Raw genomic sequence first — 57,108 nt, 5'->3', positions numbered from 1 at the left:
TGCGCTCCGACGCGGCGACCCAGGCGGACCGTGTGGCCACGTTTGCCGCGCCGTTGAGCGACGCGCTGGCAGGCTCCGGTTACTTGCTGACCGGCGACGCCGGTGTGGTGCAGCTGGATGTGCGGGTGTTTTACAAGGTCACCGAACCCTACGCGTTTGTGCTGCAGGGCGAGCATGTGCTGCCGGCGCTGGATCGCCTGGTGACGCGCAGCGCCGTGGCGCTGGCGGCGGCGCGCGACCTGGACACCATTCTGGTGGCGCGCCCGGAATTGATCGGCAGCGATAACGGCGCCGCCGAGCGCCGCGAGCGGCTGCGCGGCGATCTGGTGCAAGGCATCAATAAACGCTTGGCGGACTTGGCCTCCACCGGTTTGGGGTTGGGCATCGAAGTGACGCGTGTCGACGTGCAATCAAGCCTGCCGGGCCCGGCGGTGAATGCCTTCAACGCAGTGCTGACGGCCAGCCAACAAGCCGATAAAGCCGTGGCCAATGCGCGCACCGACGCGGAAAAACTCACCCAAGCCGCCAATCAGGAGGCCGACCGTGTCGTACAAGTGGCCCACGCCCAAGCCAGCGAACGCCTGGCCAATGCCCAAGCGCAAACGGCCACCGTCACCAGCCTGGCCCAGGTCAAAGACCCGGGCCTCATGCTGCGTCTGTACCGCGAACGCTTGCCGAAGATTCTCGGCCAGGCCGGTTCTGTGACCACGGTCGATCCCAAAGACGACTCCCGCTTGATCATCCAGGGAGCCGAACAATGAGCGCGCCTATGTTGACGTCCGCCGAGCAGCGCAGTGCTGCCCGGCAATTGACCCTGGCCATGTTAGCCCTGGGCTTGCTGGTATTGGGGTTGGTGTGGCGCTGGCTGGCGCCGGACCAGAACGGTGTCAGCCAACTGTTGCTTGGCGTCGCCTCTTTGCTGGTGGCCGTGCCGGTGATGCGTTCGGCCTGGTACAGCCTGCGTTACCCGAGCCTGCATGGCATCACCGACCAATTGATCGCCCTGGCGATGATGGGCGCGTGGGCCACGGGCGACTTGCTGACGGCTGCATTGCTGCCGATCATCATGATTTTCGGCCACGTGCTGGAAGAGCGCAGTGTGATTGGCTCCCAGGAAGCGATTCATGCCCTGGGCAAACTGACCCGCAGCCATGCGCGGTTGGTGCAGGCCGATGGCAGCATTGTGGAAGTGGATAACGGCACGCTGAACACCGGCGATATTGTCGAAGTGCGTGCCGGTGATCGCGTGCCGGCCGACGGTGTGGTGCTGTCGGGCCAGGCGAGCCTGGACACGGCGCCGATCACCGGTGAGTCGGTGCCGCTGGAAGCCAGCGTGGGCGTGCAGGTGTTTGGTGGCGCGATCAACCTCGACGGCTTGCTGCGCCTGGAAGTGACGCGCACCGGTAACGAGTCGACCCTGGGCAAAGTCATTGCGCTGATGCAGAACGCCGAACGCTCCAAGCCGCCCATCACGCGGCTGCTGGAGCGTTACGCCGGCAGCTATATGGTGCTGGTGTTGCTGCTGGCGGCGGTGACCTGGTTTGTGACCAATGACGCCCAGGCAATGTTGGCCGTGCTGGTGGCGGCGTGCCCGTGCGCCTTGGTGCTGTCGGCACCGGCCACGGCGATTGCCGGGATTGCAGTGGCGGCGCGGCACGGGATTTTGATTCGCAGCTCGGCATTTCTTGAGGAGTTGGCGGACCTGACCTCGCTGGTGGTGGATAAGACCGGCACGCTGACGTTTGGCACTCTGCGTTTGCAGTCCATCGACACCACGGCGCCGGATCGGCAGGTGTTGTTGAATCTTGCCGCCAGCCTGGGTTCGGCCAGCAGCCACCCGGTCAGCCGTGCGTTGGCGGGGCTGGCAACGCAGGAACAAATGCTGGGGCTGACGGATATTCGCGAACGCCAGGGCCTGGGCGTGGTGGCGCAGACCGAGCAGGGCGAAGCAGCCTTGGGGCGCCCGGAGTTGTTCGAACAGCTGGGCATTGTGACCACTCAGGTGCCGAACCACGATGGCCCGATCGCCGGTCTGGCGCTGAACGGCCAGTTCCTCGCCTGGCTGTTGCTCGCCGACAGCGTCAAGCCGGAAGCGCGCCAGGCCCTGCAGGAGCTACGCGACTTGGGCCTGGGCCGCCAGCTGCTGCTGACGGGTGACCGTCAAAGCGTGGCCGACAGCCTGGCGCTGGATGTCGGTATCAGCGACGTCGAAGCCCAGGCACTGCCGGAAGACAAGCTCAACCGCGTGCTTGGGGAAATCGGCAGTGGCTTCCGGCCAATGGTCGTCGGTGATGGCATCAATGACTCGCTGGCGCTCAAGGCGGGCGTGGTCGGTGTGGCAATGGGCGCGGGCGGTGCGGACATCGCGCTGGCGTCGGCGGATGTGGTGTTGATCGGCAGCGACCTGCGGCGCCTGGGCACATGTGTGCGCTTGAGTCGCCAGTGCCGCCACACGTTGCAGGTTAACGTGATCATCGGGTTGGGCTGGACGCTGGCTATCGTGGTGTTTGCCGCGTTTGGCTGGCTGGGCGCGGCGGGCGCCATGATTGCGGCGGTGTTGCATAACCTCAGCACCTTGCTGGTACTGGGCAACGCCGGGCGTTTGCTGCGGTTTCAGGAGCCACTTTTGAAGCTTGAAGAATAAATTCAGAAATATCTGCATACAGCTGTAACGCCGATAAGGGTCCTCACTCTAGTGGTATGTCGAGACTGAACACTCCGTTCAGACCGGCACCCCTACCGATCATGAGGACTCTAAAAATGAACTTCAAATCCGCTGCTGCTGGTGCCGCCCTTGCGATGGCCGCCGCTACCCTGTTTGCTGGTGTTGTGACTCAGGCTCAAGCCGCTGACACGGCTGTGCACTGCTACGGTATCAACGCCTGCAAAGGCCAGAACGACTGCAAAACCAAGGACCATGCTTGCAAAGGTCAGGGTTCTTGCAAAGGCCAGGGTTTCCTTGCCAAGCCCTCCGCTGATGCCTGCATGAAGGCTGGCGGCACCGTCGGCGAGTAACCGGCACCGAGTGCACCCGCAGCGGACGCCCCCCACCGCTGCGGACACTTTGCCTTGGAGCGAATCATGTCCGCGTCCCTTCCAAGTCTGGGTTACGGCCTGGGTTTACGCAGTGAGTATTACCAGCAGATCCTTGAACAATCGCCGGCCGTGGATTGGTTTGAAGTGATCTCCGAGAATTATCTGGTGCAGGGCGGTAAAGCCTTGTACTACCTGGATGCGATAGCCGAGCGCTATCCCCTGGTGATGCACGGTGTGTCCCTGTCCATCGGCGGGCCGCATGCCCTCGATACCGATTACCTGAAACACATCAAACAGCTCGCCGAGCGCATTCAGCCGGCGTGGGTTTCCGATCACCTGTGCTGGAGTCGCGGCAACGCGCATCAGTTGCATGACCTGCTGCCGCTGCCCTACACCGAAGAAAGCCTTTACCACGTGGCCGGCCGCGTGCGCCAAGTGCAAGACGCATTGCAGCGTCCGCTGGTGCTGGAAAACGTTTCCAGCTATGTGCGTTCCAGGGCCGACGAGTTCACCGAGTGGGAATTCCTCAAGGCCCTGGCCCACCTTACCGGCTGCCAGCTGTTGTTGGACGTGAACAATGTGTATGTCAGCTCGCGTAATCACGGCTTCGACGCCTGGACGTTTATCCGCAGCCTGCCGCCTGAAAGCATCCGCCAACTGCACTTGGCCGGGCATATGGATTACGGCGACTACGTGGTCGATACCCATGATCACCCGGTGTGCGATCCGGTGTGGGCGCTGTATCAACAGACGCTGGAGCTGTTGGGGCCGGTGTCGACATTGCTGGAGCGCGATGACCATTTCCCGCCGTTCGAGGAGTTGCTCGCCGAGTTGAGCAAGGCCCGTGAACTGGGCGCGAGCGCGCTGGCCAGGAAGGCGTTATGCGCCTGATCGACTGGCAGTTGGCGTTTGAGCAGCATCTGTTATCCGAAAGCGCGAAGGCCAACAGTGGGTTTGCCGCGACCTTGCTGGGTGGGCCGACTCTGGATGTGGACACGGGCCTGGCGATTTACCACAACGCCTATGTGTCGCGGCTTCAGGAGGTGTTGCGGCATGACTTCGGCGCCATCCGGTATTGGCTGGGGGACGATGAGTTTGCAGTGCTGACAGACGCCTATGTGCGCCGCTGTCCGTCGGCCCATTACAGCCTGCGTTGGCTGGGCGAGCGGTTCCCGGCGTTTCTCGTCGAGCATCTGGTAGAGGAGCACAGTGCGCCGCTGGCCGAGTTGGCGCGGTTGGAGTGGGCGTTTACCTTGGCATTCGATGCGCCGCTGGGTGAGCCGCTGGGCCTGAATGACATGGCGCAGCTGCCCCCTGAAAACTGGCCGGGTTTGCAGGTAAGCCTGGCGCCTACGGTGCAACAGGTGCTGTGCCATTTCAATAGCGTGGCGATTTGGCGCGCCAGCAAGGATGAGTCGGATTTCCCTGACAGCCAGGCGCTGGAAGGGGCGCAGATGTGCCTGGTGTGGCGTCACCAGAATGTGTGCCATTACCGCAGCCTTGAGCCGGCTGAAGCCCGCGCGCTGGTGGGAATGGTGACCACCGGCTGGAATTTTTCAGAACTGTGTACAGGGTTGGCAGTCACTTATGGAGAGGGTGCGCCACTGCAAGCGGTGACGTGGCTGAAACAGTGGATCCAGGACGGTTTGCTCGAGCATCGAGCCTCATAGTTTAGTGCTATCAATTCGATAGCCTCCTACTTTGTCTTCGGATGGTCTACCCTCACTCCAGACGTCTGAAACAAGGGGGGACTACTCATGCTCGCGCAACTTCCACCGGCCTTACAGAATCTCAAGCTACCGCTGCGTCTTCGACTCTGGGACGGCCACGAATTTAACTTGGGCCCCGAGCCCAGTGTGACGATCGTGGTGAAGGACCCCACAGTCGTTTCCAGCCTGACCCATCCAACGCTGGACTCATTGGGCGAAGCCTTCGTCGAGGGCAGACTGGAGCTGGAAGGCTCCATCAGCGAGGTGATCCGGGTATGTGACGAGCTGAGTCACGCCCTGATTGATGACGACGAGGGGAGTCGTCCGGTGCGCTCGATCCACGACAAGGCCACTGATGCTGCGGCCATTTCCTACCATTACGACCTGTCCAACGAGTTCTACCAGCTGTGGCTGGACCAGGACATGGCGTACTCCTGCGGTTATTTCGAAACCGGCAGCGAATCCATCGATCAGGCCCAACAAGACAAATTTCGCCACCTGTGCCGCAAGTTGCGGCTGCAGCCAGGCGAGTATTTGCTCGACGTCGGCTGTGGGTGGGGTGGGTTGGCGCGTTTTGCGGCGCGAGAGTTCGGCGTCAAAGTGTTTGGGATCACGCTGAGCAAAGAGCAGCTGGCGCTGGCCCGTGAACGGGTCAAGGCCGAGGGGCTGGAAGACCAGGTAGACCTGCAACTGCTCGACTACCGCGACCTGCCGCAGGACGGTCGTTTCGACAAAGTGGTGAGCGTGGGCATGTTTGAGCACGTTGGCCACGCCAACCTGGCGGAGTACTGCAAGGTGCTGTTTGGCGCCGTGCGCGAAGGCGGCCTGGTGATGAACCACGGCATCACCGCCAAGCACACCGACGGTCGCCCCGTGGGCCGTGGCGCCGGCGATTTTATCGAGCGTTATGTGTTCCCCAACGGCGAGTTGCCGCACCTGGCGATGATGACGGCGGAAATCAGCGAAGTCGGGCTGGAAGTGGTCGACGTCGAAAGCCTGCGCCTGCATTACGCGCGCACGCTGGACCATTGGAGTGAACGCTTGGAAGACAACTTGGAGGCGGCAGCCAAGATGGTGCCGGAGCAAGCGTTGCGGATCTGGCGGCTGTACCTGGCCGGTTGCGCGTATGCGTTTGCGCGGGGCTGGATCAACCTGCACCAGATATTGGCAGTGAAGCCTCACGCTGATGGCAGCCATGAACTGCCGTGGACGCGGGAAGATATCTACCGCTGAAACACGGTTATGAAAACGCTGAAGATATAAATGTGGGAGCGGGCTTGCTCGCGAGTGCGGTGGTTCAGCCAATCTATTTGGTCCTGATACACCGCATTCGCGAGCAAGCCCGCTCCCACATTTGTTTCTGTGTTGTGTGTTAGAGAATCGGGGAGATCAAACGCGCCACCCGCATGCCCAGCTGTTGCAGGCGACGGGTCTCGCGGCTTTCTTCCTGGCTGACTTCATGCGCCTGTGCGAAGTCGTCCAGCAGCATCTGCTCCACTTGGCTGGCAAACGCTTCATCGACCGTCAGCAACATCACTTCGAAATTCAGCCGGAACGAACGGTTGTCCATGTTCGCACTGCCGATTGCACTGATTTCGCTGTCCACCAGCACCACCTTCTGGTGCAGGAAGCCCGGCTTGTAGCGGAACACGCGCACGCCAGCGCGTACGGCTTCGATGGCGTAGAGGCTGGAGGCGGCGTAGACGATACGGTGATCAGGCCGCGACGGCAGCAGCAGGCGCACATCGACCCCGCGCAAAACCGCCAGGCGCAGGGCGGCGAACACCGCTTCATCGGGCACGAAATACGGGCTGGTGATCCACACGCGCTCGGTCGCCGCATGGATAGCTTCGACGAAAAACAGCGAGCAGGTTTCATACGGATCGGCCGGGCCGCTGGCGAGCAGTTGGCAGAGCACGCCATCTTCAGGGTATGTATCAGGCAGGATCAGCGGCGGCAGCTCGCGCGCGGCCCAGAACCAGTCTTCGGCGAACGACTCCTGCAGGCACGCCACCACCGGGCCGGTGACCTGCACATGGGTGTCGCGCCACGGCGCCAGTGGCGGCTTTTTGCCCAAGTATTCGTCGCCGACGTTATGCCCGCCGACAAACCCGGTGAGGCCGTCGACCACCACGATTTTGCGATGGTTGCGGAAGTTGACCTGGAACCGATTGAGCCAGCCGCTGCGGGTGGCGAACGCTTTGACTTTGACCCCGGCGTCGCGCAGCGACTGCACATAACTGTGGGGCAGGGCATGGCTACCGATGCGGTCGTAGAGCACGTGAATATCCACGCCTTCGGCAGCTTTTTCCTTCAGCAGGGCGTGCAACTGCCTGCCAAGATCGTCGTCATGAATGATAAAAAACTGGAACAGCACCGCCGTCTTAGCCTGGCGAATCGCCGCGAAAATCGCGCTGAACGTGGCATCGCCATTAATCAGCAAGCGCACGTCATTGTTGGCCAGGCACGGCATGCGGCCCAATTTGGGCATGGCGCGCAAAGACGCATAGGCGCTGGAGTTGCGCGCCGCCAAGGCTTCTTCGACCCACGGGCGCCAGTTCAGCGCGGTGATGGCGGTGTGCATTTCCTGGTTGGCCTGGCGACGCGCCTGGATATACGCGTCAAAGGTGCTGCGGCCGAAGATGAGGTAGGGAATCAGCGTCAGGTAAGGCATGAACATCAGCGACAAGGCCCAGGCGATCGAGCCTTGGGCGGTCCTGACAGTCAGCACCGCGTGGATCGCGGCGAGCGTCCCGAGAAAATGCAGCGTGGCAATGAAGTAGGCGAGCAGGTGCGGGCCAAAAAAATCCATGAACGACATCACTCCAGGCAATCAAGTGCCTAACAGACCATGTTCGACGACGAATGTCGCTATTTTATTTGCCGTGCAACACTGGCGCCTTTGCAGCGTCTAACGCCCACAATTACCCAGGAGTTACCCGATGAATGCTCGTCTGCTTGGTTTGGCCATGGTTGTTGGATTGACGCTGCCCGTGGCGGCTCAGGCGCAGATGCTGGCGCCGGGCTTGTGGGAATTGACCACCAGCAATATGAAAGTCGATAACCAGGACTTGCCCGACCTGTCGCTGATCCTCGGTCAGCTCAAGCAACAGATGACGCCCGAACAGCGCGCCATGCTCGAAAAACAGGGCATCACCATGGCCGGCAAGGGCGTACAGGTTTGCCTGACGCCTGCCCAGGTCGCGTCTGATTCCATTCCCCTGACCGACCCGCAATCGGGCTGCAAACAGCAAGTGACCGACAAAACCGGCAACCAGTGGAAATTTCGTTTCAGCTGCCCGAAAGCCCAAGGCACTGGCGTTGCAACCTTCCAGAGCCAGCAGGAATTCACCACCACCGTCAACGGTACGTTCAATGCCACCGGCGTTCAGCAGAAGGGCAGCCTGGACACTCATGCCCAATGGCTGGGCAACGATTGCGGCACGGTCAAACCCCGCGCTTAACGCAGAAAGTGCAGGGGCAGCCCCTGGCAACTGTCGACCACCTGGCCGTTGTGCCACGCCAGGTGGCCGGACACCAGGGTGGTGCTGACGCTGTGGCGAAAGCTGCGCTCGGCGAAGGGCGTCCAGCCGCAGCGCGCGAGAATCGGCTGGCTGCTGACGGGTTTGCCTTCGGGCTCAGGTTTGATCAGCACCAGATCGGCCCAATAGCCCTCGCGTAGATAGCCTCGGTCCGGGATAGCGAACAGGTCGGCCACACGGTGACTGGTCTTTGCCACCAATGTGGTCAGTGGCAAATGCCCGTCAATCACCAGCTCCAACAACGCCGGCAGCGCGTGCTGCACCAGTGGCAGGCCTGACGGCGCTTGGCGATAGCCCAACTGTTTTTGCGCCCAGGTATGCGGCGCATGATCACTGCCGATCACATCCAGACGATGACTCAGCAAGGCCAGGCGCAGCGCGTCGCGGTCGGCGCGGGTCTTGATCGCCGGGTTGCATTTGATCTGGTGGCCGAGGCGATGATAGTCGCGGTCATCGAACAGCAGATGGTGCAGGCAGACCTCGGCGGTGATGCGCTTCTCGGCCAACGGCTTGTCTTCGAACAGGGCCAACTCGCGAGCGCTGGTCAGGTGCAGCACGTGCAGGCGCGTGCCGTGTCGCCGGGCCAGTTCCACCGCAAAAGAAGAGGAGCGAAAACAGGCTTCGGCATCCCGGATAAGGGGGTGGGCGACGGCGGGAATGTGCTCGCCGAAGCGTTCACGCAGGCGCTGTTCATTCGCGAGGATGCTCGGCGTGTGCTCGCAGTGGGCGAGGAGGATGGTCGGTACTTCGGCGAACAGCCGCTCGAGAATCCGCGGGTCATCCACCAGCATATTGCCGGTAGAGGCGCCCATGAACACTTTGACCCCGGCCACTTCACGCGGATCGAGGGCGGCGACGATGTCCAGGTTGTCGTTGCTCACACCAAAGTGAAAACCGTAGTTGGCCACCGAGTGCAACGCGGCGCGGCGCTTCTTGTCCGCCAGGGCTTCCAGGTTCAGGGTGGCAGGGTGGGTGTTAGGCATGTCCATGAAGCTGGTGATTCCACCGGCCACCGCCGCGCGGGATTCGCTGTAGAAACTGCCTTTTTCGGGCGCGCCAGGATCGCGAAAGTGCACCTGGTCGTCGATCATGCCTGGCAGCAGCCATTGACCCTGGGCGTCAATTTCCACCGGCTCGTTATAGCCTTCGAGGCTGGCGGCAATCTTCTCGATGCGGCCATTGGCGACCAGTACGTCGGCATCGAACTCCCGGCCCTCATTCACCAGACGGGCATTGCGAATCAGCAGGCGGCTCATGGTTCAGAACTCGTTTTGCAGGGCTTTGTAACCACGCACCAGGTCGACGTTGGTGCGCGCCACGTCTTCAGAAAACTCCGAGGCGCTGACACTCACCGGCGGGAATTGCGACAGGTCGGTGTTCGGGCCGATGCGGGTGGTGGAGGGCACATAGAACGCGGCGGGCAAGTCGCGGCCGTCGACCACCGAGTTGTGGCGCACCACGCAGCCATCGCCGACGGCGCAGTTGAACAGCACGCTGTTGAAGCCGATAAACACGCGGTCGCCGACGGTGCAGGGGCCATGGACGATGGAGCGATGCGCGATGGAGGTAAATTCTCCAATGGTCACCGCCGCGCCGGATTTGGAGTGAATGACCACGCCGTCCTGAATGTTCGAATTGGCGCCGATGGTGATCGGGTCCATGTCGCCGGTGGCGTCGACTTCGTCAGCGCGGATCACGGCGTAAGGGCCGACGAAGACGTTCTCGCCGATGATGACCTTGCCGCAGATGATCGCGGTTTTATCCACGTAGGCCGATTCGGCAATCACCGGCAGATCGCCGGAAGGGTTCTTGCGGATCATGCAGAGGGCTCCGTAATGACATGAACGTAGGCGCCGTCGATGGCGTTGTAGAAGCAGGTGGGCCGGCCGGTGTGGCAGGCCGGGCCTTGTTGGTCGACGATCAGCAGCACTGCGTCGCCGTCGCAATCCAGCCGGGCCTCGACCAGTTGTTGCCAGTGGCCGGAGCTTTCACCTTTGCGCCACAGCTGCCCGCGCGAGCGCGACCAATAGCAGACTTGCCCGGTGGCCAGGGTTTCGGTGAGGGCCTGGCGGTTCATCCAGGCCAGCATCAACACCTCGCCGCTGCCGTGTTGCTGGACGACGGCGGCAATCAGGCCATCGCTGTTCCATGCCACGGCGTCGAGCACGGTGTCGAGTGGAAAGCGGCTGCCCATGGCAGCCTCTTCCAGGTCGAGCAGGCTCAAGGTCATGGCTTGCTCAGGGCTGCGCACAGGGTGTTGAGGTTGTATTCGAACAGCCCGGTGAAGGTGCTGGCCGGGCCTTGGGCGGCGAGGGCGTCGGAGTACAACGTGCCGCCGATCTGCGCGCCGCTTTCGTCAGCAATCTGCTTGAGCAGGCGTGAGTCTTTGATGTTTTCCATGAACACGGCTTTGACCTTGTCTTTGCGGATCTGGGTGATCAGCGCAGCGACCTCGGCGGCAGACGGTTCGCGTTCAGTCGACAGACCCTGGGGCGCGAGGAACTGAATGCCGTAAGCCTGGCCCAGGTAACCGAAGGCGTCATGCGAGGTGACGATGCGTCGGTTGCCCGGTGGCAGCGCGCCGAACTTGGTCTTGGCCTCGGCCAGCAAGCGGTAGATTTCTTTCAGGTAGGTTTGGCTGTTGCGCTGGTAATCGGCTTTGTTGGCCGGGTCGGCGGCAATCAACGCTTTGGTGATGTTGTTCACATAGATTTCGGCGTTGGCCAGGTTATGCCAGGCGTGCGGGTCGGGGATGGTTTCACCGTCTTCTTCCATGGTGTGAGAGATCACGCCTTTGCTGGCGGTTACGACCGTGGCTTTTGTTTCGGTGCTGGTCACCAGGCGGTCCAGCCAGGGTTCAAAGCCAAGGCCATTCTTGATGATGACCCGGGCCTTGAGCAGCGCCTTGGCGTCGTCCGGCGTGGGTTCGTAGGTATGGGCGTCGGCGTCCGGGCCGACCATGTTGCTGATCTGGATGTGATCGCCACCGATCTGGTGGGTGATGTCATCCAGAATACTGAAGCTGGTAACCACTTGAAGTTTGTCGGCGGCCTGAGCCATCGACAAGGGCAGCAGAAGGCTGAACATCACGAGTAAAGCGCGCATCGGGAAACACCTCATTGGGATGTAAGCAAGGGCGGGCGGCGCAGCAAGCCGTGCACCGGACCGAAGACCACGGACAGCAAATACCCGCCGCCTGCCACCAGCACGATGGCCGGGCCGCTGGGCAGTGAGTAGTAGAACGACAGCAACAAACCGAACCACACCGACAGGCATCCCAGCACCGCCGATACTGCAATCAACACCGGCAGGCGCCGGCTCCAGAAGCGTGAAGCAATCGCCGGCAACATCATCAACCCCACCACCATCAACGCGCCGATGGCCTGGAAACCGATCACCAGGTTCAGCACCACCAAGGTCAGAAATAACCCATGAGCGAGCGGGCCGAGGCGGCTGACGGTTTGCAGGAACAGTGGGTCCAGGGTGTCGAGTAGCAACGGTTTGTAGATCAGCGCCATGGCGATCAGGCTGAAACCGGAGACCCAGAGCATCCCGGTGAGGGTGGTTTCATCCACGGCCAATGCGGACCCGAACAGCAGGTGCAGCAGGTCCAGGCGTTTGCCTGCGATGCCGAGGATCAGCACGCCGGCGGCGAGGGAGATCGGGTAGATGGCAGCGAGGCTGGCGTCTTCACGCAGGCCGGTGCGGCGGGTGATCCACGCGGATAAACCGGCCATGCTCAGGCCGGCGCCAAGACCGCCGATGGTCAGCGCGGGCAGGCTCAGCCCGGCAAACCAGAAGCCAAGCGCGGCGCCGGGCAGGATGCCGTGAGCCACGGCGTCGCCGATCAGGCTCATGCGCCGCAGGATCAGAAACACACCCAGCGGCGCCGTGCTGCAGGCGAGCACCAGCCCGCCGATGAGTGCGCGGCGCATGAACACGAAGTCGAAGAAAGGCATCCACAGGTGGGCGGCAAAATGCATCAGGCCACCTGCATGTGAGCTTGCGGGCGGATCAGCTCTTTGCTGGGGCCGAACACGCAGCCGGTGCTTTTGATCTGCACCACGTGCTGGGTGTAGTGGCGCACGGAGGCCAGGTCGTGACAGACGACGATGATCGTGCGGCCTTGGTCGTGCCAGGCGTGAATGTGTTTCCAGCACAGCGCCTGTCCGTCTTCATCGAGGGCGGCATGGGGTTCGTCGAGCAACAACACGGGCGCTTCGGCGAGGCTCATGCGGGCGAGCAGGGCGCGTTGCAGTTCGCCGCCGGACAAGGCCATCAGCGGGCGATGTTCCAGCCCACTGAGGCACCAGTCCTCCAGGACTGCCTGCAGACGTCCGTTGCGTTGGGGTGGCGTGAGCTGGGTGCCCCAGAAGCCGGCGGCGACCAGCTCTTGCAAGCTGATGGGGAACTGGCGATCCAAGTGCTGCTGCTGCGGCAGGAACGACAGGCCACCACGGCGAGGAACCTCCACACTGACCTTGCCCGCCAGCGATTTTTGCAAGCCGGCGATCACTTTGAGCAGGCTGCTTTTGCCGGTGCCGTTGGCGCCGATGATGCCGGTGAGGCTGCCTTTTTCCAGGGTCAAATCCAGCGCTGGGGTGAGCGGTTGCCCAGGTGCACCCCAGCGCAAAGCGTTACAGGTGATCATGCAGAGTCTCTCGTCCAGCGGCTTTCAGCCACGGCATCGTGCGCGTGCAGGCTTTCGGCGTGGATCACTTTCAGGTGGAAGGCTTTGACGGCATCCGAGCGTTTCAAGGCGAGGTTGAGGCGGCGTGCGGCGTCTTCACAGAACATCAGGTTCTGCCCGTTGGCCAAGGCGAAGGCTTGTTCGTCCGCACGCTTCACCGCGGTTTGCACGGCGGTGCCGAGCGCAGCTTCGACGTCATCGATCAGGTCGGTGAGCGGCAAAGTGGACTGATTGGCGTCCAACTCAATCGAGAGCTGGGCGCTGCTGCGTTGGCTGTGGGGCGTGGCGACGATGCCGTTGGCGCTGCCGAGCCACGTGAGTACGTCTTCGTGTTGCAGCGGCGTGCCGGCGAAATCTTGAAGAAATTGCTGCTGAATCAATTGCCTGGCGAGCGCAGCGGAGCAGGGGCAGGTCGAGGAATAAGTAACGTCAATTTTTAGTTCCACGTGGAACATCTGATTTTCCAGACGTGCCTCAATGCACACCGGGTAGCCTTTCCAGCCAGCCAATGGGCTGACCAACGCCGGGCGTTTAAGCAGCAAATCCGTGTGAATTCGTAGGTAGGCGTTCTTAGATAATCCTTCATGACTCTGTAGAAAGCGCTGCAGTACATTACGCAGAAGTGCAGGCGTAAGAAGCTGCTGGTCGAGCATTTCCAGGGCCAGGTACAGGCGCGACATATGAATGCCGCGGGCCTCGCCGTCGTCCAGGCTCACGCCGGCATCGGCGGAGGCAGTCAGGCGTTGGCCGTCGATAAGAATGGGCAAGGCGATGCCGCACATGCCTACCCAGTCGAGCGGCAAGGCTTGGCGTGAAGCCTGCGCGGCGATATCCGGCAGAGTCAGCGCATTCATGAGCAGGTCCATCGTTGGAAATAAAAAGACATGTTATATTATAACTATTGAGTCGACGATGATTTTTCTGCTCCAGCCTTTCTTCAGTCATGTCGAGCAGGGACGCTCCTCTATTCGCGGTATATGTCATGCACAGACGTCAGCTCCTCAACCTGCTGCTGGTCAGCCCGCTGTTCACCTTTCCATTGGGGGCTTTTGCCACGCAGATTCGTAATGCGCGCCTGTGGCGCTCCGACGACAAACTGCGGCTGGTGTTCGACCTCAGCGGCCCGGTGCAATACAAGACCTTTTCCCTGACCTCACCGGAACGCGTGATCATCGACCTGAGCGGCGCCGGGCTCAGCGGTGATTTCTCGCAGTTGGCCTTGAAGAACAGCGGAATCACTTCGATCCGCTCCGGGCATTTTGGTAAAGCCGATACGCGCATCGTGCTGGACCTGGCCGCACCGATGCAGCTCAACAGCTTCTTGTTGCCGCCGCAGGATGGCCAAGGTCATCGCCTGGTACTCGACCTTACCGGCGCCACCCACGCGCCGCGCCAGATCGCCGCGCAGCCGCAGCCTCTGGTGGCGCCGGTGGACAAGGCGCATCCCAAGCGCGACATCATCGTAGTAGTCGATCCCGGCCACGGCGGCAAAGACCCAGGCGCCATCGGTTCCAAGGGCCAGCGCGAAAAGGACGTGGTGCTGTCCATCGCCCAATTGCTGGCCAAACGCTTGAAGCGTGAGAAGGGCTTTGACGTGAAACTGGTGCGCAACGACGACTTTTTCGTACCGCTGCGCAAGCGCGTGGACATCGCCCGTCAGCACAAGGCGGATATGTTCATCTCGGTGCACGCCGACGCCGCGCCACGGCTCACGGCCTCCGGGGCGTCGGTGTATGCGTTGTCTGAAGGCGGCGCCACCTCCGCCACGGCGCGCTTCATGGCGCAGCGTGAAAATGGCGCAGACCTGCTGGGCGCCACCACCTTGCTCAATCTCAAGGACAAGGACCCGATGCTGGCCGGGGTGATCCTCGACATGTCGATGAACGCCACCATCGCCTCCAGCCTGCAGCTGGGCAGCTCGGTGTTGGGCAGCCTGCAAAACATCACCACGCTGCACCAGAAGCGCGTGGAGCAGGCAGGGTTTGCGGTGCTCAAGTCACCGGATGTGCCGTCGATCCTGGTCGAGACCGGGTTCATTTCCAACACCCAGGACGCCCAGCGGCTGGTCACCGCGCGCCATCAACAGGCGGTGGCGGATGGGCTTTTCGAAGGCCTGAAAAAGTACTTCGAGAAGAACCCACCGGTGAACAGCTACATGGCGTGGGTTCAGGAGCAGAAGAGCGGCCAGGTCTAACAGCCGGTAATGCGGCTGCACGTGAACTTCGCGCTGGTGCCGCCTGAGCTGGAAAACCGGTTGATGGTGGTCCAGCCCACGCGGCGCGTGTAGCCGACCCACGCCTCACCGTCGGACGCCAAGCCGGTAAAGAACGTCAACTGCCCATAGCGGCTGTTGGTCTGTGCCCAGTAGCGTTTCCCGATCACCTCGAAACCGCGCAAATACGTGGTGCCGCCGGCAGTCGCCACGCTGTAGGCATTCCCCAGCGGATCCACGCAAGCCAGCAGGTTGGCGCTGCGCACGCAGGTAGCCGACAGACTCGGCGTTTGTGCGCAGGCCGGTCCTGCCACTGCCAACAACAGGGCGCACACCAGGTATCTCATAAAGTTTCTCGGGGACCGGAACGGGCTCAAGCATTGCGCCCTTCGTCGTGACGAGCAAGGGGGATTGGCTTAATTGTATTGTTATACTATAACATGAAAACACAGCCTGACCCGTGAACCGCTCTCCATGACTGAACAAGACCTTCTTGCCCTATCGCCCAACGATTACATGAATGAAGCCCAGCAAGGTTTCTTCCGCGAGCTGCTGCTGGGCCAGCGTTCTGAACTGCAAGCACGCATCGACGCTGAGTTCCTGGTGCTGCGTGAGCAGGAAACCAACAGCGACCCCGCCGATGTGGGCAGCGCCGAAGAACAGCGCCAATGGCAACTGCGCCTGCTCGAACGCGAAAAAAAGCTGCTGGACAAGATCGACGACGCTCTTGAACTGCTGGCCCGTGGCGAATACGGCTGGTGCCGTGAAACCGGTGACCCCATTGGCCTGAAACGCCTGCTGCTGCGCCCCACAGCGACCCTGAGTATCGAAGCCAAAGAACGTGAAGAGCTGCGCGAACGCCATCAACGGGCGATTTGACCGGCCAACCCTGATGAGGAACACCTGATGCCCAATCGTCTCCCCGTTACCGTGTTATCCGGCTTTCTCGGCGCCGGTAAAAGCACGCTGCTCAACTACGTCCTGCGCAACCGCGACAACCTGCGGGTGGCGGTGATCGTCAACGACATGAGCGAAATCAACATCGACGGCAGCGAGGTGCAGCGCGACGTCACCCTCAACCGCTCCGAAGAAAAACTGGTGGAGATGAGCAACGGCTGCATCTGCTGCACCTTGCGTGAAGACTTGCTGGAAGAAGTCGGAAAACTCGCCAAGGAAGGTCGGTTCGATTACCTGTTGATCGAGTCCACCGGCATTTCCGAGCCGTTGCCCGTGGCCGAAACCTTCACCTTTCGAGACGAAAACGAACAAAGCCTGGCCGATATTGCGCGTCTGGACACCATGGTCACCGTGGTCGACGGCATGAATTTCCTGCTCGACTACCAGGCCGCCGAAAGCCTGGCCTCACGTGGTGAAACCCTGGGAGAGGAGGACGAACGCTCAATCACCGATCTGCTGATCGAGCAGATCGAATTCGCTGACGTAATCCTGATCAGCAAGATCGACCTGATCAGCAGCCGTGAGCGCGAGGAACTGATGGCGATTCTCGAACGCCTCAACGCTCAGGCCGAAATTATCCCGATGGTCATGGGCGAAGTGCCGCTGAACAAAATCCTCAACACCGGTCGCTTCGACTTCGAGCGCGCCGCCCAAGCGCCAGGTTGGTTACAGGAACTGCGCGGTGAACATGTGCCGGAAACCGAAGAGTACGGCATCGCCTCCACGGCCTATCGCGCGCGCCGGCCGTTTCATCCTCAGCGTTTTTTCGACTTTATCGACCGCCCGTGGGTGAACGGCAAACTGCTGCGCTCCAAAGGCTTTTTCTGGCTGGCCAGCAAGCATCAGGATGCAGGCAGTTGGTCCCAGGCTGGCGGGCTGATGCGCCATGGTTTTGCCGGGCGCTGGTGGCGTTTTGTGCCGAAAAGCCAATGGCCGCAGGATGAAGAAAGCGTAGCGGCGATCATGGCCAACTGGCAGCTGAGTACCGGTGATTGCCGTCAGGAATTAGTGTTCATCGGGCAAAATATCGACTTCAACCAGATGCGCGCCGAACTGGACGCCTGCTTGCTCACCGATGAAGAAATGGCCGCTGGCGTCGAAGGTTGGCGCCTGCTGGCTGATCCTTTTGGCCCTTGGTTCGAGCAGGTAGCCTGATGCTGGCCCCGGTTATTCCATTGCGCCCCGTGATCCGCCAAACGTGCGGTGAAACGCCGCTGGCGCTGGCTGACATCCTGGAAGACGGGGTGAACCTGGCGGTTTGGCAACGCCAGTTGCCTCTGCATATCGCCGAGTTTGGAGCCTTGCTGGTTGCGCTGAACGAGCCGCTCGCCGACTCCTTTGTCATCGAGCTCAATGCCGAAGACGCGGTGCCGAACTTGCAGGGGTTGGCGTCCAGTTGCCGAGATCTTGAAGGCTACGAGGGCTTTATTGCTGATGTGTCTTGGTTGGTCAGCGCGTTTGCCTGTTTGCTGGGCGCCAAGCGCATTGGCGTGCGCTTGCGGCTGCTGGACAAGGCCATGTGCCCGCGTTTTCACGTTGACCATGTGCCGGTGCGACTGATCACCACCTACGCCGGCATTGGTAGCCAGTGGTTGCGCGAAGGCGTTATGGACCGCCGCAAACTGGCCCAGTCGGACGCGGCACCCACCGAGCGCATCGAGCAGATCCTCTGTGGCGAAGTCGCCATGCTCAAGGGCACTCAATGGCATGGCAACGAAGCTCACGGCTTGATTCATCGCTCGCCTGCACTCAAGGCTGATGAGCGGCGGTTGATCCTGACGCTGGATTGGCTCGCATAACCGGGTAGGATCAAGCTCTCTACACGGTCTGAATGATGCCACTGATGCTGCAGAATATTCCCACCCACGTGATTGCCGGGCCGTTGGGCGCCGGCAAGACCAGCCTGATCAAACACCTGCTCGCCCAACGCCCGGCCAACGAGCGCTGGGCCGTGTTGATCAACGAGTTCGGGCAGATCGGTCTGGACGCTGCCTTGCTCACTCAGGATGACGACGGCATTGCTTTGGGCGAGGTGGCAGGCGGCTGCCTGTGTTGTGTGAATGGTGCACCGTTCCAGGTAGGCCTGGGCCGCCTGCTGCGTAAGGCCAAGCCTGATCGGCTGTTTATCGAGCCCTCCGGGCTGGGCCATCCGGCGCAGCTACTCAAACAACTGCGTCAGGCGCCGTGGCAACAGGTGCTCGCCGTTCAGCCGTGCGTGCTGGTGCTGGATGCCCAGGCGCTGGCGGCGGGTAAACCCTTGCCTGATGCGCAACGCGAGACGCTGGCCAGTGCCGGGCTGTTGGTGTTGAACAAGGATGAGGCGCTGGATGCCGCGCAGCGCCAGGCCATTGAACAGCAATTACCCGACTGCCCGCTTTACTGGACGCGCCAGGCGCACGTGCCGCTCGACCTGTTGCCCGGCTTGGATGCGAAAGGCCGCACTGCTGTGGATAACGTCGAAGTGCCCCAAGGCTTGGCGCAGATACCGGCGATCTGGACCGATCCGACGCTGCCAATCTGCCTCAGCCAGGCTCAAAAAGATGGCTGGAGCATCGGCTGGCGCTGGCATCCTGGCCAGCGCTTCGACACCGTGCGCCTGCACGGCTGGCTGAAAAATCTGGTGTGGCGGCGCGCCAAACTGGTTATCCACAGCCCTGAAGGATGGCTCAGCGCCAACGCTGTGGATAACGGCGCACTTCTCTGGCAACCGAGCGAATGGCGCCGTGACTCACGTATTGAATTGATCTTCGGCCAGCCACAGGACGTGGCTGCATTGCAGGACGCTTTAGCCGCCTGCCGTCAGTGACGGTTTTTGCTGGCGTGGTCCTGGCGCCATTGGCTCAGCTCGATCACTTCAGCGCTGGGCAGCGGCGTTTTGATCTCGAACGGGTAGGGCGCCAGTTCGATCTGCGCGCTGTGAGCGCCAAACTGAGTGATCGTCCCGGGATGGCGGGCTTCGCCGGTTACGGTGAACTCAAAGTTATAGATGCGCGCCAGACGCCGCCGGCCCTTGGCATCCTTCACAAAACCGATGCGTTTCAACGCCACCGCGCCATCGAGCAGCTCGATATCGAGCTTGGCGCAATGCTGCTTGACCCGCTCCAGCGCCCGCTCGCGCAGGCCGTGGTTGTGCCAGACCCAGGCGGCGCCGGTCGCCAGCAGCATCAACACAAAGATGTTTCCCAGGGTCAGCATGCGATGAACTCCAACAAAGTGAGAGCAGCTTAACTGTGTCTCTGGTCTGTCGTACAGGCCGTGTTTAGTCGCATACTGCGCGGCCAGAATTTCAATGGCTTTACGGAAATCTCCCGCATGAAACGCACACCTCATCTGCTTGCGATCCAGTCTCATGTGGTTTTTGGCCACGCCGGAAACAGCGCCGCCGTGTTCCCCATGCAGCGGGTCGGGGTGAATGTCTGGCCGCTCAACACGGTGCAGTTCTCCAATCACACTCAGTATGGACAGTGGGCGGGCGAAGTGTTGGCGCCGCAGCAAATTCCGGCGCTGGTGGAAGGGATTGCCGCAATCGGCGAGTTGGGTAACTGCGATGCCGTGCTGTCTGGCTACCTCGGCAGTGCGGCCCAGGGCCGTGCGATTTTGACGGGCGTGGCGCGCATCAAGGCCATCAACCCCAAGGCCTTGTACTTGTGCGACCCGGTGATGGGCCACCCGGAAAAGGGTTGTATCGTGCCCCAGGAAGTCAGCGATTTCCTGTTGGACGAAGCGGCAGCGATGGCGGATTTCCTTTGCCCCAACCAACTGGAGCTGGACAGCTTTGCCGGGCGCAAGCCGCAATCGCTGTTCGATTGCCTGGGCATGGCCAAGGCGCTGCTGGCGCGCGGACCCAAGGCCGTGCTGGTCAAGCACCTGGATTATCCGGGCAAGCTGCCGGATGGTTTTGAGATGCTGTTGGTGACTGCCGATGGCAGCTGGCACTTGCGTCGGCCACTGCTGGCGTTCCCGCGTCAGCCGGTGGGCGTGGGCGACCTGACGTCGGGGCTGTTCCTGGCGCGGGTGCTGCTCGGTGACAGCCTGTTGGCAGCCTTCGAATTCACGGCCGCTGCGGTGCATGAAGTGCTGCTGGAAACCCAGGCCTGCGCCAGCTACGAGCTGGAACTGGTCCGCGCCCAAGACCGCATCGCCCATCCTCGCGTGCGCTTCGAAGCCACACCGATCGGTCTGTAACCCAACAAAACCCATGTGGCAGCGGGCTTGCCCGCGATAGCGGTGGGTCAGCCAGTACATGCACTACTGACAGATCGCTATCGCGGGCAAGCCCGTTCCCACATTTTGATCGGGTTTAGAGCTGGGGTCTTACGGCCCGTCTGCCTTGATTTCCTGATAGCGCTTTTCCAGCTCCTGGCGAATCTGCCGGCGCTGCTGCGCCTGCACGAACCGGCGCTTGTCTTCGCTGTTGTGCGGCTGCAGTGGCGGCACGGCGGCGGGTTTGCGCTGGTCGTCCACGGCCACCATGGTGAAGAAGCAGCTATTGGTATGGCGCACCGAGCGCTCGCGGATGTTCTCGGTCACCACCTTGATGCCCACTTCCATCGACGTGTTGCCGGTGTAGTTGACCGAGGCGAGAAAGGTCACCAGCTCGCCGACATGGATCGGTTCGCGAAAAATCACCTGGTCCACCGACAAGGTCACTACATAGCGACCGGCATAACGGCTCGCACAGGCGTAGGCCACTTCGTCGAGGTACTTGAGCAGGGTGCCGCCGTGAACATTGCCTGAGAAGTTGGCCATGTCAGGGGTCATCAGTACCGTCATCGACAGCTGGGCGTTTCCGGGTTCCATAGCACACTCACGGGTTGTAGGCATCGGTTGGGGTGGCACCTCTGCGGGTGCTGAAATCTTTGCAGCGCCATCCCTAACGGGACGCCGGTGGGCGGCTTGCCGTCACGCCTGCACCGATCTGTTTCCATATATTGCACCGGCTTTCTGCCGGAAGTCGCGGTGTTAACCTTCAAAAGCCCGTCTCAGGGCATTTCTTACGATTAAGGCCGACTTTTCCTTCCGCATATTGCGACCGTTCATAGGTGCCGGTGGAAGTGGGAAAAGCGCCAGTACCCTCAAGGAGCCCCTCGCCATGCACGCCATCAGTTTTATCCAGGATCTGGCTGTGATCATGCTGGTGGCAGGGGTTGTCACCATCCTGTTTCACCGCCTCAAGCAACCGGTGGTGCTGGGGTATATCGTTGCCGGGTTCATTATCGGCCCCCACACGCCACCGTTCGGCCTGATCCACGACGAAGACACCATCAAGACCCTCGCCGAGCTGGGGGTGATCTTCCTGATGTTCTGCCTGGGCCTGGAGTTCAGCCTGCGCAAGCTGTTCAAGGTCGGCGCCACGGCGTTTATCGCCGCATTCCTCGAAATCATCCTGATGATCTGGATTGGCTACGAAATCGGCCGCTGGTTCGATTGGAATACCATGGACTCGCTGTTCCTCGGCGCCATCCTGGCGATCTCCTCGACCACCATCATCGTCAAGGCACTCAACGACCTGAAGATGAAAAACCAGCGCTTTGCCCAGCTGATTTTCGGCGTGCTGATCGTGGAAGACATCCTCGGTATCGGCATCATTGCCTTGCTGTCGAGCATCGCGGTCAGCGGCACGGTCAGCTCCGGCGAAGTGTTTTCCACCGTCGGCAAACTCTCGCTGTTCATGATCGTCGCGCTGGTCATCGGCATACTGCTGGTGCCGCGCCTGCTGGCCTATGTGGCCAAGTTCGACAGTAACGAGATGCTGCTGATCACTGTGCTCGGCCTGTGTTTCGGCTTCTGCCTGCTGGTGGTAAAGCTCGAATACAGCATGGTGCTGGGCGCGTTCCTGATCGGCGCGATCATGGCCGAGTCCCGTCAGTTGATTAAGATCGAACGCCTGATCGAGCCGGTTCGCGACATGTTCAGCGCGATCTTCTTTGTCGCGATTGGCTTGATGATCGACCCACAAATCCTGCTGCAATACGCTTGGCCCATCGCGGTAATCACCGTGGCGGTGGTGCTGGGCAAAATGTTGTCCTGCGGCCTGGGGGCGTTTATCGCCGGCAATGACGGCCGCACCTCACTGCGCGTGGGCATGGGGCTGTCACAGATTGGGGAATTTTCCTTCATCATCGCCGCATTGGGGATGACCTTGCAGGTGACCAGCGACTTCCTCTACCCGGTGGCCGTGGCGGTGTCGGCGATTACCACGCTGCTCACGCCGTACCTGATTCGCGGCGCCGACCCGTTATCGTTGAAGATTGCGGCGGTGATGCCCAAGCGCATGAGCCGGGTGTTCGGTATGTATGGCGAATGGTTGCGCAGCATCCAGCCTCAGGGCGAGGGCGCAATGCTGGCGTCGATGATTCGCAAGATCATCCTGCAAGTGGGGGTAAACCTGGCATTGGTGGTGGCGATCTTCTTCGCCGGCGGCTTTTTTGCGGCGCGCATCGGTGGGTATCTGGAAGGCTGGATCATTGATCCAAGCTGGCAAAAGGCGTTGATCTGGGGCGGGGCGTTGTTGTTGTCGCTGCCGTTTTTGATTGCGGCGTATCGCAAGCTCAAGGCGCTGTCGATGTTGCTGGCAGAGATGAGCGTCAAGCCGGAAATGGCCGGAAGGCATACCCAGCGCGTACGACGAGTGATCGCTGAATTGATCCCCATCCTGTCGCTGCTGGTGATTTTCCTGCTGCTGGCAGCCTTGTCGGCCAGTATCTTGCCAACCAACAAGTTGCTGGTGCTGATCGCCGTGGTGGCAGCAGCGGTGGCGGCGGTGCTGTGGCGGTGGTTCATCCGCGTGCATACGCGGATGCAGGTTGCCTTGCTGGAGACCCTGGATAACCACAAGGACACGCCGGAGCACTAAGCCGAGCGGCGCATTCTTGTGGCGAGCGAGCCTGCTCGCGCTAGGCTGCGCAGTCGCCCTGAAAACAGTCACCTCGCCATCTGGAAAGCGCATCACCCTGGTTGGGGCTACTGCGCAGCCCAGCGGAATCAGCTTTCCAGCCAGACGTCCCGCGCCCAGTGCCACACCGATTCCCAAGTTTCTTCGGTAACCAGTTCTTCTTCGCCGGACCACAGCACCACGGTGCCGTCTTCTTCGACGCAGTAGTAGTCGTCGCCGTCCTGGCAGATCGGGATCATGCTGCGGTCAACACCGGCATCCCACGCGTTGGCGGCCACGTCCGGCAGGTAGGTGTGGGACTGCGGGTCGGTAACCGTCACCGGCTCCAGGCTGCCATACACCACGTCGCTGACGGTGAGCAGGAATTCGCGGAAGACAAACGGGATGTCGATGAACAGTTGTTCTTCGATTTCTACAATTTGGTCTTCGTCAGGCAGTTCCAGAGGAACCGGGACCGGTTCGTTGGCTTCACGCAATTGTTCGATGATTTCTTCCACGGCCGGGATCCTCTTGCTAGTTGGCGCGGTTAATAGGGCGTTTTATACAGTAGCTCGCTATAAGTGCAACCGCGAAATAGAAAACCCCGGAACATGTCCGGGGTTTTTATTACCAAGTGCTCAAGCGTGCGGTTATCAGCCGTTCTGGCGGATACCGGCGACCAGCCAAGGCTGGTTGTCGCCCTGGGCGCGCTCCATGTTCCAGCTTTCGCTGAACACTTCGCCCTGGTCGAAACGCGAGGTCTTCGACACGCCGCTGAAGGTCAGGGTGGCGATGGTCTTGTCGGCGCGATCATCCACACCTTCCAGTTGTACGCGCAGGTCGTCGATGTAGGTCGACTGGAAACCGTCGCCCAGGTCGGCACGTTCGCGCTTGAGGAACTCCAGCAGTTGTGGGGTCACGAACTCGGAGATCTTGTCCATTTCGTTGGCGTCCCAGTGCTGTTGCAGGGACTGGAAGTGGCTGCGGGCCGCTTCGACGAAACGCTCTTCGTTGAACCAGGCCGGTGCATTGATCACCGGACGAGCGGTGGCAGGTGCTGGCGAACCACCAAAGATCGAACCTGTAGTTGGTTTTTGCTCGAAGACTTCACGCTGCATCGGCGCGCCGGCTGGAGCCATGTGCTCCTGCTGTTTGCGGCGACGGGCGGCGATGAAGCGGAAGATCAAGAAGGCGATAACCGCCATGATCAGGATGTCGAATATCTGCATGCCCTGGAAGCCGCCGCCCATGAACATGGATGCGAGCAGGCCACCGGCGGCGATACCGGCCAGAGGGCCTAACCAGCGCGAAGCACCGCCGGCCTTGGCAGCCGCGCCAGCAGCACCGGCTGCACCGGCGGTTGCTGCAGCACCGCCGGCACCGGCGGAAGGAGCCATTTGGCTGGTCTGGTGAGTCGGTGCCGAGCCCATGCTTTTGCCGCCACCGAAGCGCTTGGCGTTGGCGTCGAGGCTCATCGTCAGGCCGATGCACAACGCCATGGCGATGCTAAGAAAACGTTTCATAAAGGGAATTCCCATTTGTGGATTGCACGCGCGCCATGTTGCACAGGTGTCGTGACAGTGGCTAGCGGCATAATGTTTCGGGCTTTTACGTAAGACCAATTCCGAAGGGTCTGTAGGACTAGTTACAGATATTGGCCCGAGCAGGCGAAAAACAAGGGAGGGGCATGATTCTTCACATTGCAGGCGCCCGGCCAGCCGGGCGCCTAACAGGGAGCATGCAGTGTTTCAGATCGCTTCGAGCTTGGCGTAGCCCATCATCAGCCACTTGCTGCCTTCGGCGAAATTCACCTGCACCCGTGCCTGGGCGCCAGCGCCTTCGAAGTTGAGGATCACGCCTTCGCCGAACACCGAATGCCTGACCTGCTGGCCAAGGCTGAACTGGGTTTCCGGAATCTCGGAACCGGCAAACAGGGTGCTGGAGCTCTGCTGCTGGCCGCCGCCGAACGGGCGGCTAACGCTGTTGGACAGGCGCACTTCCTGGATCAGTCCCTTCGGCACTTCACGTACGAAACGCGACACCTTGTTGTAGGTCTCGCTGCCGTACAGGCGTCGTGTTTCGGCGTAGGTCATCACCAGGTTCTGCATGGCACGGGTGATGCCCACGTAAGCCAGGCGGCGTTCTTCCTCAAGGCGGCCGGGCTCTTCCAGGCTCATCTTGTGCGGGAACAAGCCTTCTTCCATGCCCACCAGGAACACATACGGGAATTCCAGGCCCTTGGCGCTGTGCAAGGTCATCAGCTGGATGCTGTCTTCATGCTCATCGGCCTGAGTATCACCGGCTTCCAGCGACGCATGCCCGAGGAAGGCGGCAAGCGGCGTCAGCTCTTCATCTTCATCAGTGTTTTCGAACGCGCGGGCGGCGCTGACCAGTTCTTCAAGGTTTTCTACCCGCGCCTGGCCCTTCTCGCCTTTTTCCGCTTCGTGATAGGCGATCAGGCCCGATTGCTCAATCACGGTCTGGGTCATCAAATGCAGCGGCATTTCCGCGCATTTGTCGGCAAGGTTCTCGATCAGCTCGACGAACACTCCCAAGGCACCGGCAGCGCGGCCGGCCAGGCCCTTATTGGCGATCAGCAAGCGCATGGCTTCCCACATCGACACATCGGCGTGGCGCGCGTGGTCGCGGATGGCCTCGACGGTTTTCTCGCCGATGCCACGCGCCGGAACATTGATCACCCGCTCCAGCGCCGCATCGTTACCACGGCCCTCGAGCAAGCGCAGGTACGCCATGGCGTTCTTGATTTCCGCACGCTCGAAGAAGCGCTGGCCGCCATAGATGCGGTACGGAATACGTTCGCGCAGCAGGGCTTCTTCCAATACCCGCGATTGGGCGTTGGAGCGGTACAAGATGGCGATATCGTTACGCGCCAGCCCGGTTTTCAACGCGCTTTCGATGGTTTCCACTACGTAACGCGCTTCATCGTGCTCATTGAACGCGGCGTACAGGTTGATTGCTTCGCCTTCGCCGCCGTCGGTCCACAGCTCTTTGCCCATGCGCCCGGTGTTATTGGCGATCAGTGCGTTGGCAGCCTTGAGGATGCCGGCGGTGGAGCGGTAATTCTGCTCCAGACGGATAGTGATCGCGTCCGGGAAGTCGTCGGAGTACTGGTAGATGTTCTCGATTTTCGCGCCACGCCAGCCGTAGATCGACTGGTCGTCATCGCCCACCACCATCAGGCTGTCGCCGCCTTTGGCCAGCAAGCGCAACCAGGCGTACTGCACGGCGTTGGTGTCCTGAAACTCGTCCACCAGGATATGCCGGAAGCGCTTCTGGTAATGCGCCAGCAAGCCTGGGTTGTCGCGCCACAGGTCGAGGGCGCGCAGCAGCAGCTCGGAGAAGTCGATCACGCCGGCACGCACGCAGGCGGCCTCGTAGGCTTCATAAATGCTGCGCATGGTGGCCAGGAACAAATCGCCGCTGGCCTGAATATGTTGCGGGCGCAGGCCTTCGTCTTTCTGGCCGTTGATAAACCATTGCGCCTGGCGCGCGGGCCAGCGCTGTTCGTCCAGGCCCAGCTCACGGATCACGCGCTTGACCAGGCGCTGCTGGTCATCACTGTCGAGGATCTGGAAAGTCTGGCTCAGTCCCGCTTCCTGCCAATGCGCCCGCAACAAGCGGTGGGCCAGGCCGTGGAAGGTGCCTACCCACATGCCGGCCGGGCTGATGCCCATCAACTGCTCGATGCGGTGGCGCATCTCGGCAGCAGCCTTGTTGGTGAAGGTCACCGACAGGATGGAATGCGGGGACGCGTTTTCAACCTGGATCAACCAGGCGATACGGTGCACCAGCACTCGGGTTTTACCGGAGCCAGCACCGGCCAGGACCAACTGACGGCCAACGGGGGCTGCTACGGCCTGGCGTTGGGCATCGTTGAGGGAGTTCAGCAAAAGGGAGAGATCATCGCGCATCGGCGCATTCTAGGGTGCCCGGGGGAGTGGGGCAAATCCCAATGCCGGGTGGTCACTCGAAAACCTCAGGAGTGTTTCGAGCCGCACAAACATTCTGGTGGGGCTGATGACCGGTCGGTCATAGGCCACAGCCCGCGCAGCATCTCGCTCAAGCTGTCTGGCCCCGAGTTTTGCGGCGGTTTATCGTGCGGTTTTTATGACTTGGAGCAGTTTGGCCCAAGCGCTTGCTTGTGTATGCTCCGTGCACGTTTCGGGCTCACCATTATAAGAACACTGCCTATGACTCTCAGTCCCGACCTGTTCGGCCCCTCGGCGGTGCCTGTGCACGTCATCCGTAAATATTACGCAACCGAGATGGCGGTCGAACGCACTCGCCTGCTCTACCAAGGTTCATTGCTGCCGACTTTATTGATGTTGGTGAACGGCCTGGTCTGCGCCTGGTTGCTGTGGAACCCCAAGCAATATCTGTTGGACAGCGTGTGGCTGGTCTGGCTGCTCGCCCTGGTGGCCTTGCGCGTCATTCAAGTGGCGGCGTTCGATTCGGCCATGCCCAGCCGCCAGGCCCAGCCGATCTGGCGGCGCATGTTCATGCTCGGCTCGGCGGTCAGTGGCCTGACGTTAGCCACCGCCGCCATTGCGCTGGTGCCGGCGGACAGCTTCATGCAGCAGGCCTGGGTGTTCGGCCTGATCGGCGCGGCAACGCTGTCGGCCAGCGTGGCTTATGCCGTGAGCCTGCCTGCGTTCCTGTCCTTTGCCGTGCCGTGTCTGGTGCCGGCCATCCTTTATCTGTTTTGGAACGGCACGGCGCAACAGCAAGGTTGGGGCGTGCTTGGCCTGATCCTGCTGGGCTCTCTGAGCCTGGTGGCGTGGCAGGTTAACCGCCTGATCCAGCGTGGCCTGCTGCGACGCTTTCAGAACCAGGCGCTGATCGAGCATTTACAGCAGGCGCAGCAGCGCAGCGAGCAGTTGAATCAGGAATTGGTGCGCGAAGTCGAGCAGCGCCGCCAGGTCGAACAGGACCTGCGCGAGGCCCAGATCGGTCTGCAAGACCGCGTGGCGCAACGCAACCAGGAACTGGACGCCGCCAGCCTGGCCCTGAACAAAAGTGAAGCGCGCCTGGCCATGGCGCTGCAGGCCAGCGAACTGGGGCTGTGGGACTGGAACCTGCAGACCGATGAAGTCCATCACACTCAGCTCAAGGAGTTGTTCGGCCTGGAGCCCGAGTACGTCACGGCAATGCTCAGCCACCTCAAGCCGCGCCTGCACCCCGACGACTTGCCGCTGCTCAAGCGCGCACTGGTGGAGCATCTCAAAGGCCGCACCGAGGATTACCAGGTTGAATACCGCGTGCGCCACGGCGACGGTCATTGGGTCTGGATCGAAGACCGCGGCCGCGCCGTAGAGCGTTCGCCCAGTGGCCGGGTAACGCGCATGCTCGGCACCCGCCGCGACATCAGCGCCGGCAAGGCCCTGGAAGAACAGCAGCGGCTGGCCTCGACCGTGTTCGAGGCGGCCAGCGAAGGCATCGTGATTCTTGACCCGAACTATGCGCTGATCGCCGTCAATCAGGCTTTCAGCCGTGTCACCGGCTTTGAAATCGACGACATGCTCGGCCGCAACGTCGTGGAACTGCCCAGCAGCCGTGACGCGCGTCGCCACTTTCCGGTGATTCGCCAGGCCCTGCTCAGCCACGGTACCTGGCAGGGCGAACTGGTTGAAACGCGCAAGAATGGCGAACTGTACCCGCAATGGCTGCAGCTGAACGTGGTGCGCGATGTTCGCGGAAACGTCAGCCACATTGTGGGCTTCTTCGCCGATCTGTCGGCGCGGCGTGAGTCCGAAGAGCGCATGCGCTACCTCACGCACTATGACGAGTTGACGGGCCTGGCCAACCGTTCACTGTTCCGCGAGCGACTGCGCGAAGCCCATGCGCGTGTGCGTCAGGGCGGGCGTAGCCTGGCGTTGCTGCATATCAACCTCGACCGCTTCAAGCTGCTGAACGACAGCCTGGGCCATGAAGTCGCCGACCAGCTGTTACAGAAAATGGCCCGTCGTTTGATCAACGCGTTGCCCGAGGCTGACACCATTGCGCGTCTGTCCGGCGATGAGTTCGCCGTGCTGTTCGACGCCTACGGCAACCTGTCGAGCCTGGCGCGAGTGGCCACGCGGCTCCTGGCGAAGCTGCGGGTGCCGGTGACGGTAGACGGGCATGAGTTGGTGGTCAGTGCCTCAATGGGTGTCAGCCTGTTGCCGGATAATGCGCGGGAAATTTCCGCGTTGGTCAGTCAGTCCAACATGGCCATGCAACATGCCAAGCACTTGGGCGGCAACAACTTCCAGTTTTACACCGACAGCCTGCAAGCCAGCACGCTTGAGCGGTTGCAGCTGGAGAACCACTTGCGCAAGGCCATCGAAGAGCGCCAGCTCACGGTGTTCTATCAGCCCAAACTGTGCCTGGCCACCGGCAAGCTGAATGCCGCCGAGGCGCTGATTCGCTGGGAGCATCCGCAGTGGGGCATGGTGCCGCCGGGGGACTTTATTGGCCTGGCCGAAGAAACAGGCCTGATCGTGCCGCTGGGCGAATTCGTCTTGCGCCAGGCCTGTTGGCAAGCGTGCGAATGGCAGCGCCAGGGGTTGGCGCCGATTCGGGTGTCGGTGAACCTTTCCGTGCACCAGTTGCGCCAGGGCAAGTTGGTCAGCCTGGTGCGCCAAGTGCTCGAAGAAACCGGCCTTGACCCGCAATACCTCGAATTGGAACTGACCGAGAGCCAACTGCTCGACAGCGTCGAGCACATCATTGCCACCTTCCAGCAACTGCGCGACCTGGGCGTGAAGCTGGCCATTGACGACTTTGGCACCGGCTACTCGTCCCTCAGCTACCTCAAGCGCATCCCCGTGGATTACGTGAAGATCGATCAGACGTTCATCCGCGGCCTGGGCCAGGGCCGCGAAGACGCCGCGATTACGCGTGCAATCATTGCCATGGCCCATGGGCTGGCGCTCAAGGTGGTGGCCGAAGGTGTGGAAGATCAGCAGCAGCTGGATTTCCTGCGAGGGGAGCGCTGTGACGAAGTGCAGGGCTATCTGATCAGTCGGCCGGTGGAGGCCAAGGCGCTGGCAGATTTGTTACGAAAAAATGCAGACTTTCCTTAAAGACGGCCAGGCCGCCTGTGTGGCTACACGGCGGCTGCCCGCTGATTCAAAGGGCATCAGGGCGATTTAGTGATGCATCGGACGGGCAAAACGGCAATTCTTGTAGTATAACTACAAGCTTGCTACATCCCTGGCGCCTGCCAATAACAAGAGTCCTGCCCTTTGAACCTGTTGCAACATATCGCCCAGTCGCGCCACCTGTTACGCAAATCGGAACTCAAGGTTGCCGATCACGTGCTGCTTGACCCTGCGGCCGTGATGCACAGTTCCATGGCCGACCTGGCCCACAGCGTGGGCATCAGTGAGCCGACCATCGTGCGTTTTTGCCGTGCCATTGGTTGCTCCGGGTTTCAGGACTTGAAGCTCAAGCTGGCCCAGAGCCTGGCGGCGGGTGCGAGCTTTGGGCAGTTTGCGATTCACGAAGACGACTCCGTCGCCGACTACAGCCTGAAAATCTTCGACACCACCTTGCACACCCTGATGGAAGTGCGAGAAAAACTCGACCCAGTGGAATTGCAGAAGGCCGTGACCGCAATGTCCCAGGCCCAGCGCGTCGAATTTTACGGCTTCGGTGCGTCGGGCGCCGTTGCTGCCGACGCCCAGCACAAATTCTTCCGCCTGCTGCTCACTGCAGCGGCTTACAGCGATCCGCACATGCAGGCGATGTCGGCGGTCACGCTGAAGCCCACGGATGTGGCGATCTGCATCTCCCAGTCCGGTCGCTCAAAAGACCTGCTGATCACCGCCAACCTGGTGCGTGAAAGCGGCGCGACGCTGATCACGCTGTGCCCAAGCCAGACGCCATTGGCGGAACTGTCGACGGTGAACCTGGCGATCGACGTGCACGAAGACACCGAAATCTACACCCCGCTGACCTCGCGCATCGCCCACCTGGTGGTGATCGACGTGCTGGCGATGGGCGTGGCCATGGCGCGCGGCCCGAGCCTGGTCAACCACCTCAAGAGCGTGAAGCGCAGCTTGCGCAGCCTGCGTCTCTCGCCAAAATCGGTCAAAGCCCTCGACGACTGATTCAAGGTCGCACCCCGTCAAATGTGAGAGCTGGCTTGCCGGCGATAGCGTCACCTCGGTTTAACTGAAAACCTGCGGTGCTTGCATCGCAGGGAGCCAGCTCCTACAGGCAATCTCCTTCAATTTCGGAATATTCATCGTCCTGTAACCCCCACGCCGCCAAACCGTCATCCGCCGCGCCCATCCTGAACTCCCCGTACTCGCATTGGGAGACTCAACATGGCCCGGCAATACGAAGACAGCAGCACCGTCAAAACCCGTCGTCAGCAAGAAGACCAGCGCCGCATGGCGTTTCGTCGCGCAATCGAAGACCGTTGCGAAGAGCGCCAATTGCTCCAGAGCATCACGGACTACCCGGAACTCCATTGGCAGGCACCCGCGGCTGCCCAGCGAAGCGCTCAGCCAACGCGCTGATCTGCACCCGTTCGCTGCGGATAAAGCCCAGGAACGCGTGGGCCACCGGTGACAGGCGCTTGGCCTTGGCCTGCACCAGGCACCAACTGCGGTACAGCGGCAGTTCTTCCACCGGCAGCTCCTTGAGCCCGCCGGTGGCCAGCTCCAGGTTGACCGCGTGGCGCGTCAGCAACGCCACGCCCAACCCTGCGTTCACGCACTCACGCTGCGCCTCGGCCGAAGCCACTTCCACCGTCTGGGTGAAGTGCACGCGTTTTTCCTTGAAGTACTCCTCGCAGGCCAGTCGCGTGCCGGAGCCCGGCTCGCGCACCAGCAGCGTGTACGGTTCCAGGTCCTGCAAACGCAGCGGGCCTTGCAGGCTCAAGGGATGGTCGGGCTGCGCCACGGCGACAATCGGGTTGTTCAAAAACGGCAGGAATTCCAGGCCCATGTCCTGGGGCACCATGGACATGATCACCAAGTCATCACGGTTGTCTGAAAGCCTTCGAATCACCTGGGCACGATTGACGACTGTCAGGTGCAATTGCACCTCCGGGTGCTGGCGCTTGAAGGCGGCAAACAGGTGTGGCACGAAGTACTTGGCACTCGATTCGATCGCCAGCTTCAACTGGCCCTGCAGCGAGCCCTGCATGTCCGACAGCTGCATATCGAGGTTTTCCAGGCGCCCGAAAATATCCCGGCTGGCGCGTTGCAAGGCTTCGGCGGCCTCGGTCATGTAGAGCTTTTTGCCGACGTAATCGAACAGCGGCTGGCCGATCAGCTCTTCCAGCTGACGAATTTGTAGGCTTACGGCTGGTTGTGTGAGGGACATTTCCTCGGCGGCACGGCTGTAGGAGCGCAAATCACAGACTTCGTTGAAAATCTGCAACTGACGTAATGTCATACGCATCAATGACTTACGCATTATTTCAATCCTCTCGCCCCGGGCCGTCCGGCCAACTATAAGTGTTTACTTATACACAACCCAATAATTATTGATTTTTGTTAATCCTCCGTTGCGCCTAGTGTGTGTCTCGCGACTGTCATGAAACATTTGGTCACGCGCCGACTCGGATCCAACCGGTCGAAGACGCAGCAAACGGCTCAAGGGAATTTCCAAGTGATAAAAAAGATCCTGATCGCCAACCGTGGTGAGATTGCCGTACGAATCGTGCGTGCCTGCGCCGAGATGGGCATTCGCTCGGTCGCGGTTTACTCGGACGCCGACCGCCACGCGTTGCACGTCAAACGTGCCGACGAAGCCCACAGCATTGGTGCCGAGCCTCTGGCCGGCTACCTGAACCCGCGCAAGCTGGTGAACCTGGCCGTGGAAACCGGCTGTGATGCGCTGCACCCCGGCTACGGTTTCCTGTCGGAAAACGCCGAGTTGGCAGACATCTGCGCCGAACGCGGGATCAAATTCATCGGTCCGTCGGCCGAAGTGATTCGCCGCATGGGCGACAAGACCGAAGCGCGCCGCAGCATGATCAAGGCCGGTGTGCCGGTGACGCCCGGCACCGAAGGCAACGTCGCCGACATCGCCGAAGCCCTCACCGAAGGCGACCGCATTGGTTACCCGGTGATGCTAAAAGCCACCTCCGGTGGTGGCGGTCGTGGTATCCGCCGCTGCAACAGCCGCGAAGAACTCGAACAAGCCTTCCCCCGCGTAATTTCCGAAGCCACCAAGGCCTTCGGTTCGGCGGAAGTGTTCCTGGAAAAATGCATCGTCAATCCCAAGCACATCGAAGCGCAAATCCTCGGTGACAGCTTTGGCAACGTGGTGCACCTGTTCGAGCGTGATTGCTCGATTCAGCGCCGCAACCAGAAGCTCATCGAAATCGCTCCAAGCCCTCAGCTCACCCCGGAACAGCGCGCCTACATCGGCGACCTGTCGGTGCGTGCCGCCAAGGCCGTGGGTTACGAGAACGCCGGCACCGTGGAGTTTCTGCTCGCCGAGGGCGAGGTGTACTTCATGGAGATGAACACCCGGGTGCAGGTTGAGCACACCATCACCGAAGAAATCACTGGCATCGACATTGTGCGTGAGCAGATCCGCATCGCCTCGGGCCTGCCGCTGTCGGTGAAACAGGAAGACATCCAGCACCGTGGTTTCGCGTTGCAGTTCCGCATCAACGCCGAAGACCCGAAGAACAACTTCCTGCCCAGCTTCGGCAAGATCACCCGTTACTACGCGCCCGGCGGTCCCGGCGTGCGCACCGACACGGCGATCTACACCGGCTACACCATCCCTCCGTTTTACGACTCCATGTGCCTGAAACTGGTGGTGTGGGCGTTGACCTGGGAAGAAGCCATGGACCGTGGCCTGCGTGCCCTGGACGACATGCGCCTGCAAGGCGTGAAGACCACCGCCGCCTACTACCAGGAAATCCTGCGCAACCCGGAATTCCGCAGCGGCCAGTTCAACACCAGTTTCGTGGAAAGCCACCCTGAGCTGACCAACTACTCGATCAAGCGCAAACCCGAAGAGCTGGCCCTGGCCATCGCCGCCGCCATTGCCGCCCACGCAGGCCTGTGAGGAATATTCCAATGACTAAAAAGATCTTCGTAACCGACACCATCCTGCGCGACGCCCACCAATCGTTGCTGGCGACCCGCATGCGCACCGACGACATGCTGCCGATCTGCGACAAGCTCGACAAAGTCGGCTACTGGTCGCTGGAAGTCTGGGGCGGCGCGACCTTCGACGCCTGTGTACGTTTTCTCAAGGAAGACCCGTGGGAGCGCCTGCGCAAACTGCGCGCTGCGTTGCCCAACACGCGCCTGCAAATGCTGCTGCGCGGCCAGAACCTGTTGGGCTACCGCCACTACAGCGACGACGTGGTCAGAGCCTTCGTCGCCAAGGCTGCGGTGAATGGCATCGACGTGTTCCGCATCTTCGACGCGATGAACGACGTGCGTAACCTGCGCGTGGCCATCGAAGCGGTGAAAGCCGCCGGCAAGCATGCCCAGGGCACCATCGCCTACACCACCAGCCCGGTGCACACCATCGACGCGTTTGTGGCCCAGGCCAAGCAAATGGAAGCGATGGGCTGCGACTCGGTCGCCATCAAAGACATGGCCGGCCTGCTGACGCCGTACGCCACGGGCGAGCTGGTCAAGGCACTCAAAGCCGAGCAGAGCCTGCCGATCTTTATCCACTCTCACGACACGGCGGGTTTGGCCGCGATGTGCCAACTCAAGGCCATCGAAAACGGCGCCGATCACATCGACACCGCCATCTCCAGCTTCGCCTGGGGCACCAGCCACCCAGGCACCGAGTCGATGGTTGCCGCCCTCAAAGGCAGCGAATTCGACACCGGCCTCGACCTGGAACTGCTGCAGGAAATCGGCCTGTATTTCTACGCCGTGCGTAAGAAATACCACCAGTTCGAAAGCGAATTCACCGCCGTCGACACCCGCGTACAAGTCAACCAGGTGCCGGGCGGGATGATTTCCAACCTGGCCAACCAGTTGAAAGAGCAGGGCGCACTCAACCGCATGAGCGAAGTGCTGGCCGAAATCCCGCGCGTGCGTGAAGACCTCGGTTTCCCGCCGCTGGTGACTCCGACCTCGCAGATCGTCGGCACCCAGGCGTTCTTCAACGTGCTGGCCGGCGAGCGCTACAAGACCATCACCAATGAAGTGAAGCTCTACCTGCAAGGCGGCTACGGCAAAGCGCCGGGCACGCTGAATGAAAAACTGCGCCGCCAGGCCATCGGCAGCGAAGAAGTGATCGACCACCGCCCGGCCGACCTGCTCAAGCCGGAAATGACCAAGCTGCGCGGCGAAATCGGCGCGTTGGCCAAGTCCGAAGAAGACGTGCTGACCTACGCGATGTTCCCGGACATCGGGCGCAAGTTCCTCGAGGAGCGTGACGCCGGCACCTTGAGCCCGGAAGTGTTGTTGCCGATTCCTGAGGCCGGCGGCGTAGCGCGTGCCGGTGGCGAAGGCGTGCCGACCGAGTTCGTGATCGACGTGCACGGCGAAAGCTACCGCGTCGACATCACCGGTGTCGGCGTCAAGGCCGAAGGCAAGCGCCACTTCTACCTGTCCATCGACGGCATGCCCGAAGAAGTGGTGTTCGAACCGCTCAACGAGTTCGTCAGCAGCGGCGGCAGCAAGCGCAAGCACGCGACCGAGCCGGGCCATGTCAGCACGGCGATGCCGGGCAATATCGTCGACGTACTGGTCAAGGAAGGCGACGTGGTCAAAGCCGGCCAGGCCGTGCTGATTACCGAAGCCATGAAGATGGAAACCGAAGTGCAGGCCGCGATTGCCGGCAAAGTTTCCGCCGTTCATGTGGCCAAGGGCGACCGGGTCAACCCTGGCGAAATCCTGATTGAAATCGAAGGCTGAGTCACAGCCTTCAAGACAACCGCTTAATCCTCGGGGGGGCAGGTGCCCCCCTTTTTTTTCGCCTGAAATAAAGCGTGGGTCAAAAGCCCATGGCCCATTGGCCCATCAACCCCTGATGGCGGCTGTTGCTGCCAACGTCAGCGGTGTAGGTCAGGCCCAGCGTGTGTTGGGGCGACAGTGCAAGGTCGAGACCGGCGCGCAGGCCCAGGCTGTTGCGGTCCAGGGCGGTGCCTTTGAGGGTGAAGCCGCTGTCGAAATCATCGCGTTTATCCCACGCCGAAGATTGGCGAAGCGTACTGCTGACGTCGCCATAGAGGTGCTGCCAGTGTGTACTCAAGTGGGGGTTGAGGATCATCTGATTGCCCAGGGCATACAGGCTCGACAGGCGCAGGCCGAAAGTGCTGTTCAGGTTCTGCTGGGTTTGTTCGCCGACGTTAAGGGCTGTCACGCCACCTTTTTCGGTGAAGCTGTCGCGGTGATAGCGCTGCCAACCGAGGCCGGCAAAGGGCTCGATGCTGATTGCGGCACCGCCCAGTTGATAGCCCAACTCGGCGAATGCGTTCTGGCTTTGAGCGCTGTACTTGCCCTTGAGTTGGTCGCGCAAGTTGAGGAAGTCGACGTCGACGCTGCGTTTATTTCGCCCATCGTGGTGGCTGTAAATCGCCCCCAGGTGCAGTGCCAGCGGGCCGTCCTGGCGCAAGGCGTAGGCGCCCAGGTGCCAGCTTTCCAGTTCGGCCTTGAAACGTTTGGCGTTCAGGTTGCTGCCTGACTTGGCCCCCATTACGCCCAAGCGCCAGGCGGTGTCCACCGACCAGTCGGCGCCGACCATCAGGCCTTGTGTGCGCTGTTGCAAACCGGCGCTGCCGCGGTGGTCGTCGAGCTTGCCGCTGTTGCCCAGGCCGTTGAACCACACCCGAGCGTCTTCGCGTGTCTGGCCGCTCAGTTCGCGGATCGCCGACAGCAGGTTGGCGTTCAGCTGTTTCAGGCTGTCTTGGGTGGCGGTGCCCAGGTTGGCATGCTGGCTGCCCGCCAATTGCTCAAGCACCGCGCCGACGTTGCCTGGCGCCAGGCTGCCCAGGTAACTGCCCAGGTGCTCGAGTGCGTCCTGTTCGCGCTTGCTCAACGCGCCGGACTCCAACAGGTGATCAATAGCGTAATCAAGCATGATTGCCGCCTGTTTGCCGTTATGGGTGGTGGCATGCTCGACGAGGTAAAACTCATCGGCAGGCGCGGGAGGCGCGCGGTCGTCCACGGCGGGCTGATCGCCCAGAGGGATCTCGTTAAGCCAGTCGCTGTCGTGCTCCATGTTCCTCTGCGCCTGTGCAAACGGAGCAGCTGTGACCACCAGCATGAGGGTAAGGGCTATAGCGAACTGTTTTTGTGCAAGTGACATGTAAATCCAGCCTCATGGAATAAGAGGCCGGAAATTTAGCGAGATGACGGGGCGATAACTGTCAGGCTACCGACCCCTGATTCGCGGGAGTTGTCTTTAGTGCTGAGCGATTAAAAACTCATCTGCCATTGGCCGACCAACGCGTGATTGCGGCTGTTGCTGCCGATCTCGCCGGTGTAGCCCAGGCCCAGGCTATGGCGCGCCGACAAGCCTACGTCCAGCCCGGCTTCGAGTAGCAGGCTGTTGCGGTCCAGGGCGCTGCCTTCGACATTGAACGCTGTGCCGCCGGCCAGGAAAGCCTGGCGCGTGCTGCTGTCGACATCGCCGTAAGTGTGCTTCCAGCCGGCGCTGACACGGGGCGTGAGGCTGATGCCGTTGTCCAGTTGGCTCAGGTGCGCCAGACGCAAACCGAATGTGCTGCTGAAATTGTCCTGGGTCTGACCGTCGACATGCAGTGCGGCGGCACCGCCTTTTTCGTTGTAGCTGTCACGCTGGTAGCGCTGGTAGCCGAGGTTGGCGAATGGCTCGGCACTCAGGTGGCCGCTGCCCATGGCGTAACCGAGTTCGGCAAAGGCCTGCTGGCTGTTGGCGTCATAGTCGCCTTTGGGGCGGTCGTTGAAACCGTTGAAGGCCACCGTGCGTTTACTGTCGCCCTGGTGCCCGCTGTAAGCCGCGCCCAGGCGCAAGGCCAGAGGCCCACTCTGGCGCATGGCGTAGACGCCGGCGTGCCAGCTGTCGACGCTGCCGTCCACGCCGGTGGTGTCCAGGTCGGTCTTCGAATAACCGCCCAGCAAACCCACGCGCCAGTCGCTGTCGAGCGCCCAATCGGCCCCAAGCACTGTGCCTTTGGTGCGTTGGGTCAGGCCGTTGCTGCCGTGCTCGCCATCAAGCTTGCCGTAGCTGCCGATGCCCTGCAGCCATAGGCGGCCACGCGCGTTCGGGTCATTGAGGTTGCGCGCATCGCTGGGTACGCCGCTGGCGGCGAGCACTGGGGTGTCGCGCTGATCAAGCCCGACCATCAAGCCCGCGCCGCCGCCCAATTGATGCATCGCCGCAAGCATGCTGTTGCCTACCTGGGCGCTGGCGCCGAGGGTGGCGCCAGTGAGGTTGGCAGTGCTGCTGCCGGCCAATTGCTCGATGGCTGCACCGGCGGTGGCGGTGGTGGTGGAGAGCAGGGCGTTATACAGCGGATTGTGGGTGCCCAGACCTGCCAGGCTGTTGGCCGCACTGGCGCCGTTGCCGGTAGTGGCGAACTGATTGAAAGCAATGTCGTTACGGGCGTACGTCAGGCCGACTTGGGTAGGGCTGTAATCCAGGCTCGGCGTGAGGAATGCATAGTCGCTGGTGACGGTACCGAATTGCCCCTTGATGCTGCCGGCTTGCAGCACGGTGTAATGGCTCTGCCATGGATACGTGCCGCTGGCAGGGTTGATTGCCAGGGTCGCGCCATTGAGGTTGGCCGTGCCGCCGACCTTGATCGGCGCGCTGCTGCCATCGGCATTCACGCCATAGGCCAGGGTCGAGCCGCTGTCCATGGTCAGGTCGCGGGCGATGGTGGCGGTGCCCAGCGCCGTATTGGTTTGCAGCGTGCCGTTGACCACCAGGCTGCCCACTGAGCCACCTCCGGCGTAGATGCCGCCGGCATCGACTGTCACGTTACCGGCAATGCCGCCCTGGTTGATCAGTTTGGCACCGCTGAAAATCTCGCCGCCGTCGCTGAAATCGCCGCTGCCGGTGAGGGTCCAGGTGCCTTGCTTCACGGCCAGCCATTCAAAATTGCGGCTGTTACCGAAACTGCCGCCTGCAGCATCATCCAGGCTCAGCCGGTCATAACCGGCGCCGCCATCCACCAGGCCGATAAAGCGGCTGCCACTGAGCAACACCAGCGTGTCATCACCGCCGCCCAGATCCACAGCCAGGCCATTGCTGCCGCTGATGGTGCCGCCGTTGATCACGGTGTCGGCAAAGTTGCCGACAAACTTCACGCCAAAGCCATTCAGACCCTGAATGACGCCGTGGTTTTCCAGTGTGGTCGCGGCAACGCCCGGGCCGTCGCTACCGTCGTCCACCAGGATCGCGTTGTTGGCGCCGCTGACCAGCGCACCCTTGGCGTTGTACACATAACCGCCGCCCAGGGCGATGCCTTCGCTGCCGTTGGCAAAACCATTTTTGTCGACACCGCCGGCACCGATGCCCTGGATGATGCCGTAGTTTTCGATATGCGCGATTTTGTCGATGTCCACGCCATCGCCGTCGCCGTCCGGCTGCAACCCGGAGAAGGCGCCGGTGATGGTGCCGTGGTTGATCACCGTGCCGTCGCCGTCGGAGCCAAAGCCCGAGCCGTTGCGGCCAATCACCGTGCCGTAGTTGGTCAGCGACGCACCCAGGTCGGTGGTGATGCCATGGCGACCGCCAGAAATCAGGCCGTAGTTGGTCACCGTCACACCGGTGGCGGAATCGATATCGACGCCGTCGAATTTGTCATCGCGCGAGAACGTGTCGCCGGTGGAGATCTCGCCATAGTTGGTAATGTTTGCATTGGCGCCGGTCTTCATGCCGTCACTGGCATCGCCACGAATCAACCCACCGGCGCGGTTGATGATCGTGGTCGTCACGTTGGTGCTGCGGATCGCATCCAGGTCCAGCCCTTGGCCGGTGGCCGAGCGAAGGGTGCCGCTGTTGTCGATCAACAAACGGCCGCTGGCAAAGTTGCTGTTGATGCGCAGCGCGTCATTGGCGCCCTGGATTACACCGCCCGCGAGGTTGTAGACGCTGTAGTTGCGCGCCCCGGTGAGCGTGCCCGAACTGTCGATTGCGCGCCCGCCGGTTGAGACCAGCTTGCCCGCGTTGGTGATCACCACGCCCGCCCCGCTGGTGCCATCCTTGAGCGTGACGGCCACGCCGGAGGTGGTGATGCTGCCCGGCGCAGTGGTGGTCAACGAATCGTTGCCGGTCAGGGTTTGCCCCGCGGTGGTGGGCGTGTCGATCTGCACGGTTTTGGTCGGCGCAGGCGCCGCTTCAGCGAGGCTGCTGGCCAATAACGTGATGGCGAGTGCGAGGCGGTGGGGCGACGGGGGCATGGCGGACGACCTTGTTATGGAAACGAGTCGACCTGTATAGCGAAGGGTGATTGCAGGAATGTGTCGGGGAGATGACAGCAGTGGGCCCGCTGCAGATCAACTGTGGCGCGGGCTTGCTGGCGAAAGCGGTGTGTCAGGTATTGCAGGTGTTGACTGGTCTACCGTCTTCGCCAGCAAGCTCGCGCCTACATTGGTTGTGTGTTGTGGCTCAGAATCAGGCCCGGCACTCGGCCAGTGTTTTCAGTTGGCCAGAACCCTGCTGGTTCGCCTCGGACAGCCACGCTTCAAACCCTGCTCCAAGGGTTGGCCATTCCGAATCCAGGATCGAATACCACGCCGTATCGCGGTTCTGCCCCTTGACCACCATGTGCTGGCGGAACACGCCTTCAAAGCTGAAGCCCAAGCGCTGCGCCGCGTATTTGGAACGGGCATTGGCGTTGTTGCACTTCCATTCCAGGCGACGGTAGCCCTGCTCAAAAGCGTGATTGGCCAGCAGGTACACCGCTTCGGTGCTTTTGGGCGAGCGTTGCATCGGCGCGCCGAAGGTCACGTGGCCGATCTCGATGCGGCCCTGGGCCGGGACGATGGACATCAGGCTGAGGATGCCCTGTACCTCGCCGCTCTGGCGGTCGATCACGCTGAAGAAGTACGGGTCGCCGTGCTGGGCATGGTTGTTGAGCCAGGCATCAAACGCGGCGCGCTCGGGGAAGGGGCCATAAGGTAAATAGTCCCAGAGCTTCGGATCGGCGCCAGGGCCTTCAAGGGCCTGGAACAGGCCATCGCCATGACGCGCGGGGTCGAGTTTTTCCAGGCGGATGAAACGCCCTTCGAGTACTTGAACGGTGGGCGCGGGAACGCCTTTCCAGTCGGCGGGTGAGATAGGCATGCGGATTTCCTTAAAGACCTTTGCGAAATTGGATAAAGCCAGGACGTTCGGCAATACGTTCGTAGAGTTGAATCGCGGTGGCATTGCTCTCGTGGGTCAACCAATGGACCTTGCAGCAACCGTCGGTCTTGGCGGTGGCGTAGACAAACTCGATCAGCTTGCGACCCACGCCGCTGCCACGTTGGGCCGGCTCCACCAGCAGGTCCTGCAGGTAGCAGGAATTTTCGATGCTCCAGTTGGAGCGGTGGTAGATGAAGTTGACCATGCCCACCGCCTTGCCGTCCTGCCAGGCCAGGGCGGAATGGGTCGGCTCACTGGCATCGATCAGGCGCTGCCAGGTGCTTTGGCTGACGGCGTCGGGCAATTGGGTTTCGTAAAACTTCAAGTACGCCTGCCACAGTGGCAGCCAGGCGGCATGGTCGGCTGCGGTGACGGGGCGGATATCGATCTGGCTCATTCTGTGCCTCCTTGAGGGATAAAGCGCGCGAGCGTCTGATCGCGCACATCAATGCTGGCGGCCAAGCCCTCGCGCACGCCGTTGATGTCGGCCTGGTTGCGGTTCTGGCTGAGTTTGCGTTTGCCGATCAGGCGCTCAATGGGCAGGGCGAAACCGACGATGGCCTTGAGCATGCCGTCAATGTAGTCGGCGGGGGCATCGCTGACGCTCCAGGGCTGGGCGCGGTTGCCTTCGTGGCGATCGGTCAGCGCCGTGACCACCGCCAGCAAGCGCTCGGCATCGGTAAATACCTCGGCCTTGCCGTACGCATGCACGGCGATGTAATTCCAGGTGGGCACCACTTTGCCGTGCTCGGCCTTGGCCGGGTAAAACGCCGGGCTGATGTAGGCGTCGGCGCCGGCAAAGATCACCAGGGCTTCACTGCCATTTTGCAGGTCGCGCCACTGGGGGTTGGCCTTGGCCATGTGCCCGTAAAGCGTACCGTTCGGGCCTTGATCGGGGTTGAGCAGCAGCGGCAGGTGACTGGCCTGCAGGCCCTGCTCGCCAAAGGTCACCAGCTGCGCCAGGCGAGTGTGCTGGATCAGTTGCTGCAGTTCGGGCAAATCGTCGAGGGCAAAGGCGCGGGGTGTGTACATGGAAATATTCCTTGGCGAATGCCTGCATCCTAGGCAGGCTATTGGTCTGTTGTAAGAGCCAACTGGCACCAATTTCATAGGTCCAATATGTCGCCTATTACACCGCCGCTGTCTTTCAACCCCGCTGGGATCGAGCTGGATCGCCGCCTGGGTTTGACGCGCCAGCTGTATGACGCCCTGCGCCAGCGCGTGTTGGACGGGCGACTGGTCAGCGGAACGCGGTTGCCTCCCACACGTGACCTGGCGGCGGCGTTGTCGATTTCCCGCAACAGTGTGGTGCGCGCCTATGACCAGCTGTATGCAGAGGGGTTTATCGAAAGCCGTGTTGGCGACGGCACCTATGTTGCTCAGTTGCCGACAGCGAAAAAATTATCCACAAAAGTATCCACAGGGTTTTCAACAGGCTTATCCCCAGCCTTATCCACAAAATGGGCGGATTTGCCGGAAGATCTGGACCATGAAGTTATCCACAGCACCAGCCTGGCGCGGGTAAAAGCCAACCATCTGTCTCAGCCTCAGTCGGGGCCGCCACGGGCATTTCGCGTGGGTGTGCCTGCCTTTGACCTGTTCCCGTTTGAGGTCTGGGCCAAGCTGAATGGGGCTTTTTGGCGCAAACCCGACCTGGAGCAGCTGTGCTACGGCGACCCGGCGGGTGACGCGCGCCTGCGCGGTCTGATTGCCGCTTATTTGCGCAGTTCAAGGGGCATGCAATGTGCGGCTGAGCAAATTGTGATCACCTGCGGCGCGCAGCAGGCGATCAGCCTTTGTGCACAGTTGCTGGTAGAGCCGGGCGATGGCGTGGCGGTAGAAAATCCGGGCTACCGCGCCGCCGGTCACGCGTTTGCCCTGGCCGGTGGGCACCTGCACGGCGTACCCGTGGACGGCGAGGGCATTGACTGCCAGGTGCTCAATACCCTGAGCGATTGTCGCGTGGCGTATGTCACCCCCTCCCACCAGTACCCGTTGGGCGTGGTCATGAGCCTGGCCCGCCGCCTTGAACTGCTGGCCTGGGCCGAGCGCACGGGCGGTTGGATCATCGAGGATGACTACGACGGCGAGTACCGTTACAGCGGCGCACCCTTGTCGCCCTTGGCCGCGCTGGATCGCACGGGGCGGGTGCTGTATGTGGGCACATTCGGCAAAGTGGCGTTTCCCGCGTTGCGTCTGGGTTACCTGGTGTTGCCGCCGGCCCTGGTGGATGCGTTTGCGCGGCGCCGTGCGGTCGACATGCGCCACTCGGAGGTCAGTACCCAGGCGGTGATGGCGGAGTTTATGGCGGCGGGGCACTTTCAGCGGCATATCCGGCGTATGCGACGCGCCGCGCTGAGCCGACGTGACGCGCTGTTGAGCGGCTGGCCCGGTCAGCTGCAGGGCGTGAGCAGCCTGCCCACTGTCGCGGCAGGCTTGCACCTCACGGTGCGAGTGGACAGCCTCGCCCGCGAACAGCAACTGGTGGCGCAGGCCCACGCCGTGGGGGTCGAGGTCAATGGCTTGAGCGCCTATTGGCTGCCGGACTCCAGCACACCTGCCGACCAGCGCGCCGGGCTGGTCTTGGGGTTTGCCGCCGTGCCGCCGGCGAGCATCGCGCAGGCGCTTGGACGGTTGTACCGCGCCTGGGGTTGCCAGCCGCCGCCTTCAGCGCCGGGGCACCGGCAAGGCGGCAGTCTTGAAGAACAGTGACCGCGCCAGCAACGGCCCGATCTCACTGCGGTACACCGCGATGTTGTCGCGGTCATCGGCCTTGGCCAGCGCTTCATACTTGCCGCCCAGGCGCCGCTGCGATTGGGTCTTGAGGTGCGCGGCGGTGTAAGCCTCCTCGGGGCTCGCCAGCTCCTTGTAGTGAAAGTGGGCGTACCACAGCGCATTCGAGTGCTTGGCGTCGAGGATTTCGTACTCCTTCAAATAGCCCTTGTGGCGCCCGGAAAGCTTGCTGCGTGGGCCTGGCAGCGGTTTGATGATGATCTCGTGTTCGCGGTACAGCAGTTCGACATGGGCCGCGGTCGGTGGGCGCTGCTTGAGCATGTCGAGCCGGGTGCGCAGGCCCTCGGTGTAGAGGCGTTTGATCGCGGCATCGAGGCTGCGGTTGATCAAGGCGGCCGACGGTGAGCCGCTTTCGGTCACGTTGCTGGCGGTCAATGCCTCCTCAATATCCTCGCCGGCCTGCGCCAGCTGCGCGGCGCGGCGGTGAAAACGCTCTTCGATTTCCACGGGCAGGCGTCTTGCCTCGCCGGCCAGGCGCTGGGTGCGCGTGATGAACTGTTCGACATCGTCGAGCAGCGCCTGGGCACTGGCGATGCTGGCGGCCACGTTTCGCGACTGCGCCCGCGCAGTGGGCCGCGCCACCGCACGCTCACGCTCAACCCATACCCCGTCCTTTTTATGAAACAGGGCAATCACCTTGCCGGTCAGTGCTTGCTTGACCTCCACCAACGGGGTCGGTTCTCCCGCTTGTAGCGGGCGTTCTTCGCCGACCACGATGCCCTGGAAGCGGGTCTTGATCACCTTTTTCTGCGGTCTGGGCACAGGCGTCGAAGGGCCGGCAATCGCCGACTCCAGGGCCTTACGCTCGCGCAGCAGCGTGGTCATTTGCTTGATCGCCCGTTGGGCGAATTCATCGGTGAGCTGCTGCAAGGTCTGCAGGGCCGGGCGGTGTACGTCCAGTGGAAAATCGGCCGGCAAATCGGCCAGGCTTTGATCCAGGCCAGTGAACTGGTCTACCAGGCTGTCGAGGACTTCGATTTGTTCATCCAGCGTGGCCAGATTGTCTGGCTGCAAAGCCTCGCACAGGCTCTGCACCGCCAGGTCGGCCCGGTCCACCATCTGCGCGATCGCCGAGCGGGCGGTGTCTTTGCTGGCCGAGGCGGCTTCATTCACGCAAAGGAAGCGCGACAGGGTGATGCGGAAGGCCTTGAGATCATCCAGGGTTATCTTGGGCAGCACCTGTTCGTGGCGCAGCACCAGTTCCGCGCCTTTGACCCCCAGGGTGCGGGCCTCCTTGAAACGTGATTGCAGGTAACCGATGCGCTCGACCATGGCCTGGGTCGACGCGTCGACGGCACGGCAGTCTTCCAGGGCCATCGGGGTGTCGGGCAAGTCCTCTTTGTCCAGGTATTCAGAAACGGTGTGCAGCCCGTCTCGAAAGCGGATCATCTGTTCGGCGGTGGCACTTCGCGCCAGGACCATCTGGTCTTGCAGGTAGCCCAGCATGGCTTCCTGATACGTCGGCACGGTATCGAGGATATTCAGTGATTTGAGCTGGGCGATCGGTACGTCCAATTCTTCCAGGCGCCTGCTGACGTGCGTCAGGTAGGTGGTGCGGGCGTTTGCACGATCGGCCGGTGGCGCGTTATCGATGGCCTGCTGCAACCCCATCATGTCCTGGCGTCGTCGATCGACCTGCGTGTCGAACGCCGCCAGTTGCTCACGCAGTTCGCGAATTTTCGGCGGTCTCAGGCGCTGGCCTTTCTGTCGCCGGCTGCGCATGCCGCCGCCGCGCAGGCGCAACCGGGTGTCGACAAACCACTGGCCGAGGCGGTTGCCGATCAAGGCCGGGCCTTCGCGGTTTGGGGCCTTGGGGTCGATGATCATCACGGTGTCGTTTTCATCCAGCGCCACTTCGAACCAGCGCTGCGCCACCGGGACGTACCACGCCTGGCCCTTGGGGTAGAGGTGCAGATGGGGGCCGGGCTGGGTGATTATTTCGCCCAGCCCTTCGGGTTTGGCCAGGCTGAAACTGTCCAGTGTCGCGTCCAGGCTGTTGCGGCTACGCGTGAGGGCGCCGCGGGTGTGAAGGTTGATTTCATGCTCAGTCGGCAGGTGGGCGGTGTCGAGCGTGGGGTGCTGGATGATCGACGGTTTGGCCGGTAACGGCGGTGCCGGCGGCGGGCTTTTTTCAGGCGCACGCGCCGGCGCGTGCTGCAGACTGATGTGCAGCGCCAGGGCCATGCCCAGGGTCAGAAAAAAGTCCACGGCAGCACTCACGCCCGCCGTTTGATCGCCGCTTTCTCGGGCCTCGATAACCTGCTGCAGGTCATCCATGAGCTGCCAGATCCAGGCTGCGGCGCCCGCTGTGCGGCCCATGAACGGCAGGGCCGCATTCAGAACGATCCAGCCGGCATGCTTGAAGCTTTCCCAGCGAGCCTCGGCATTGGACACCGATTGACGGTCGGCCAGTGTCACCAGGGCGCGGGCGTTGGCGTTGTACAGCACCGCCAGGCTGTCCGCGCCCAGCGCCTGGGTGCCGAATTCAATCGGGCCGCTCATTACCATCGAACTTAACGGCTCGCTGAGCAGCGTCGGCAGGACCCAGGGCGAAGGCAGGCTGCCGGGGAAGACAAACTGGGCATAATCCGGGCGCACAGCGTCGGGCAACCAGGCCAGTACCGACTGGCGTAATGGTGTGTCCTGCTTGATGGCGTAAAGCAGGTTGGCCTGTGAGGGAAACTGCATCAAGGGTTCGTTGGCCAGTGGTCGATACAACAGACAAGGACCATTCGCAGGGTCCTGTGGCCCAATGAGAAACATATTATCGACGCTGTCGGTGGTCCCGCTCGCGCGCCACTTGGGGCGCAGTGCCAGCGGCCGGATCACCACGGTGATGCCGTCCAGGCGGCGGTGTTGCGCGTTGCTGGCCATGACCGCGTGCGCGTAGCGATAACCCTGTTCGTCAACGTTGAACAGGCCGCGAATCTTGTACTGCAACGCCAGCAAGGGCAGTTGCAGGCGCAATTGTCCGGCGTACAAGTGTTGGCGCCGCAAGGCTTGCTCGTGATTGTCCAGCAGCAGCGTGCTGACCCGCTCGGGGTAGTGCTTGCCGATGTCTGCCTGGGTGATCAGTTGCTCCAGGTAGTCTGCGGTCATCCACGCGGGTGTCGGGCTGGCGTCCTGGTAACTCACCGTCTTGTTGCCCAGCGGCAGCGCGACGAGGTTTTGCAAGGCCAGCTCGACCAGGCTCAAGGTCAGGGTTTGCGTCTGGCCCGGCAGCGCGACGGTTCCCCACACGACTTGGCTGGTGATGGTTATCGTCACGCGGTCGAGGTCCAGCCGGGAGGCCTGTGGATGATCCTTGATCAGCGCCGTGCGCAAGGCCGTGCGGGTGAAGTCGGTGAGGGTTGGCAACTCGTCCATGAAGGTCTTGCCTTTGCTTTGAAGGCTCAGCGCGGCCAGGTCCATCATGTAGCGCCCGTAGGCTGACTGGTCGGTTTCCGAGGCCTGCAGCAGCCACGCCGGCAACGCCCGTCGCGCGCTGCCAATACGCGACTGATCGAGAAGCGCCAGCTCGACCCCTTGCACGCCGACCGTGCGGGTTGGCAGCAGCGATTTGGGGGCCGCATCGGCAAGGTCGAGATCGCCCATGGCTTCGATTTGCAAGCCGATCAGGCTGAAGGCCTGGTGTTCGAAAAAGTTGCCGTCCGGCTCCAGCAAGCGCCAGTTCAGGGTTTTGCCGGGCAAGTCGGCTATATAGGGCAGCAGTGCCTGGCCGAAGGTCTCCAGGCTGGCAAATTTTGCATAGCCGGTATCGATTGAGTAGCTGAGGATGACGGTCTGTTCACCGTGACGCGCGATCAGCACGGCCATCGCCATGACGCTGATGTGCTGGGTGCCGCTGCTGTCCTGCGCATCGATGTCCACCAGGTAGGCGCGTGTCGCATACGGGTCGTGGGGCTGGCGCTCGATGAACTCGGGATAGTGAAACACCGCCCGCGCCACGGCGCAGTCGTCGGCGTCCCAGCCATGAACCTCTTGCACGTTCCACACCTCACGCAGCGACTGGGCAAATATCCGCCAGCGTGGGCCGTTGGTGCCTGCGCTCTGGTTCCAGAAATCTATCTGTTGCTCCTGGAAGGCCACGAACAGCAGCGGCGCGAGCTCATTGATCAGTCGGCCTATTGCGTCGATCCTGACGGGCAGGTGCACGTCAGGACCATTGCCTGAGGGGTACGCCAGGTAGTGTTCGCTATCAAGGTAAGTGACGGCCACGCGGGAAATTGCACTGCGTGTCAGGGCGCCGGTGAGGGTGTCCGTCGCCGGCTTGGCGGGGATGATGTCGCCGCCCAGTTCGAGCCATTGCGGGGCGTTGACGATGGCCAGGTCCGGGTTGATATCCAATTCCGGATACAGCTCGCGCAGCGCCGCACGCAAGGTGGTGCAAGCCACTTCACGCAGGGACGGGCCGGTAGCCAGCTGCGCTACTAATCCGCTGTTTTCGGTTGGAACGAGGTCTTTCATGGGCACTCCTTGGCCTTGAGAAATACGCGAGGTCGCCCCTGGGCCTCAGCGCGCAGATCCCTGGCTGTAGCGGTTCCTGGCTGATCTCGCGGCGACGATCGCGCTCACGTTAGGCGCGATGAGGAGGGATCGGGCATTACTTAGTTAGCGGCGGCGGGGTGTGGGCGTGGCCTGTGGCCGATGGGCCCGGCAACCAGCCGGGCAGGCGTGCGGTGCTGCGCAGGCGGCAGGTTCTCTTGCGAGCAGCTGGGTGGCGGACAGTCAGTCCTGTGGTCGCTGACTGTCCGTTGGCGGTGGGGTGTCAGGTGCCCGACTTGATCTTGGTCCAGGCCCGCGTGCGAGCGCGCTCGGCGTCGCGCCCCAGCGGTTTCAAGGTGTAGAGCGTGGCCATGGCCGCCTCGGTCGGGTACAGGTTGGGGTTGTTGCGAATCGACGGGTCCACCTGCTCGGTCGCGTCTTTGTTGGGGTTGGGGTAGCCGACAAAATCGCTGATCGGCGCGATCACCTGCGGTTGCAGCAGGTAGTTGATAAAGGTGTAGGCGTCCTGCGGGTTCTTGGCGCCTTTGGGGATGGCGAGCATGTCGAACCAGATCGGCGCACCTTCCTTGGGCAGGCGCATGTCCACGGTCACACCGTTCTTCGCCTCTTTGGCGCGGTTGGCGGCCTGGGAAAAGCTGCCGGAATATCCAACGGCCACACAGATGTCACCGTTGGCGATATCGGCCATGTACTTGGAGGAGTGAAAGTACGTGATGTAGGGGCGAATTTTCATCAGCAGCGCCTCGGCTTTTTCATAGTCCTTGGGGTTGCTGCTGTTGGGGTCAAGGCCCAGGTGTTGCAGGGCCAGCGGCAGAATCTCCGAAGGCGAGTCCAGCAGCGCGACGCCGCACTGCTTGAGCTTGCTGATGTTTTCTTCCTTGAAGATCAGGTCCCAGCTGTCCACCGGCGCGTTGTCACCCAGCGCGGCCTTGACCTTGGCCGGGTTGAAGCCGATGAGGATGGTGCCGTACATGTAGGGCACGGCGAATTTATTGCCCGGGTCATTGGCTTCGATCAGCTTCATCAGCTTGGGATCGAGGTGGTTCCAGTTCGGCAGCTGGCTGCGGTCCAGCGGCTGGAATACGCCGGCTTCGATTTGTTTGGCCAGGAACACGTTGGACGGCACCACCACGTCATAGCCGGAGTTGCCGGTAAGCAGCTTGGCTTCCAACGCCTCGTTGGTGTCGAAAATGTCGTACACCAGCTTGATGTCGGAGTGCTGTGCCTTGAAGTCATCCAGCGCTTTGGGCGTGATGTAGTCGAACCAGTTGTAGACCCGCAGGGTTTTCTCTTCGGCATGCGCGGCGCCACTGATAACGGCGGCGCAGAGCACGAGTGACTTGAGCATGTTCATTGGGCTGCCCCTTCAAAACCTTCGAGAACGTTGACGGCGTTGATGCCGATTTCTTCCACCGCATAGCCGCCTTCCATCACAAACAGCGTGGGCTTGCCCAGCCGGGCGATACGCGCGCCCATGGCCAGGTAGTCCGGGCTGTCGAGCTTGAACTGCGAGATCGGGTCGTCCTTGAAGGTGTCCACACCCAGAGACACGACAATGATGTCGGCGCCGTAGCGTGTAATTTCCTGGCAGGCCTGCTCCAGCGCGGCGCTCCAGGTGTTCCAGCCGGAGCCGGCGGGCAGCGGATAGTTGAAGTTGAAACCTTGACCCGCGCCGTCGCCCAGCTCATCGGCATAACCCAGGAAAAACGGAAATTCCGCTTCCGGGTGGCCGTGGATCGAGGTGAACAGCACATCGCTGCGCTCATAGAAAATCGACTGGGTGCCGTTGCCGTGGTGGTAATCCACATCGAGAATCGCGACTTTTTTGTGGCCCTGATCCAAAAAGGCCTGGGCCGCGATGGCGGCGTTATTGAGGTAGCAATAGCCGCCCATCAAATCGCTGGCGGCGTGATGCCCCGGCGGGCGGCACAGGGCGAAGGCGCTGTGGGCGCCCTGTTGGATGGCGGCCTGGGCGGTGAGGGCGACTTGCGCCGCGCTGTAGGCCGCTTGCCAGGTGCCGGCGGTAATCGGTGCGCCGCCGTCGAAGCTGTAGTAACCGAGCTGCCCGTGCAGGCTGGTGGGCAACACGCGGCGCAAGGTGCGGGCGGGCCAGGTGTAGGGCAGCAGGTCGCCGTCCTGGCCAAACTCGGTCCAGCGCTCCCAGGCACCTTTGAAAAAATCCAGGTAGTCACGGCTGTGAATGCGTTGCAGCGGTGCCAGGCCAAAGTCCTGTGGCGCGTTGACCGGCCCCAGTTCACGGTCCTTGACCCGTTGCAGCACGTGGTCGGCACGCGAGGGCATCTCAAAGCAGGGCATCAATTGCCCGTCCATCAGTTCGCAACGGCCGTGGTGCAGGTGGTGATCGTCCGAGTAGATCGTCAGCATTTGTTGTTCTCCGCAGGCTGTATCGGTGGATGCAGTCTTGCGGCGGACGCGGTTTATGAGAATGGCAGGAGCGGCCAAAAGGGGATGAATATGGCCAAATTGTCTGTCCGAAATTCGCCCCTCAATGGGGCGTCATGGTCGAAATTGGCTCGGCGCCACGCCGCTCCAGCGAACAAACGCATGCCTGAAACTCGCGGTTTCGCTGAAGCCCAACGCCTCGGCAATCCGATAGATCGGCCATTGGTTTTCAGCCAACAGCTGCTTGGCGCGCTCAAAGCGCAGCTCGTCCAGCAGTTCCTGATAGCTGCAGCCCAGGTCGTGCAGATGCCGACGCAGGGTGCGCGCCGAACAGTTCATCTGCTCGGCCAGGCCTTCCAGGCCAGGTGCTGCGTTGAGTTGGGCGGTGAGCAGTTGGCGAATCCTGCCCAGCCAGGCCTGGCGCCCGGTGAACTCCAGGTTCTGTTTGCGGCAGCGCTCGGCCATGGCCTGGTGGGTAATCGCATCGGCCAGCGGCAGCGGCCGGTCGAGCCAGTGCTTGTCGAAGGCAAAGGCATTGGCGGTGGCCTGAAACTGCAACGGGCAAGGGAAGCGCTCGGTGTAGCGCGGGCGGTAGTCCGGGGCGTCATGTTCAAAGCGCGCGGCGAGCAGCGGCAAGGGCTGGCCGAGCAGGTCATCGCAGATCACCTTGAGCGAGGCCAGGCACAGTTCGACGTTGAACATTTCCAGCGCAGGGTTTTCGCGGTAGTCGCTGGCGGTGAACCAGATGCGATCGCCGTCCTCTTCAAGGCTCAGCTCGAAAAGTGTTCCCAACAGCGCCGGATAACGCAGGGCCAGGCGCAAAGCGTCACCGAAGGTGGCACTGGTGAGCAGGGCGTAACCGAGCATGCCGTAGGCCGAAACATGCATTTGGCGACCCAGCTCCAGGCCGACATCCTGGCGCAGGGCCACGGCATTGGCACACACGCGCATCTCCTGATTGGTGGTGATGCGCGTGTCGGAGCGGCTCAGGTCCGCCGCACAGATACCACTGCCGGCCAGCAGCGCCTCAAACGGCAAACCTTCGGCCTGGAAGGTGTTGAGCACCAACGAGACCGCATTGAGGGTGGTGAGGTGGGAGTGCAGCATGGGAACTTCCAGCCAGGGGATGGCTGGAAGGGGAGCAAGTTACATGCCGGTCAGCTCAGTTCGCCGCACAGGTCCAGTTCCACCAGGCGGCGGATTTCACTGGTCGCAAGCCCGGCACCAAGCAGGGCCTGCAATTTGCCGAACACCGCCTCGCGGGTCATGCCACCGCCAGACAGGACGCCCACGCCGCGCAAACGGCTGCCGGCTTCGTACACATCCAGCTCCACGCCGCCTTCATGGCATTGGGTGATTGCCACCACGACCACGTCCAGCGCCTGCGCCCGCTCAAGGCTGGCGAGGAACGCCGGGTTATCGCTCGGCCCGGTGCCGCTGCCGAAGCATTCCAGCACCAGTGCCTGAATGCCGCTGTCGATCAGCGCGTCCAGTTGGCCCGCGGCGATGCCCGGCACCAGCGGCAACACACCGACGTTGGCCAGGGCCTTGGGTTGGCGATAATCCAGGGCGGCGGGAATGGCCTGGGCCTTGGCGACGCCACCGTTACGCTGCAGCGCAGCGAAGGGATGGCGACCGAAGCTGCGGACCTTTGCGCAACGCGTCGGCGCCATCAGCGCGCCATGGAAATACAGCTGAACGCCCGGCGACAGGCCTTCGCCCAACGCGTGCAGGGCGCCACTGACGTTCTCCCAGGCATCGCTGTCGGGCACGCCGGCGGGCAGCATGGAACCGGTGAACACAACCGGCGCCGGCAGGCCGAGCAACTGGAAGCTCATGGCCGCCGCGCTGTAAGCCAGGGTGTCGGTGCCGTGCAGGATCAGTACTGCGTCGCAGCCCTCGTCCACGGCTTCAATCACCGCGACGCGCAGGCGCTGCCAGTAGGCCGGGGTCATGTTGGCGCTGTCGATCAGGGGCGCCATTTCCCGGAAGCGCCAGGCAGTCAGTGGCAGGGTGGCAAGCTGTTCGCGCATGCGCGCTTCAAAACCGGATGCCGGGGCCAGGCCGTTGGCGCTGGCTTGCATGCCGATGGTGCCGCCGGTGTAGAGCACCATGATGGTGTTAGCTGTGGACATCGAGACTTCTCCTGAACGAAAAACGCCGCCGGGCCCAGAGCATGCCCAAGGCCGGGCGGCGTGTCATCTATCTAGGCTTGTGACACTCAGCGTTGCGCTTGAGCGTTCAGTTCAGCCGAGGCTTGAGCGCCAGGCTCAGGCTTCACCGGGTTCGCAGGCCAGGCCTTGCGGTCCAGGTCCAGGTCAGGGAATTGGCTGGAGTCGAACACCGGGGTCTTGATGCCCGCCGCGCGCTGGCCGTCGTAGTCGTTCAGGATGCGCATGGCGATCTTGAACAGGAACGCCAGGGCAAACAGGTTGACGAACGCCAGCAGGGTCATGGTGATGTCGGCGAAGGCGAACACGGTGCTCAGGTTCTCGATGGAACCCCAGAAAATCAACACCAGCACCAGCGCGCGGTAGCCCATCAGCACCTTGCGGTTGTCGCCCACGATGAAGCGCAGGTTGCTCTCGCCGAGGTAGTAGTTGTACATGATCGAGGTGAACACGAACAACGCCAGGGCCACCGAGATGAACATCCGGCCCCAGTCGCCGACGACCGCCGCCAGGGAGTTCTGGGTCAGGGCAATGCCGTCGCCTTCAAAGCCTGGGGTGTAGAAACCGGAGAGCAGGATCAGCAACGCGGTGCAGGTGCAGATTACGAAGGTGTCCAGGAACACGCTGAACGCCTGCACCACACCTTGGGCGATCGGGTGTTCTACCGAGGCCACTGCCGCCACGTTAGGCGCACTGCCCAAACCGGCTTCGTTGGCGAACACGCCGCGCTTCACACCCATGATGATCGCGCTGCCCACCAGGCCACCGAAGGCCTGGTCGAGGCCGAAGGCGCTCTTGACGATGGTCGCGAGCATGGCCGGCACGTGGTCGAATTGCAGCACGATCACATACAGGGTCACGGCGATGTAGACCAGGGTCTTGACTGGCACCAGCAGGTCGGCGATCGAGGCGATACGCTTGATCCCGCCGATGAACACCAGGCCCAGCAATACCGCCAGCGCGAGGCCGGTGTAGGTGGTGTCCAGGCCGAACGCGTTGTTCAGCGAGTGGGTCACAGCGTGGGCTTGCAGGCCGTTGAAGGCGAAACCGAAGGTCACCAGCAACAGGAACGCCATGACCATACCCAGCCAGCGCTTCTGCAGGCCGTGCTGAATGTAGTACGCCGGGCCGCCACGGTAGGTGCCTTCAGCGTCGGTGCGTTTGTACAGCTGGCCGAGGGAGCACTCGATAAAGCTCGAAGACATGCCCACCAGCGCGGTGACCCACATCCAGAACACGGCACCGGGGCCACCCAGCGTCACGGCGATACCGACGCCTGCGATGTTACCGGCACCCACACGGCCGGCCAGGCTGAGCATCAGCGCCTGGAACGAGCTGAGCTGGCCGGAGCTGCTCTTCAGGCTGTCTTTGAACACCGAGAACATGTGGAAAAAGTGGCGCAACTGAACGAAACGCGAGCGAATCGTGAAATAGCCGCCGAGCCCGACAATGAGCACGATCAGTACTTTCCCTGAGAGGAAGTCGTTGATGACTTCGAGCATGGAGTGTTCCTCGCTGATTTTTCTAATGGCAAAAACGCAGGACGGTGCGACGCATCGCTCGGCACCAGGCAGTGCACGACGCTTCGACCCCAATCCTTTTGCGGGTGTTGTTATTCATGCGGTTTCGCGCTGTCCAGGACCTCGTTACCGACGATCTCTGACGCGAAGAGGGGCGGCACTATACCTAGGAGAGCGTGATCCGTCTGCACGGGGCGATTAAAGGTTTCAGCCAAGCTGTTGCAGGCAAGGAGGGTTTGCAGGGCGATATTAGATTTTTTATGGGCGTCATTTCGCAACCTTGAGGCAAAAAAAAGGGCCTGAAGAACGAGCCTTCAGGCCCTCAAAAGGTGAGAGGTGTCTAGTCCCTCAACCTGGTGAGCGGTGCAACAAACGTCAGGCCTTCAGTGGGACCAGACGTGGGGCAATCATGTTTTCGGGGCGCAGGATGTCGTCGAGCATGGCGTCGTCGAGCAAGCCTTCTTCGCGCACCAGTTCCAGCACGCCGCGGCCGCTTTCAAGGGCGATACGCGCAATGCGGGTGGCGTTTTCATAGCCGATGTACGGGTTCAGCGCGGTCACCAGGCCGATGGAGTGCTCCACCAGCTCGCGGCAACGGGCTTCGTTGGCGGTGATGCCGACGATGCAGTGCTCGCGCAGCATGTCCATGGCGCGTTGCAGCAGGCGGATCGAGTCGAAGATCTTGAAGGCGATCAGCGGCTCCATCACGTTCAGCTGCAGTTGGCCGCCTTCGGCTGCCATGGTCAGGGCCAAATCGTTGCCGATTACCTGGAACGCCACTTGGTTCACGGCTTCCGGGATAACCGGGTTGACCTTGCCGGGCATGATCGAGCTGCCTGGCTGGCGTGCCGGCAAGTTGATCTCGTTGATGCCGGTGCGTGGGCCGCTGGACAGCAGGCGCAGGTCGTTGCAGATCTTCGACAGCTTCACCGCGGTACGCTTGAGCATGCCGGAGAACAGCACGAACGCGCCCATGTCGGAGGTGGCTTCGATCAAGTCGGCGGCCGGTACCAGCGGCTGGCCGCTGATCAGCGCCAAGCGTTGTACGGCCAGGGCCTGGTAACGCGGGTCGGCGTTGATGCCGGTGCCGATGGCGGTGCCGCCCAGGTTCACTTCGGTGAGCAGTTCTGGCGCCAGGGTTTTCAGGCGGGCCAAGTCTTCACCGAGGGTGGTGGCGAAGGCACGGAATTCCTGGCCGAGGGTCATCGGCACGGCGTCTTGCAATTGGGTGCGGCCCATTTTCAGCACGTGGCCGAACTCAACACCTTTGGCGGCGAACGCCTGGATCAGGCTGTCGAGGCTGGCCAGCAGCGCGTCATGGCCCAGCAGCAGACCCAAACGGATCGCGGTCGGGTAGGCGTCGTTGGTCGACTGCGCCATGTTCACATCGTTGTTAGGGTGCAGGTACTGATATTCGCCCTTGTTGTGGCCCATGGCCTCCAACGCGATGTTGGCGATGACTTCGTTGGCATTCATGTTGGTTGAAGTGCCGGCGCCGCCTTGAATCATGTCCACCACGAACTCTTCGTGGAAATCGCCGCGGATCAGACGGGCACAGGCTTCGCTGATGGCAGCGTGCTTGGCTTCGCTGAGCTGGCCCAACTCGCGGTTGGCGTCAGCGGCCGCTTGCTTGACCATTGCCAGGCCGACCACCAATTTCGGGTAATGCGAAATCGGAACGCCCGAGAGGCGGAAGTTGTTCACCGCTCGCAGGGTCTGGATGCCGTAATACGCTTGAGCCGGTACTTCAAGTACGCCAAGCAGGTCTTTTTCTGTGCGGAATGATGCAGCGGAGGACATGACGGAAATCATCTCGATATGGACCCGGAACTGGCCGGAACGCTGCGAATGCTAGGCTTGTGGGAGTTTTTGGGCCAATGCTGTTAAACACTGGCCTATGCACAAACGGCATAATGTAGGTGTGACCCGGTTATCATGGCGGGCGTGTGTGCCAAAATGGTGCGTACCCGTGGGAGGAAGTGATGAACCTTGAGAGCAAATGGCTGGAAGACTTCAGCGCCTTGGCGGCGACACGCAGCTTTTCCCAGGCGGCGGAGCGACGCTTTGTCACCCAGCCGGCATTCAGCCGGCGTATTCGCAGCCTTGAAGCCGCGCTGGGCCTGACCCTGGTCAACCGCTCGCGCACGCCAGTCGAACTGACGGCGGCGGGGCAGTTGTTTCTGGTGACCGCGCGCACGGTGGTCGAGCAGCTCGGCGAAGTGCTGCGCCATTTGCATCATCTGGAAGGCGGGCAGGGCGAGGTCATGCAAGTGGCGGCAGCGCATTCCCTGGCGCTGGGCTTCTTCCCGCGCTGGATCGCGCAACTGCGCAACGAAGGCCTGAACATCGCCACGCGGCTGGTTGCCACCAACGTGGGCGACGCGGTGCATGCACTGCGCGAAGGCGGCTGCGA

At 61.9% G+C, this 57,108-nt stretch carries 48 protein-coding genes (2 of these 48 running past the window's edge); 21 read left to right on the top strand and 27 right to left on the bottom strand.

The genetic code is table 11. The features are described from left to right. The 6 genes from hflK to cfaB all read left to right on the top strand — a co-directional run. On the top strand, window positions 1-761 hold the 3' portion of the coding sequence (gene hflK, locus C4J83_RS30185; RefSeq protein WP_124418804.1) for a protease modulator HflK. The gene continues 274 nt to the left of window position 1, outside the view; only the last 761 of its 1,035 coding nucleotides appear in the window; the start codon falls outside the window, past its left edge; it ends in the stop codon at window positions 759-761. Further along, the gene (locus C4J83_RS30180) at window positions 758-2,644 is read left to right on the top strand and encodes a cation-translocating P-type ATPase (RefSeq protein WP_124418803.1); all 1,887 of its coding nucleotides are present in this window, start codon (window positions 758-760) and stop codon (window positions 2,642-2,644) included. Before hflK ends, C4J83_RS30180 begins: the two co-directional genes overlap by 4 nt. Window positions 2,645-2,760: 116 nt before the next feature. Continuing rightward, window positions 2,761-3,015 (top strand): BufA2 family periplasmic bufferin-type metallophore, encoded by a 255-nt coding sequence (gene bufA2, locus C4J83_RS30175; RefSeq protein ID WP_106575946.1) that lies wholly within the window; start codon window positions 2,761-2,763, stop codon window positions 3,013-3,015. Between the two features lie 66 nt (window positions 3,016-3,081). Next, window positions 3,082-3,927, top strand: coding sequence for an MNIO family bufferin maturase (gene bufB / locus C4J83_RS30170; RefSeq protein ID WP_124418802.1), 846 nt, complete (start codon window positions 3,082-3,084; stop codon window positions 3,925-3,927). Continuing rightward, window positions 3,918-4,706 (top strand): HvfC/BufC N-terminal domain-containing protein, encoded by a 789-nt coding sequence (locus C4J83_RS30165; protein WP_124418801.1) that lies wholly within the window; start codon window positions 3,918-3,920, stop codon window positions 4,704-4,706. Before bufB ends, C4J83_RS30165 begins: the two co-directional genes overlap by 10 nt. Before the next feature lie 87 nt (window positions 4,707-4,793). After that, window positions 4,794-5,978, top strand: coding sequence for a C17 cyclopropane fatty acid synthase CfaB (gene cfaB, locus C4J83_RS30160; protein WP_106575943.1), 1,185 nt, complete (start codon window positions 4,794-4,796; stop codon window positions 5,976-5,978). Between the two features lie 139 nt (window positions 5,979-6,117). On the opposite strand, the gene cls is transcribed toward cfaB, so the two are convergent. Continuing rightward, window positions 6,118-7,557 carry a cardiolipin synthase gene (gene cls / locus C4J83_RS30155; protein ID WP_119742776.1) on the bottom strand — a complete coding sequence of 480 codons (1,440 nt, stop codon included), beginning with the start codon at window positions 7,555-7,557 and terminating at the stop codon, window positions 6,118-6,120. A gap of 130 nt (window positions 7,558-7,687) precedes the next feature. Here cls and C4J83_RS30150 point away from each other — a divergent pair, with 130 nt between their 5' ends. Next, window positions 7,688-8,209: a DUF3617 domain-containing protein gene (locus C4J83_RS30150; RefSeq protein ID WP_119741192.1), complete on the top strand. Its 522-nt coding sequence runs from the start codon at window positions 7,688-7,690 to the stop codon at window positions 8,207-8,209. Here C4J83_RS30150 and C4J83_RS30145 read toward each other — a convergent pair. Genes C4J83_RS30145 through folE2 form a run of 7 tightly spaced genes read right to left on the bottom strand, consistent with a single transcriptional unit; the run spans window position 8,206 to window position 13,831 of the window. Continuing rightward, window positions 8,206-9,543 carry a dihydroorotase gene (locus tag C4J83_RS30145; RefSeq protein ID WP_124418800.1) on the bottom strand — a complete coding sequence of 446 codons (1,338 nt, stop codon included), beginning with the start codon at window positions 9,541-9,543 and terminating at the stop codon, window positions 8,206-8,208. The two genes, C4J83_RS30150 and C4J83_RS30145, sit on opposite strands and share 4 nt — an antisense overlap. A gap of 3 nt (window positions 9,544-9,546) precedes the next feature. Next, complete coding sequence (locus C4J83_RS30140; protein ID WP_017135756.1) at window positions 9,547-10,107, bottom strand: gamma carbonic anhydrase family protein; 561 nt, start codon at window positions 10,105-10,107, stop codon at window positions 9,547-9,549. Further along, window positions 10,104-10,517: a phosphoribosyl-AMP cyclohydrolase gene (gene hisI / locus C4J83_RS30135; protein WP_124418799.1), complete on the bottom strand. Its 414-nt coding sequence runs from the start codon at window positions 10,515-10,517 to the stop codon at window positions 10,104-10,106. Before hisI ends, C4J83_RS30140 begins: the two co-directional genes overlap by 4 nt. Further along, a complete protein-coding gene (locus C4J83_RS30130; RefSeq protein ID WP_119741184.1) occupies window positions 10,514-11,392 on the bottom strand; it encodes a metal ABC transporter substrate-binding protein in 879 nt (292 codons plus the stop codon). Before C4J83_RS30130 ends, hisI begins: the two co-directional genes overlap by 4 nt. Window positions 11,393-11,403: 11 nt before the next feature. Continuing rightward, a complete protein-coding gene (locus tag C4J83_RS30125; RefSeq protein WP_106575938.1) occupies window positions 11,404-12,270 on the bottom strand; it encodes a metal ABC transporter permease in 867 nt (288 codons plus the stop codon). Further along, window positions 12,270-12,938 carry a metal ABC transporter ATP-binding protein gene (locus C4J83_RS30120; RefSeq protein ID WP_124418798.1) on the bottom strand — a complete coding sequence of 223 codons (669 nt, stop codon included), beginning with the start codon at window positions 12,936-12,938 and terminating at the stop codon, window positions 12,270-12,272. The genes C4J83_RS30125 and C4J83_RS30120 overlap by 1 nt, the downstream gene beginning before the upstream one ends. Further along, complete coding sequence (gene folE2 / locus C4J83_RS30115) at window positions 12,935-13,831, bottom strand: GTP cyclohydrolase FolE2 (protein ID WP_124418797.1); 897 nt, start codon at window positions 13,829-13,831, stop codon at window positions 12,935-12,937. Before folE2 ends, C4J83_RS30120 begins: the two co-directional genes overlap by 4 nt. A gap of 128 nt (window positions 13,832-13,959) precedes the next feature. On the opposite strand from folE2, the gene C4J83_RS30110 reads away from it, so the two are divergent. Continuing rightward, window positions 13,960-15,171, top strand: coding sequence for an N-acetylmuramoyl-L-alanine amidase (locus C4J83_RS30110; RefSeq protein WP_124418796.1), 1,212 nt, complete (start codon window positions 13,960-13,962; stop codon window positions 15,169-15,171). Here the strand turns inward: C4J83_RS30110 and C4J83_RS30105 are convergent. Then, window positions 15,168-15,536 carry a glutamine synthetase gene (locus C4J83_RS30105; RefSeq protein ID WP_106575934.1) on the bottom strand — a complete coding sequence of 123 codons (369 nt, stop codon included), beginning with the start codon at window positions 15,534-15,536 and terminating at the stop codon, window positions 15,168-15,170. The two genes, C4J83_RS30110 and C4J83_RS30105, sit on opposite strands and share 4 nt — an antisense overlap. Window positions 15,537-15,663: 127 nt before the next feature. Here C4J83_RS30105 and dksA point away from each other — a divergent pair, with 127 nt between their 5' ends. From dksA to C4J83_RS30085, 4 genes are read left to right on the top strand one after another with little or no spacing between them, the layout of a single operon-like run. Then, window positions 15,664-16,068 (top strand): RNA polymerase-binding protein DksA, encoded by a 405-nt coding sequence (gene dksA, locus C4J83_RS30100; protein WP_119741174.1) that lies wholly within the window; start codon window positions 15,664-15,666, stop codon window positions 16,066-16,068. A 27-nt stretch (window positions 16,069-16,095) separates the two neighbouring features. Further along, entirely contained in the window at window positions 16,096-17,301 is a 1,206-nt protein-coding gene (gene zigA / locus C4J83_RS30095; RefSeq protein ID WP_124418795.1) for a zinc metallochaperone GTPase ZigA, read from the top strand. Continuing rightward, complete coding sequence (locus C4J83_RS30090) at window positions 17,301-17,945, top strand: DUF1826 domain-containing protein (protein WP_124418794.1); 645 nt, start codon at window positions 17,301-17,303, stop codon at window positions 17,943-17,945. The genes zigA and C4J83_RS30090 overlap by 1 nt, the downstream gene beginning before the upstream one ends. Before the next feature lie 44 nt (window positions 17,946-17,989). Further along, window positions 17,990-18,952 (top strand): CobW family GTP-binding protein, encoded by a 963-nt coding sequence (locus tag C4J83_RS30085; protein ID WP_124418793.1) that lies wholly within the window; start codon window positions 17,990-17,992, stop codon window positions 18,950-18,952. On the opposite strand, the gene C4J83_RS30080 is transcribed toward C4J83_RS30085, so the two are convergent. Beyond that, the gene (locus C4J83_RS30080; RefSeq protein WP_106575929.1) at window positions 18,946-19,341 is read right to left on the bottom strand and encodes a DUF3301 domain-containing protein; all 396 of its coding nucleotides are present in this window, start codon (window positions 19,339-19,341) and stop codon (window positions 18,946-18,948) included. The two genes, C4J83_RS30085 and C4J83_RS30080, sit on opposite strands and share 7 nt — an antisense overlap. Before the next feature lie 117 nt (window positions 19,342-19,458). On the opposite strand from C4J83_RS30080, the gene pdxY reads away from it, so the two are divergent. Then, entirely contained in the window at window positions 19,459-20,331 is an 873-nt protein-coding gene (pdxY, locus tag C4J83_RS30075; protein ID WP_106575928.1) for a pyridoxal kinase PdxY, read from the top strand. Between the two features lie 129 nt (window positions 20,332-20,460). Here the strand turns inward: pdxY and C4J83_RS30070 are convergent, their stop codons facing one another. Continuing rightward, entirely contained in the window at window positions 20,461-20,946 is a 486-nt protein-coding gene (locus C4J83_RS30070) for an acyl-CoA thioesterase (RefSeq protein ID WP_076013223.1), read from the bottom strand. Between the two features lie 292 nt (window positions 20,947-21,238). Between C4J83_RS30070 and C4J83_RS30065 the strand changes: the two genes are divergently transcribed. Next, window positions 21,239-23,002, top strand: coding sequence for a cation:proton antiporter (locus C4J83_RS30065; protein WP_124418792.1), 1,764 nt, complete (start codon window positions 21,239-21,241; stop codon window positions 23,000-23,002). A 128-nt stretch (window positions 23,003-23,130) separates the two neighbouring features. Here C4J83_RS30065 and C4J83_RS30060 read toward each other — a convergent pair whose 3' ends face one another. From C4J83_RS30060 to uvrD, 3 genes are all read right to left on the bottom strand, one after another. After that, a complete protein-coding gene (locus C4J83_RS30060) occupies window positions 23,131-23,538 on the bottom strand; it encodes an SMI1/KNR4 family protein (RefSeq protein WP_017135771.1) in 408 nt (135 codons plus the stop codon). 135 nt (window positions 23,539-23,673) lie between these two features. Further along, the gene (locus C4J83_RS30055; protein ID WP_106575926.1) at window positions 23,674-24,543 is read right to left on the bottom strand and encodes a Tim44 domain-containing protein; all 870 of its coding nucleotides are present in this window, start codon (window positions 24,541-24,543) and stop codon (window positions 23,674-23,676) included. Between the two features lie 225 nt (window positions 24,544-24,768). Next, window positions 24,769-26,952 carry a DNA helicase II gene (uvrD, locus tag C4J83_RS30050; RefSeq protein WP_124418791.1) on the bottom strand — a complete coding sequence of 728 codons (2,184 nt, stop codon included), beginning with the start codon at window positions 26,950-26,952 and terminating at the stop codon, window positions 24,769-24,771. 279 nt (window positions 26,953-27,231) lie between these two features. On the opposite strand from uvrD, the gene C4J83_RS30045 reads away from it, so the two are divergent. From C4J83_RS30045 to C4J83_RS30895, 3 genes are all read left to right on the top strand, one after another. After that, complete coding sequence (locus tag C4J83_RS30045) at window positions 27,232-30,105, top strand: GGDEF domain-containing phosphodiesterase (protein WP_124418790.1); 2,874 nt, start codon at window positions 27,232-27,234, stop codon at window positions 30,103-30,105. Between the two features lie 162 nt (window positions 30,106-30,267). Then, window positions 30,268-31,134: a transcriptional regulator HexR gene (hexR, locus tag C4J83_RS30040; protein ID WP_010168370.1), complete on the top strand. Its 867-nt coding sequence runs from the start codon at window positions 30,268-30,270 to the stop codon at window positions 31,132-31,134. A gap of 219 nt (window positions 31,135-31,353) precedes the next feature. Continuing rightward, entirely contained in the window at window positions 31,354-31,548 is a 195-nt protein-coding gene (locus C4J83_RS30895) for a PA3496 family putative envelope integrity protein (protein WP_106575923.1), read from the top strand. On the opposite strand, the gene C4J83_RS30030 is transcribed toward C4J83_RS30895, so the two are convergent. Beyond that, window positions 31,478-32,452, bottom strand: coding sequence for a LysR family transcriptional regulator (locus C4J83_RS30030; protein WP_124418789.1), 975 nt, complete (start codon window positions 32,450-32,452; stop codon window positions 31,478-31,480). The genes C4J83_RS30895 and C4J83_RS30030 overlap by 71 nt on opposite strands. Before the next feature lie 195 nt (window positions 32,453-32,647). Between C4J83_RS30030 and C4J83_RS30025 the strand changes: the two genes are divergently transcribed. Next, entirely contained in the window at window positions 32,648-34,063 is a 1,416-nt protein-coding gene (locus C4J83_RS30025) for an acetyl-CoA carboxylase biotin carboxylase subunit (protein ID WP_003213442.1), read from the top strand. Between the two features lie 11 nt (window positions 34,064-34,074). After that, complete coding sequence (oadA, locus tag C4J83_RS30020) at window positions 34,075-35,883, top strand: sodium-extruding oxaloacetate decarboxylase subunit alpha (protein WP_124418788.1); 1,809 nt, start codon at window positions 34,075-34,077, stop codon at window positions 35,881-35,883. 79 nt (window positions 35,884-35,962) lie between these two features. Here oadA and C4J83_RS30015 read toward each other — a convergent pair whose 3' ends face one another. From C4J83_RS30015 to C4J83_RS29995, 5 genes are all read right to left on the bottom strand, one after another. After that, the gene (locus tag C4J83_RS30015) at window positions 35,963-37,189 is read right to left on the bottom strand and encodes an autotransporter outer membrane beta-barrel domain-containing protein (RefSeq protein ID WP_372239286.1); all 1,227 of its coding nucleotides are present in this window, start codon (window positions 37,187-37,189) and stop codon (window positions 35,963-35,965) included. A gap of 197 nt (window positions 37,190-37,386) precedes the next feature. Further along, window positions 37,387-40,356: an autotransporter outer membrane beta-barrel domain-containing protein gene (locus tag C4J83_RS30010; protein WP_124418786.1), complete on the bottom strand. Its 2,970-nt coding sequence runs from the start codon at window positions 40,354-40,356 to the stop codon at window positions 37,387-37,389. A 214-nt stretch (window positions 40,357-40,570) separates the two neighbouring features. After that, entirely contained in the window at window positions 40,571-41,242 is a 672-nt protein-coding gene (locus tag C4J83_RS30005) for a GNAT family N-acetyltransferase (protein ID WP_124418785.1), read from the bottom strand. Between the two features lie 10 nt (window positions 41,243-41,252). Further along, complete coding sequence (locus C4J83_RS30000) at window positions 41,253-41,699, bottom strand: GNAT family N-acetyltransferase (RefSeq protein ID WP_124418784.1); 447 nt, start codon at window positions 41,697-41,699, stop codon at window positions 41,253-41,255. Further along, window positions 41,696-42,334 (bottom strand): FMN-binding negative transcriptional regulator, encoded by a 639-nt coding sequence (locus tag C4J83_RS29995; RefSeq protein ID WP_124418783.1) that lies wholly within the window; start codon window positions 42,332-42,334, stop codon window positions 41,696-41,698. Before C4J83_RS29995 ends, C4J83_RS30000 begins: the two co-directional genes overlap by 4 nt. A gap of 87 nt (window positions 42,335-42,421) precedes the next feature. On the opposite strand from C4J83_RS29995, the gene pdxR reads away from it, so the two are divergent. After that, the gene (pdxR, locus tag C4J83_RS29990) at window positions 42,422-44,014 is read left to right on the top strand and encodes a MocR-like pyridoxine biosynthesis transcription factor PdxR (protein WP_124418782.1); all 1,593 of its coding nucleotides are present in this window, start codon (window positions 42,422-42,424) and stop codon (window positions 44,012-44,014) included. Here the strand turns inward: pdxR and C4J83_RS29985 are convergent. The 7 genes from C4J83_RS29985 to aspA all read right to left on the bottom strand — a co-directional run bounded on the left by C4J83_RS29985 (window position 43,970) and on the right by aspA (window position 56,495). Next, window positions 43,970-48,562: a dermonecrotic toxin domain-containing protein gene (locus tag C4J83_RS29985; RefSeq protein ID WP_124418781.1), complete on the bottom strand. Its 4,593-nt coding sequence runs from the start codon at window positions 48,560-48,562 to the stop codon at window positions 43,970-43,972. The two genes, pdxR and C4J83_RS29985, sit on opposite strands and share 45 nt — an antisense overlap. A 301-nt stretch (window positions 48,563-48,863) precedes the next feature. After that, the gene (locus tag C4J83_RS29980) at window positions 48,864-49,955 is read right to left on the bottom strand and encodes a polyamine ABC transporter substrate-binding protein (protein WP_119741130.1); all 1,092 of its coding nucleotides are present in this window, start codon (window positions 49,953-49,955) and stop codon (window positions 48,864-48,866) included. Then, complete coding sequence (locus tag C4J83_RS29975) at window positions 49,952-50,986, bottom strand: histone deacetylase family protein (RefSeq protein ID WP_124418780.1); 1,035 nt, start codon at window positions 50,984-50,986, stop codon at window positions 49,952-49,954. Before C4J83_RS29975 ends, C4J83_RS29980 begins: the two co-directional genes overlap by 4 nt. A gap of 132 nt (window positions 50,987-51,118) precedes the next feature. Next, the gene (locus C4J83_RS29970; RefSeq protein ID WP_106575911.1) at window positions 51,119-52,111 is read right to left on the bottom strand and encodes an AraC family transcriptional regulator; all 993 of its coding nucleotides are present in this window, start codon (window positions 52,109-52,111) and stop codon (window positions 51,119-51,121) included. Window positions 52,112-52,161: 50 nt separating this feature from the next. Continuing rightward, entirely contained in the window at window positions 52,162-53,139 is a 978-nt protein-coding gene (locus C4J83_RS29965) for an asparaginase (RefSeq protein WP_124418779.1), read from the bottom strand. Window positions 53,140-53,225: 86 nt separating this feature from the next. Then, window positions 53,226-54,677: an alanine/glycine:cation symporter family protein gene (locus C4J83_RS29960; RefSeq protein ID WP_106575909.1), complete on the bottom strand. Its 1,452-nt coding sequence runs from the start codon at window positions 54,675-54,677 to the stop codon at window positions 53,226-53,228. Between the two features lie 393 nt (window positions 54,678-55,070). Next, entirely contained in the window at window positions 55,071-56,495 is a 1,425-nt protein-coding gene (gene aspA / locus C4J83_RS29955) for an aspartate ammonia-lyase (protein WP_017135792.1), read from the bottom strand. Window positions 56,496-56,677: 182 nt separating this feature from the next. On the opposite strand from aspA, the gene C4J83_RS29950 reads away from it, so the two are divergent. Next, window positions 56,678-57,108, top strand: partial view of a LysR substrate-binding domain-containing protein gene (locus C4J83_RS29950; protein ID WP_106575908.1) — the start only. The gene runs 493 nt beyond the window's last position; 431 of the gene's 924 nt are visible here — the first part of the coding sequence; its start codon is at window positions 56,678-56,680; its stop codon lies beyond the right edge, outside the window.

The organism is Pseudomonas sp. LBUM920 (genome assembly GCF_003852315.1).
GTDB lineage: Bacteria > Pseudomonadota > Gammaproteobacteria > Pseudomonadales > Pseudomonadaceae > Aquipseudomonas.
The sequence above is the reverse complement of the archived record's forward strand: the minus strand, read 5'-3'. Positions and strand labels throughout refer to the sequence as shown.

Excerpts from the sequence above, each read along its gene's own strand:
- C4J83_RS30180 (WP_124418803.1), top strand. The coding sequence starts at position 758 with ATGAGCGCGCCTATGTTGACGTCCGCCGAGCAGCGCAGTGCTGCCCGG.
- bufA2 (WP_106575946.1), top strand. The coding sequence starts at position 2,761 with ATGAACTTCAAATCCGCTGCTGCTGGTGCCGCCCTTGCGATGGCCGCC.
- bufB (WP_124418802.1), top strand. The coding sequence starts at position 3,082 with ATGTCCGCGTCCCTTCCAAGTCTGGGTTACGGCCTGGGTTTACGCAGT.
- C4J83_RS30165 (WP_124418801.1), top strand. The coding sequence starts at position 3,918 with ATGCGCCTGATCGACTGGCAGTTGGCGTTTGAGCAGCATCTGTTATCC.
- cfaB (WP_106575943.1), top strand. The coding sequence starts at position 4,794 with ATGCTCGCGCAACTTCCACCGGCCTTACAGAATCTCAAGCTACCGCTG.
- cls (WP_119742776.1), bottom strand. The coding sequence starts at position 7,557 with ATGGATTTTTTTGGCCCGCACCTGCTCGCCTACTTCATTGCCACGCTG.
- C4J83_RS30150 (WP_119741192.1), top strand. The coding sequence starts at position 7,688 with ATGAATGCTCGTCTGCTTGGTTTGGCCATGGTTGTTGGATTGACGCTG.
- C4J83_RS30145 (WP_124418800.1), bottom strand. The coding sequence starts at position 9,543 with ATGAGCCGCCTGCTGATTCGCAATGCCCGTCTGGTGAATGAGGGCCGG.
- C4J83_RS30140 (WP_017135756.1), bottom strand. The coding sequence starts at position 10,107 with ATGATCCGCAAGAACCCTTCCGGCGATCTGCCGGTGATTGCCGAATCG.
- hisI (WP_124418799.1), bottom strand. The coding sequence starts at position 10,517 with ATGACCTTGAGCCTGCTCGACCTGGAAGAGGCTGCCATGGGCAGCCGC.
- C4J83_RS30130 (WP_119741184.1), bottom strand. The coding sequence starts at position 11,392 with ATGCGCGCTTTACTCGTGATGTTCAGCCTTCTGCTGCCCTTGTCGATG.
- C4J83_RS30125 (WP_106575938.1), bottom strand. The coding sequence starts at position 12,270 with ATGCATTTTGCCGCCCACCTGTGGATGCCTTTCTTCGACTTCGTGTTC.
- C4J83_RS30120 (WP_124418798.1), bottom strand. The coding sequence starts at position 12,938 with ATGATCACCTGTAACGCTTTGCGCTGGGGTGCACCTGGGCAACCGCTC.
- folE2 (WP_124418797.1), bottom strand. The coding sequence starts at position 13,831 with ATGAATGCGCTGACTCTGCCGGATATCGCCGCGCAGGCTTCACGCCAA.
- C4J83_RS30110 (WP_124418796.1), top strand. The coding sequence starts at position 13,960 with ATGCACAGACGTCAGCTCCTCAACCTGCTGCTGGTCAGCCCGCTGTTC.
- C4J83_RS30105 (WP_106575934.1), bottom strand. The coding sequence starts at position 15,536 with ATGAGATACCTGGTGTGCGCCCTGTTGTTGGCAGTGGCAGGACCGGCC.
- dksA (WP_119741174.1), top strand. The coding sequence starts at position 15,664 with ATGACTGAACAAGACCTTCTTGCCCTATCGCCCAACGATTACATGAAT.
- zigA (WP_124418795.1), top strand. The coding sequence starts at position 16,096 with ATGCCCAATCGTCTCCCCGTTACCGTGTTATCCGGCTTTCTCGGCGCC.
- C4J83_RS30090 (WP_124418794.1), top strand. The coding sequence starts at position 17,301 with ATGCTGGCCCCGGTTATTCCATTGCGCCCCGTGATCCGCCAAACGTGC.
- C4J83_RS30085 (WP_124418793.1), top strand. The coding sequence starts at position 17,990 with ATGCTGCAGAATATTCCCACCCACGTGATTGCCGGGCCGTTGGGCGCC.
- C4J83_RS30080 (WP_106575929.1), bottom strand. The coding sequence starts at position 19,341 with ATGCTGACCCTGGGAAACATCTTTGTGTTGATGCTGCTGGCGACCGGC.
- pdxY (WP_106575928.1), top strand. The coding sequence starts at position 19,459 with ATGAAACGCACACCTCATCTGCTTGCGATCCAGTCTCATGTGGTTTTT.
- C4J83_RS30070 (WP_076013223.1), bottom strand. The coding sequence starts at position 20,946 with ATGGAACCCGGAAACGCCCAGCTGTCGATGACGGTACTGATGACCCCT.
- C4J83_RS30065 (WP_124418792.1), top strand. The coding sequence starts at position 21,239 with ATGCACGCCATCAGTTTTATCCAGGATCTGGCTGTGATCATGCTGGTG.
- C4J83_RS30055 (WP_106575926.1), bottom strand. The coding sequence starts at position 24,543 with ATGAAACGTTTTCTTAGCATCGCCATGGCGTTGTGCATCGGCCTGACG.
- uvrD (WP_124418791.1), bottom strand. The coding sequence starts at position 26,952 with ATGCGCGATGATCTCTCCCTTTTGCTGAACTCCCTCAACGATGCCCAA.
- C4J83_RS30045 (WP_124418790.1), top strand. The coding sequence starts at position 27,232 with ATGACTCTCAGTCCCGACCTGTTCGGCCCCTCGGCGGTGCCTGTGCAC.
- C4J83_RS30895 (WP_106575923.1), top strand. The coding sequence starts at position 31,354 with ATGGCCCGGCAATACGAAGACAGCAGCACCGTCAAAACCCGTCGTCAG.
- C4J83_RS30030 (WP_124418789.1), bottom strand. The coding sequence starts at position 32,452 with ATGCGTAAGTCATTGATGCGTATGACATTACGTCAGTTGCAGATTTTC.
- oadA (WP_124418788.1), top strand. The coding sequence starts at position 34,075 with ATGACTAAAAAGATCTTCGTAACCGACACCATCCTGCGCGACGCCCAC.
- C4J83_RS30015 (WP_372239286.1), bottom strand. The coding sequence starts at position 37,189 with ATGGAGCACGACAGCGACTGGCTTAACGAGATCCCTCTGGGCGATCAG.
- C4J83_RS30010 (WP_124418786.1), bottom strand. The coding sequence starts at position 40,356 with ATGCCCCCGTCGCCCCACCGCCTCGCACTCGCCATCACGTTATTGGCC.
- C4J83_RS30005 (WP_124418785.1), bottom strand. The coding sequence starts at position 41,242 with ATGCCTATCTCACCCGCCGACTGGAAAGGCGTTCCCGCGCCCACCGTT.
- C4J83_RS30000 (WP_124418784.1), bottom strand. The coding sequence starts at position 41,699 with ATGAGCCAGATCGATATCCGCCCCGTCACCGCAGCCGACCATGCCGCC.
- C4J83_RS29995 (WP_124418783.1), bottom strand. The coding sequence starts at position 42,334 with ATGTACACACCCCGCGCCTTTGCCCTCGACGATTTGCCCGAACTGCAG.
- pdxR (WP_124418782.1), top strand. The coding sequence starts at position 42,422 with ATGTCGCCTATTACACCGCCGCTGTCTTTCAACCCCGCTGGGATCGAG.
- C4J83_RS29985 (WP_124418781.1), bottom strand. The coding sequence starts at position 48,562 with ATGAAAGACCTCGTTCCAACCGAAAACAGCGGATTAGTAGCGCAGCTG.
- C4J83_RS29980 (WP_119741130.1), bottom strand. The coding sequence starts at position 49,955 with ATGAACATGCTCAAGTCACTCGTGCTCTGCGCCGCCGTTATCAGTGGC.
- C4J83_RS29975 (WP_124418780.1), bottom strand. The coding sequence starts at position 50,986 with ATGCTGACGATCTACTCGGACGATCACCACCTGCACCACGGCCGTTGC.
- C4J83_RS29970 (WP_106575911.1), bottom strand. The coding sequence starts at position 52,111 with ATGCTGCACTCCCACCTCACCACCCTCAATGCGGTCTCGTTGGTGCTC.
- C4J83_RS29965 (WP_124418779.1), bottom strand. The coding sequence starts at position 53,139 with ATGTCCACAGCTAACACCATCATGGTGCTCTACACCGGCGGCACCATC.
- C4J83_RS29960 (WP_106575909.1), bottom strand. The coding sequence starts at position 54,677 with ATGCTCGAAGTCATCAACGACTTCCTCTCAGGGAAAGTACTGATCGTG.
- aspA (WP_017135792.1), bottom strand. The coding sequence starts at position 56,495 with ATGTCCTCCGCTGCATCATTCCGCACAGAAAAAGACCTGCTTGGCGTA.